Source organism: Thermoanaerobacter siderophilus SR4 (genome assembly GCF_000262445.1).
GTDB classification, from domain to species: Bacteria; Bacillota; Thermoanaerobacteria; order Thermoanaerobacterales; family Thermoanaerobacteraceae; genus Thermoanaerobacter; species Thermoanaerobacter ethanolicus.
In genome coordinates this window covers 1507093-1564763 of sequence record NZ_CM001486.1, presented here as the reverse complement: position 1 = coordinate 1564763, position 57671 = coordinate 1507093, and the positions used below count along the sequence as shown (strand labels likewise).

The following is a 57671-nucleotide window of genomic DNA, read 5'->3' as shown; positions in this document are numbered from 1 at the left end:
TTAAGCAATTCATCTATCATAGGCATTAAAATTACTGAATGCCTTAGATAATTTATAGAATATTCTCCTATTATCCCCTTTTCATCTACTAATGCAACAGTAGCAGTTTTAGAAGAAGAATCTATTGCCAAAATTTTCATTGCCCCATCTCCTTTAAAAGCTCCTCATATCGTCTCCCAAAATCTTTAAATAAAATAACTCTTTCATCTTCTTTTTCTCCTTTTTGAATTATCACTTCTAACCTTTCTTTCGGAAGTAAAGGTCCTAACCTTTCAGGCCATTCAATTGCACAAACTCCTTCGTCATAAAAATATTCCTCATAACCTATGTCATAAAGGGCTGTGTAATCATCTAACCTATATAAATCAAAATGATAGAGAGAAATCCTGCCTCTATGTTCATTGACTAAAGTAAAAGTCGGGCTGGTAATTGGTTCATTTATTTCTAACCCCTTTGCAATTCCCTTGGTAAAAACAGTTTTGCCACTTCCCAGCTCGCCATATAAAAGAATTATATCTCCACTCCTTAACAGCCTTCCTAATTTTTCTCCTAAGGCAATGGTCTCATCTTTATTTTTGCAAATATAAGTCTTCTTCACCAATTCTCACCCCACTCGTTATAACTTTATTATATACTATCTTTTAACAAATTAAAAATCGAGTAGGAGCTGAATAATTATTTTATTCAGCGTCCTCTCACACCACCGTACGTACCGTTCGGTATACGGCGGTTCATTAGGAATTGTGTACAATTAGATATCTTTGGGATAAACTCTTATAACCTATGCTTTCAAAGTATTTATTTGTAAGAGTCTTATTTAGGATTGGGCTATTGGATATTCTCCAGTAGCCTTTCCTTGTATTGGCGTATTCCCAGGCTTTTTGTTCTTCTACTCCTAGTTTTACTAAGTTATCATGCTTCGTTTTTATCTTCTTCCATTGTTTCCATATACATGCCCTTAGTCTTCGCCTTATCCATTCGTCAAGGGTTTTCATTATGCTTTTCGCGTCTGCTAATCCAAAATAGTTGGCCCATCCTGTTGTTATTTGATTTAGTCTTTTTATTCTGTTTTCCATGCTTATTCCCTTGTTCCGATTGGTTATTTCTCTTACTTTTTCCTTAAACCTTTTGATGGATTTTTCATGGATTCTTATTCTTACTTCGTTTTCTTTTGTATAGAATGAAAATCCAAGAAATTTTCTTCTCCATGGTCTATCTACAGCACTTTTTGCTTCGTTGACTTTTAGTTTTAATTTGCTTTCTATGAATTTCTTTATGCTCTTCATTACTCTGTTTCCTGCAGACCTGCTTTTTACATATATGTTGCAGTCATCTGCATATCGGCAGAATTTGTGCCCTCTCCTTTCAAGTTCTTTGTCTAGTTCGTCCAACATTATGTTTGCTAATAGGGGACTTAATGGCCCTCCTTGGGGTGTCCCTTCTTCTGTTGTATATTTTGATTCCGTTTATCATTACTCCTGATTCTAGGTATCTTCGTATTAACTTTAGTACTCTTTTGTCCCCTATCCGCTTTTCTAGTTTGGACATTATTATGTCGTGGTTTACTCTGTCAAAGAACTTTTCTAAGTCCATATCTACAACCCATGTGTATCCTTCATTTTATGTATGCTTCTGCGGCTTTTATTGCGTCTTTTGCACTGCGTCCTGGTCTGAATCCATAACTGCTATCTGAAAATGTATGGTTGTAGACTTTATTCAGTATTTGGGCTATTGCTTGTTGTATTAGTCTATCTAGTGCTGTAGGTATTCCTAGTAGTCTTACTCCTCCATCTGGTTTGGGAATTTCTACTCTTCGCACTGGTTGTGGTTTGTATTTCCCCTCCAGCAGTTGTTGTTTTATGGTTGGCCAGTTTTCTTGAGATACGGTAGAAGTTCATCTACTTCCATCCCATCGACTCCATGGCTTCCTTTATTTGCAACAACGCGCTTGTATGCTGCTTCCATGTTCCCTCGTTCTACTATCATTTCAAGCATCTTGCCGGTATATCTTTGTACCTCGTTTCTTCCATCTTCCGACGCCGATGATATACTATGCACTTCCGTTGTCTTTTGAAATTCCATTTCTCTATTCAACGGATAGCCTCTTTGTTGAGTTGTCTGCAGTCTCTGCATATCTTTCGAGTCCATAAGATTTCCAAAACCTCCTAACGTTCGGTCCTTCCTTATCTATTCATGTCTAGATAAGTACTATGACCTCTGCTGACTTCTCAAGGTTCAACCATACATCACTGTATGGGTTGTCACTTCAGATTTTACTTCCATGACTTATCCTTGAGACCTCCCCGGGTAAGAACGATAACTTTCATCTCATATATCTGCCAGATTTACTGTATGGGATTCGGGTAGTGTTGGACTTCGTTTTGTTACGCAAACTCATCCATCCCAATTCAGCCTCTTATCTGGTTCTTGTTCATCAGACCGAGATTTTGCCTTAAGCTTCCTTCAGATTCCACCTCACGATGGACACCCTTGCTCTTGGCTAGTGGTTCCCACTACCAAGCCCACAGCGGACTTTCACCGCCTAGTTATCGCCCATGCCGGGCGCACGTAAAAAGCCAGCTAATTTGCTGGCTTTTAATAAGGATTTTGTTGCATTTGAGGCGGATCAAAAGATGGGAAAGGCTTTTGATTGAAAATTTCACACACATCTGCTGCAAATTCTTCACAAGCTGCTGGAGTAGGGCAAAAACCGTAAGAAGGAACTAATAATTGCACATCTACTGCGGATTTTATCACAATCCATACCCCTATTATTACCTCTACGGTAGCTTTAGGAATCCCCTCTGAACTTTCCCCCTCTGAAATTTCCTTTTTTCCTGTAGTAACCTTTCCATATAACCCTTCTGCCAACGCTTCGTATTTCATTATTGCTACATTTGGGTCTGGCACGTAAAGTACAATATCTTTGTTGAAAGTAGTAGTTTTACCTGGTAATGTTTGTGTGGTTCCATCCGGATAGTTAATCACAATGTCAAAAGTCACTTGAAAAGTTGCTTCTACTCTTGCAAATCCTGGCCTATCTGCAATTGGAGTTATAACAAAGCCAGGAGGTGTAATAAGCGATACAGTAATATTTGTTATTTCGCCAAAAGTAGGAGTTAATTGTGGGTTAGAAGGATGAAAAGTAATGGGTGGTATATTATCTAAACATATTCTCTGAGAACAAGCATCATATATCTTAGTCACTTCAATGCAAGCTATTTCTGTAGGTTCAGGAAGTTGCCCTGGCTGTACAGGGCCTGGCACTATCTCTTGCTGCCCTATCATCTTTTTAGAAAAAGCCATATTATTTCCCCCTTTACAGTTACAGCTTTTATTAACTTAAATTATCTTATCTATCTACAATATACGTTTTAATGTATTAGACTGTTACAAAAAATCAAAAAAATAAGTACCTCGATTGAGGCACTTATTTTAGCTTGCCACATAAATTGTTCCTGATTTTTCAATCATCTATAAACGCAAACTCCTTCTTTTATTTAATCTTTTCAATCATTTCTTCTACTTCTTTTGCCCCTTCTTCGTAAAATTTTTCCTCATCAGGAGCTAGTTCTTTCAAAAGCCTCAAAAACTCTCCCGCATGCACTTTTTCCTCATCTGCTATGTCCATTAAAACTGCTTTTGCTAATTCATTATCAGTAGCTTCTGCCAACTGAGTATAAAGTTGAATTGCCTCATACTCTGCCGCCACCATAAAGCGTATAGCCCGTACCAACTCTTCATGGGTGACCTTCCTTTTTTCAGTGAGTCCAGAAAAAGGAGTTCCAAACTCAGGCATAACTAACATCCCCTCTCCTTATGTATTGATTTTATTATATCATAAATTCATGTAATATCAAAAAATTTCAAAAAGTCGAATCAACTCAACGTATTTGTTATTTATTTCAGCATCAAATAAAACAAGCCAATGTGAAAATATAACTTTATTTTCAACATCAGCTTGCTTTATTTAAAATTTTAATTTAAATAAGTAAAGATAGTGGATTCTCTAATGTTTTCTTTAAGTCAAGCAAAAATTTAGCAGCGGTAGCCCCATCTATTAATCGATGGTCAAAAGAAAGGCTAAGTTTCATAATATGCCTTATAACAATATTGTCGTCTAGAACAACTGGTTCTTTATATATTTTGTTGACACCCAATATAGCACTTTCGGGCGGATTTATAATAGGCGTGAAACTATCTATTTCATACATTCCAAGGTTAGTGATAGTAAATGTACTTCCGATTATTTCGTCTGGAGTAAGCTTATTATTTCTCGCTCTTTCGCTTAATTCTTTTATATTTTTTGACAATTCTAATAGACTCTTTTTGTCCGCCTCTTTCACTACAGGAACTATTAAACCATTATCTAAAGCCACTGCAATTCCGAGATTTATACTGCTATTTTTAATTATATATTCTCCTTCTATAGACCAGTTAACTACAGGATTTTTCTTTATAGCTATTACACATGCTTTTGCAATTAAATCGGTATAAGTAAATTTATTATCGCTAATATGATTTAAATTTTCTCTTAAGTTAACCAGTTCTGTGACATCCACTTTAATATCTTCTGTAACATGAGGAATTTCTGACCAGCTTTTTTTCATCCTTTGACTTATGGTTTTGCGAATATTGTCCATTGGCATTCTTTCAACTTTTTCCAATGCTTGACCTTCTATTATTGCTACTTCTTTTTTGGTCCCTCTTCTTCTGTTTTTACTTTTTGCTCAGAAATAAACTTTTTTACGTCTTCTTCAGTAATCCTTCCACCTGGTCCTGTTCCAGTTATTAAAGAAAGGTCTATGTTATTCTCCTTCGCCAACCTTTTTGCTACTGGAGTAGCTTTTATAAACTTTTCCTCACTTTTTTCTACTTCTTCTAACTTTTCCCCTTCAGCTGTAATTATTCCAATAGGAGTAGCTACTGGTACAATTTCTCCTTCATTTACTAAGATCTTCGCCAAAATTCCATCCGCTGGAGATTCTACAACATTGGTAATCTTATCTGTAGAAACCTCGACAATCTCTTCTCCTTTTTTTACAATATCACCAACTTTTTTAAGCCATCTATCTACTCTGCCTTCTTTCATTGTAAGTCCCAATTTAGGCATCACTACATTTACCGGCATAAAATCACCTCTTTACAAAAAATCCTATTTGCTGTGCAATTTCAAGCGTTTTTGTTACATTAACTCGATAAGGTCCATTCCGCGATATTCTAAAAATTAATATATCACCTTCTTTTATTATCACTTCTCTTTCTCCATCCAACGCAATAGTACCTTTTTCCATCACCTCATAAGAATAATCTGTATCCATGTTCAATCTTTTACAATCAATTATCCCTACTTTTTCAACGACGCCCGGAGCTATAGGCGCCATGACCGACTCCGGGCTTTCCCCTATTTTTACATATATACCTCCATCCTCATCTTCTGACAATGTTGTTTTATAACCAGCTACAGAAGAAAAGCCGATGTTATTAGGGTGAGCCCTTGTAACAAAAATATCAGTTATTGTCGATATATCCCAAATTGCCCTAGTACCTGTAAAGTTCTCTTTAGAGATTACAGCATCTATCAAAGCAATGTCTATTAACTTACCGTTTTTGTATATTTCTAATCTTTTATCTCTTTTACACAATATCTCTTTGTCAAATTTACCAGAAGATACTACAGAAGCTACAATGCCAGCTATAGTTCCTTCCAACATCATAGGATATACATTATTGGTACCTGTCGAAATTGGCAAAAGTGGTGTCTCGTTAATCACTTTTGCAATAACTCTGTTGGTTCCATCCCCCCCTAATGAAACAATGCATCCCACACCAAATTGTTCCATTATTTTCGTAGCTACCATTGTATCTGCAAAACTACCAGTTATAGTCATATCAAGTATCTCCACATCTATTCCCAATTGTTTTAAATAAATTAAGTTATTTTTGGCTTTATATCCAATTTCATAAGTGTCAGGCATTATATATATTTTCTCAGTACCAAATTTTTGAGCAGCCAATATAATTCTTTCTACTATGTTTACCTTTTCATAATTATCAATTACCGTCGCATGTGCAACCAATCGCCTTATATCTTTCCCCGATGACGGATTTGCAATTATCCCTATGGTTTTCATGTCTGCCTCCTTATATTTATCAAACAAAATGCTTTACGTCCTATGCTATTGCCCTTACCGCCTTTATTATATCTTCTTCATTAGGGATTACAACATTCTCAAGAACCGTCGTAAATGGAATTGGTGTATTTAAAGCTCCAATGCGTACTATCTGTGCATCTAGATAATCAAACATTTCTTCAGCTATCAATGCTGCTAACTCACCGCCCCAGCTACCCCTCTTAACTTCTTCTGTAACTATTACTATCTTGTGAGTCTTTTTTAGGGAATTAAAAATTTTTTCTTTGTCAAGAGGGAACAAAGTCCTCGGGTCTATTACTTCCACTTCTATACCCTCTTTTGACAATATTTCTGCTGCTTTTAACGCTTTATGGACCATGAGACCTGTTGCAACTACGGTAACGTCGCTGCCTTCTCTTTTGATATCTGCTACTCCAAGAGGTATGGGTTCATTAGTATCAGGAACATCCCCTTTCATACTGTACAAAACTTTATGTTCCACAAAAACCACCGGGTTGTCATCACGTATTGCAGATATCATTAGACCTAAAGCATCTTTAGGAGTAGAAGGATAAACCACCTTTAATCCCGGCACATGAGTAAACCACGCTTCAAGGCTTTGTGAATGCTGAGCTGCTGCTTGTATTCCTGCACCTGCTGGCATTCTTAAAACCATAGGTATTGTGATTTTCCCGCCAAACATATACCTCATTTTTGCAGCCTGATTGACAAGCTGGTCCATTGCCACTGTTACAAAATCCATAAACATAAGCTCAGCAACAGGTCGCATGCCAGTAGCTGCAGCTCCTATCGAAACACCTGTAATTGCTGTTTCTGAAATAGGAGTATCTCTTACTCTGTCCTCTCCAAATTCATCTATCAAGCCGCGAGTTACGCCAAAAGTCCCTCCAAATCTCCCAATATCTTCTCCTAATAAAAACACTGCCGGGTCTCTTCTCATCTCATTTAAAATAGCTTCTCTTAAAGCCTCTGCATACGTCATATTCCTCATCTTACCCTTACCTCCTCTACTATATCTGTATAAACATCCTCTACCGCTGCCTCTTCTTTTGGATATGGGCTTTCTTCAGCAAACCTTACCGCTTCTTCTACCTCTTCAACTATCCTTGCCTCTATATCTTTTAATTCTTTCTCAGTTGCCACATCATTGTCGAGTATATGTTTACTTAATCGAAGTATTGGATCTTTTGCCAACCATTCTTCCACTTCTTCTTTAGACCTATAAATAGTAGGATCCCCTTCAAAATGCCCTCTATATCTATACGTTTTACATTCAACTAAAGTCGGACCGGCGCCACTTCTAGCCCTGTTTATAGCTTCTTTTGCTACTTCATACACTGCCAATACATCGTTTCCATCCACCGTAACCCCAGGAATACCATAACCAATAGCTCTGTCAGCTACATCTTTGATAGCTTGGTGCTTATCCTGCCTCATAGATATACCATAAAGGTTGTTTTCACAGACAAACACTACTGGTAACTTCCATATAGAGGCTATATTCAACGCCTCGTGAAAAGTACTCTGGTTGGAGGCGCCATCACCAAAGAAACATACTGCCACCTGATCAGTTCCTCTCATTTTAGCGGAAAGAGCTGCACCCGCTGCAATAGGAAAACCTCCACCTACAATACCATTAGCTCCTAAAATTCCTTTAGTGGCATCCGCTATATGCATAGATCCGCCTTTCCCTTTACAGTATCCCGTTTCTTTGCCATATAATTCGGCCATCATATATTTTAGATCGCCACCTTTTGCTATTAAATGACCATGACCTCTGTGAGTACTGGTAATATAGTCTTTATCCTCTAAATTTTCGCATACACCGACAGCTGTAGCCTCTTCACCAATGTATAAATGTACAAAACCTAAAACCTTCCCCTGAGCAAATAGTTCCGCGACTTTTTCTTCAAACTTCCTGATTTTAACCATTCTGGTGTACATATCAAGAAGAACATCTCTTGAAATTTCCATAACTATTCATCTCCTCCTCATTTTATATTTACCGTTATGCAAGCCACTGCAACTTCAATGGTGTCATCTTTGTCTCCAAATTCCGGCTCTTTTATTCCTGCTACCCTCATCCCCCCTTTTATTGCTTTTACATATTTTTCCCCAATGGGAAGTACAGTCTTTATTCCTTCTTCTTCAATTTCTTCTGGCCTTGATACTGCCACTGTAGCCTCTACAACTATCTCATTTAAGTCAACACCCAATATTTCCGTAAGTCCACATAGACAACTATGAGATATCGCATCTTTTACTGCCTTTTGAGCAGCTTTATTGACATCTTGACCGTGTAAATCTACTCCATATCCAAACTCGACTATAAACCTTTTAATAAGTACCGCCTCCATTTCTTAAAATTTTTTATCAAAAACAATGCTATTAAAATTAATATTCAAATTTCATGCCAAAATAAAAACCCCTTAAATTAAGGGTTAATAAATTATCAATCTCATATTTATACAAAATCATTTGTCTCATTTTGAGATTCCTTTTATTTAGTCTCAATTTGAGACAGCAATTCCTTTACACTTATATTGTATTTTTTTATCTTTCTATAAATAGTAGCTCTACTCAAATTTAACATTTCAGCTGCCTTCAATATATTACCCTTGGCTATTTTTAGTGCTTCTCTTATGTTTTTTCTTCAATAACTTCAATTGGAAAGACTGTAGTATTATTTTCCTGTTGTGCATTACTATTTTCACTTATATTTTCAGGGAAATACTCTTCGATAATTACTTTGCCTTCCGTAAGGTAATACGCCCTGTCGATAACATTTTGTAACTCTCGAACATTTCCTGGCCAGTTGTAATTCATCAATCGTTCTATAAACGATTCGCTTAAAACCTTATAATCTGAAACGCTTAAAGCATTATATCTATTAAGTCGTTCTACAAACACTTTAGCAAGAAGTTCAACGTCTCCTTTTCTCTCTCTTAAAGGAGGGATGTTTATTTTTATGACATTTATCCTATAATATAAATCATTTCTAAAATTCTTTTTATTCACTTCTTCACTTAAATTCCTATTAGTTGCCGCAATAACCCTTACATTCAATTTCTTTTCCTCAGTACCGCCTACCCTTACAATTTTATGGTTATCCAGCACTCTTAAAAGTTTAGATTGCACCTCATAGGGCAACTCTCCAATTTCATCTAAAAATATCGTTCCATTGTCAGCAAGTTCAAATTTACCAGGTTTACCTTCTTTATTTGCCCCAGTAAACGCTCCTCTTTCGTACCCAAAAAGCTCACTTTCTACTAATTCTCGTGGTATAGAAGCACAGTTTACTGCAATAAATGGCCCTTTTGAACGTTTACTATAGTTATGTATTGCTTGCGCAAAAAGTTCTTTACCTGTTCCACTTTCACCCTCTATAAGGATATTGCAATCACTCCTCGCAGCTTTTTTAGCAGTTTCTATGATTTTTTTCATATTTTCATCATTTGTGATTATATCTTCAAATGTATAACTCGCTTTAAATCCTGCTAATTTATTAACAACATTACGAACATATTTCTCTTCTCTAAAAGTTATAACAGTACCTATAATTTTTCTGTTAGCTACTATAGGAACAGCATTTATACGACATGGTATTTTTTGGTTTCGACCATAAAAAACACATTCAACATCGTAATAGGGTTCTGTCTGACTTAGTATATCTTCAATTATATCCACATCTTCAAGTATGGACTGTATATGCATGCCTATAATTTCCTTCTTTGAAATATTTAATATCTTTAATGCTATTTCATTAACCCTCTGAACAACAAAATTATGGTCCATTATAAGCATGCCTTCGTGAATAGAATCAAAAGTAGCGTCTATAAGTTTATGAGATTTGATAAGCGCAAGTTGCTTTTCAATAGAACAAGCTCCAGCAAGTACAATACCTAAATTATGTGGATGTGCGTCTTCTTTTAATCCAGTCATATCAAGGCATCCTATAATATTGCCGTTTTCATCATGAATAGGTGCTGCAGAACATGTGGCTATGTGATGGGTAATGCAATAATGTTCGGCTCCCACCAGTTGTATAGGTTTATTAAGTCTTAAAGCCAAAGCAATCGCATTAGTCCCCACTGCCTCTTCTGTCCATAAAGCCCCTTCAACAAAGTTTAATTTTCTCGTCTCTCCCATTATACTATCATCGCCAATTCTGTCAATAAGATAACCGTCCCTGTCCACCAGAACAAACAAAAAACCCGAGCCAGTTACTTGTTTATATACATTTTCCATAATAGGATGTGCAACAGATATTAAATCCTCATTTTGCCTCAACCTTATTTTCATGTTATCTTCATCTAATATTTCTCCAACGCCTCCAAAAGGGTCTACACCGTAGAACTTACAAAGCTCCCATGACTCTCTGACCTCTTCTTTAACACCTTCAGTAATTACCCCCTCATTAACGTATCTCCACCAAGCCCTCTCCATAAAAGATATAAAATCTTTCATGACACTCCCCCTTAAATCATTTTAAAATTCTCCTCAAGCAAAAACAAAGGCTTAAAAACTAAGCCTTTGTCACCTTCAACCCCTCATCAGCATGATAAGAACTTCTGACTAAGGGACCAGAAGCTACGTATTTAAAACCTAATTCATATCCTATCTCTTCATATCTCTCAAATTGCTGTGGAGTAACATATTCTGCTACTTCTATATGTTTTGCTGAAGGTCTCAAATACTGTCCTATAGTCATCATGTCACAATCAACACTTCTTAAGTCTTTCATAACTTGTATAACCTCTTCTTCTGTTTCCCCAAGCCCCACCATAATTCCTGACTTAGTAAGAATATAAGGGTCTAGTTCTTTTGACTTTTTTAAAAGGTTTAAAGACCTTGAATAATCAGCTTTTGGCCTCACTTTTGAATAAAGTCTAGGCACTGTTTCTATATTGTGATTTATTATATCTGGCTTGGCTTCTACTACTTTAGCAATAGACTCCTCTTTGCCCATGAAATCAGATACAAGTACCTCGACTGTAACTCCTGGCAATTTTTTAAGTTCATAGATTGTCTTTGCAAAATGTGATGCCCCACCATCCGGCAAATCATCTCTTGTAACACAAGTAACCACCACATGCTTTAATCCTAATTTTTGAGCAGCCTCAGCTACTCTTCTCGGTTCATCCTCATCAAGAGGCTGAGGATGGCCTTTTTCTACCGCACAAAACCTACAGTTTCGTGTACATATATTTCCCATAATCATAAAAGTAGCTGTCTTTCTCGCAAAGCATTCCCCCATGTTGGGACAATTGGCACTTTGACAAACTGTGTTTAAAGACATACTTTTTAAAAAAGCTTCCATCCTGTTTAAATCTTCGTTTAATAGCCTTACTTTGAGCCATTCAGGCTTTTGCATTATCAATCACCGCCAATCTATCTAAAGTTATCTCATTAAAGTGTATACCAAATACTTCACTAAATTTATCAACCATTTTTTCTTTTACTTTTTCTATGTCTTCATTTATTCCAAGTTTTTGCATAGAAGTAACTCCAAACTCAGTAATGCCGCAGGCATTTATTAAGCCAAAATATGAAAGTTCAGTATTTACATTAAAGGCTATTCCATGCCAAGTAATCCAGCGCCTAACAGCGATACCTATGGCGCATATCTTTTCATCTCCTACCCATACTCCGGTGTATTTAGGCTTCCTTCCCGCTTTTATACCATACTCCTCCAGGAGTTTTATAATCGTCTCTTCTAATTTATAAACAAAAAGATGAACATCTTTTTGCCACTTTGCCAAATTAAATATAGGATAGGCAACTATTTGTCCTGGTCCGTGAAAAGTTATTTTACCTCCCCTTTCTACTTTATAAAGCTCCGCTTTTTTCATAAGTTCCTCTAAAGGCACAAGGATGTTTTCGTCAAAACCACCTGAAACTCCTATAGTATATACTGGTGGATGTTGAAGCAATATAAGAATCCCGTCCGTCTCGCCCTTTTTAACTCTTTCAAAGGCTTTAAGCTGTATCTCTTTTCCTTCCATATAAGGTACAATTCCCAGTTTTAAAACTTCTCCCTTTCTCAACATAATCACTCCTTTAACTTATCCTTTATTTATAGGCATTCCTAATGCGTCTTCTGCTGCCTCTTTTACGCTTTCTGAAAGCGTAGGATGAGCATGAATTGCATCTGCTAATTCTTCTAATGTGAACTCTTCTTTTATGGCAAGTACACCCTCATGAATTATCTCTGTAGCACCAGCCCCTATTATTTCCATCCCCACTACCCTATTGTATTTTGCTTCTGCGATTATTTTAACAAATCCATCGTTTTGCCCCATAGTCATAGCTCGTCCTAAAGCCGTATAAGGAAAAGTGCCTATTTTTACATCTCCAAATTTTTCTCTTGCTTGAACTTCATTCAAACCTACCCACGCTATTTCAGGACTTGTATAAAGGCAATTAGGCACTGCATTTAAATCCGCTTCCTTTTCTTCTCCTGCTATATTGTGAACAGCTACAATACCTTGATAAGAAGCCACGTGAGCCAGTTGTATACCTCCTGTAACATCTCCAATTGCATATATATTTTTTATGCTTGTCCTCATGTGAGAGTCCACTTTTATGCCCTTTTTATCCATATCAAGGTTTAAAGCTTCAATTCCATTTACATTGGCAACTCTTCCTACAGCGACTAAAACAGTATCACATTCCACTACCCGAGTATTCCCTTCTGTGGTATAAACTACCTTTAAACCTTCTTCTATCTTTTCTACTTTACTGTTTAAATGTAGTTCAATTTTTTTATGCCTCAAAATTTTTTCCATCGTATCTGCTATGTCTCTATCTAACATAGGCAAAAGTTGAGGAAGCATTTCAATGATGACAACTTTACTTCCTAAAGCAGAATAAATATTTGCAAATTCCAATCCTATAATTCCCGCCCCTATGATGACAATTTTTTCAGGAATTCTTTCAAGTTCTAACGCTTTATCACTTGTAATAACACCTTCTGAGTTAATCCCTTCAATAGGAGGTAAAAACACCTTTGAACCTGTTGCAATTATAAAATTTTCTGCTGTGTATCTTTTATCAACTTCTATAGTGTTTTCATCAACAAACCTACCTCTCCCTTTTATAACATCTATATGGTGTAAGTTCATTAAATAACCTACTCCACCGACAAGTCTTTTTACTACTCTTTCTTTTTTCTGACGAAGTTTTGCAATATCCAATGTATACTGTGCCATTATTCCAAAGTCTTTAGCATCTTTTATGGCATTTATAAGCTCTGCCGCATGAGAATAGACTTTCGTCGGTATGCAACCTCTGTTTAAACAAGTACCCCCTAACGAATCTTCTTCTACAACAGCGACTTTTTTCCCTAATTCGCTGAGTCTAATAGCAGCAGTATAGCCACCAGGCCCTCCGCCTAAAACTATTACATCGTAATCCATTTTTATCCTCCTTTTTGAGTGTATTGATGCTTGATTTATCTTTTTATTTATTTCTACACTTAACCTCAAAAATCCTTCTTTCATCATGTCAATAACATGTCAATTCTATTCAATAATCATTATGCATATATTTTAGCAAAGGGAGGGAAATTTATGGACAAGATTGTGACTAAAAAAGATGAGGATTTTTTACAGTATCTTTATCTTAAAGATAGAAAAATCCTATTGAACACTATAGAAAATGGAAAAACAACAGAAGAAATCATTGTAAAAGACTGTTTAAGTGATTTTGACGCTTGTTACGATGAAGAAGGAAATCTAAACCTGATATACTTTAATTCACAAGGAGAAATAATTTTTTTAATTCAAAAGAAAGAAGGATGGGTAGGGAAAGCTTTATACACCTATAAAGATAAAAAAACGTATATAAGCAATTTTAGCCTCTTTATAAAAAATAAAACACTTCACATATTTTTCACAATCAGTAATTCTAATAATCCTAGAGAAGTCCATTTAATACACCAAAAATGGGCCAAAAATTGGAAGGGCAATAATATAGCTGTTATAAAAAATATTTCTTTCACCCCTTTTTATGACTTATTCATTGATGAAGAGGAAAATATTCATTTAATTTATGTTACAAAAGAAAAAAATAAGAACCAACTTTATTATCTTTACTACGTAAAAGATAACTGGTCGCCAAAATTTCTAATTTCAGAAGCAGAAGGAATATTCTATCCTACAATAACGGTAGATTCGCAAAAAAATGTACATACCTTATGGGTAGAAGAAGATATAATTCAAGAAATAAAATATAGAAAGAAAACCCCTGGAAGCTGGCCAAAAGGCAGTTGGGGTAGTCCTATAACTTTGGCTTATTCTACAAATATTAAAAATTGCTATATCTCCCTTTTAGAAAATACTTTATGGTGCACTTACCTTCAAAACGATAGCTTTTTTGCCACCATTTCCTCTGATGGAGGAAATAGTTGGTGCAAGCCTTTTAAAATTCCTCCTTCTTTTTCTGAATACAACTTTTTTAAGTTAAAAAGCCCAATAGACAAATTTCAAAGCAATTATTTATTTATAAACGATAACGGAGAAGTAATTCCTTCTTTGCAATACAAATTAACCAGGAAAAACGGAGAAAAAGATTCTTACTTCACTTTTTATATAAAAGAAGTTCAGGAGTATTTAAACATCCTAATAAAAAAACTGGAAACTATCAAGGAGGAAAAAACAAGATTAGAAGAAGAACTAAGCAGAAAAAATGTTGAAATTACAATAAAAAACAAAAATATAGCCGATTTACAAGAATTATTAAAACAAATAAATGATGAAAAAATGAAAATTGCCCTTAAAGCGGACAATTACAATACAATGGTAAATAGTTTGATAAGAGAAAATGAAAATCTTAAAAAACAAATAAAAGACTTACAAAATCAAATAATAATTTTAAATGCTAAACTGGAAAATCTACAAAATGTCAGCACTTTTCAAAAATAAAAAGTATATTTATAAAAAGTGATGAACATTAAATAATTTTGACTATTTTATATCCTGCAGGAATTCTTTCTACTTCGTATATCCCCTTGTAAGGAATGTTGAGCCTTTGCAAAAGGTTTTGTACTACTCGCAAAGATTCCAATCCAAACTTGAGAGAATGGCTACAGCTTTCCGTGATACTTCTGGGAGTTGGTACAAATTCCACCGGAATATTATTTTTCTTTAACATTTTTTCTGCCATTAAACCATGCTGATAAGAGTAAAAGACAATCAATCCATATTTCACTAATACCACCTCAAAATCAGTATATTCCAACAAAGCAAAAGTTGATACAATGTTCCTATCTCACCATAAATTACTTGAAGGAATTTACAGCTGTCTGTAGAATATATGATTTTGAGGAGGTAATAAAAATGAAAATAAAATCAATAATAACAGTATTAATAGCAATAACTATAATTTTTTCTTTAAATCCTGCCAGTGCTTCAATTTTTTATTCTTATGGATATTTCACTAAAAATACTGTAGCAAATAATTCAATAAGATTTTCTAATTCAAAGAACTTAATAACTATAAAACAACCAGTTTCTTATAATGTCACAGCTAAACAAACAACATCAAACCCATCAAATTCTTCTAATACCACTACTAGCAATGGTTCTACTTCGCAAAATAAAGGGGTAACACTTCAAACAACAAATATTTCTCTTTCCCAAGAGGAAAAAACTTTAATAGAATTAATAAATCAGGAAAGAATAAGCCGTAACTTAAATCCTCTTCAGGTAGATGAAAATCTCTGTAAAGTTGCCAGACTAAAAGCAGAAGACATGAAAGAAAATAACTATTTCTCTCATACTTCTCCAACCTACGGCTCACCTTTCGACATGATGAAAAAATTTGGAATAAATCATTACTTGGCAGGTGAAAATATAGCCTTAAATTCAAATGTTATAAAAGCTCACTATTCTTTAATGAACTCAGAAGGACACAGGGCAAACATTTTAAATTCCTATTATAATAAAATTGGAGTTGGGATAGTAAAAAATAAAGAAGGCAATGGCATAATAGTGGTAGAAATGTTTATAAAAGATTAAATCCGGGTAAATCCCGGATTTAATCTTTTTCCATAAATACTTTATAGGCCTTATAAGCCATATACACATCTACTTTAGAAGATAACTCATAAGGCGCATGCATGCTTAAAAGTGCAACGCCACAGTCTAAAACTTCCATGCCATAATTTGCAACGTATTGGGCAACTGTACCGCCGCCTCCCATGTCAACTTTGCCCAGCTCACCTGTCTGCCATACTACTCCATTTTCATTGAAGAGTTTTCTCACTTTGCCGACAAACTCAGCATTTGCATCATTTGACCCTGCTTTTCCTCTTGAACCAGTGTATTTAGTAATGCATACGCCTTTTCCTAAATAAGCAGTGTTTTGCTTTTCACTGACTTCTGGATAAGTAGGATCAAATGCAGCATTTACATCAGCAGATAGCAGTTCAGAATTAGCCAAAACCCTTCTCAATTTGATATCTGTACTTCCTTCGTATTTTTCTAATATTTCTGCAATAGCATTTTCGAAAAATCTTGATTGCAAACCAGTATTGCCCATACTTCCAATCTCTTCTTTATCAGTAAATATCGCAACAGCCGTTCTCTCTGGCACCTCAAGCTCAAGAATAGCTCTTAAAGAAGTATAAGCACAAACCCTGTCATCTTGACCATAAGCCCCAATCATACTTCTGTCAAAACCTATATCGCGAGGCTTATAGGCAGGCACTAATTCTAACTCAGCACTTAAAAAGTCCTCCTCCACTATGCCATATTTTTCATTTAAATATTTCAAAATATTAGGTTTCACGCTGACTTCCTCAGAAAGAGGAATGCTTCCAATTACAGCATTTAATGCTTCTCCTGTAACCACTTCTGCTGCTTTTTTCTCCATCTGGTCTTTCCCTAAGTGAGGCAATAAATCTGTTATGTAAAGGACAGGGTCATTTTCATCTTCTCCCACTACAATGTTTATCTTCTCACCGTTTGCTTTGACAATTACTCCATGGAGAGCCAAAGGAATTGTCACCCACTGGTATTTTTTAACACCGCCATAGTAATGGGTCTTAAATAAAGCCAAGCCGCCATCTTCATACATTGGATTAGGCTTTAGGTCAATTCTCGGAGAATCAATATGGGATGCTACCGCCTTTATCCCCTTCTGCATTGACTCTTTACCAATTACAGCTAAAACTACTGATTTCCCCTTGTTGTTGTAATACACTTTGCTGCCCGGCTTTAAATTTGTAACTTTTTCAATATTGATAAAGCCATTCTTTTCTGCTATTTCTATAATCTTCTCTGCCGTTTCTCTTTCTGTCTTACATTTTGTCATAAAGTCTTTGTAGTCTTCTCCAAACTGATAAACTTTTTCTTTTTCCTCATCAGAAATTTTTGTCCATGCATCTACGTTTTTGTAACCTAAACGCTTTTCAATTTCCTTTAAATCTTTTTCTTCCAATGAAATTACCCCCCCGTGGTTTTTTGTATGGATGACACTCTGTATCAACAATATGATACGCTTTTTTTGTATAAAAGTCAAATTTAGCCTTATAAAAGATTAGTTTTGTAAAATTGTCTCATTTTTAAGCATATAAATAGCAGCTTGAGTTCTGTCCTTCACATCTAATTTTTTGAAAATATTGTAAACGTGGTTCTTGACAGTTTTCTCGCTTAAAAATAGTTTTTGTGCAATTTCTTTATTGCTATACCCTTTAGAAATAAGTTTAAGAATCTCTATCTCTCTTGGTGTGAGGTCTTTTTTCAAGTTTTCATGGTCTATGTTGTCTATTTCTTCCATTAAAGAAGGATGAATATAAACTCCTCCATTGTAAATAGTCCTTATCGCTTTTATTAAATCGTCATATTCCGCATCCTTTAATATGTACCCTTCTACTCCTAATTTAAGCGCTTCTAAAAGATACTCTCTGTCATTGTAAATAGTTAAAAACAACACTTTACTTGGATGTTTTTCTTCTTTTAACATCTTTGCTGCCTTTATACCATTCATCACGGGCATATTCACATCCATAAGTATTAAATCAGGCATAAATTTCTTTGCAAGTTTATAAGCCTCTTCCCCATTCGAAGCCTGAGAGATAACTTTTATATCATTTTCCATTTCAATAAGCTGGACTAATCCTTTTCTTATCAAGGCATGGTCATCAGCCACTAATAATCTGATCATCCTCAACACCCCTTACAGGTATAGAAATATAAATTTGAGTCCCTTTATTTTTAAAACTGCTTATTTCAAATTTGCCATTTAAAATTTCTACTCTTTCCTTCATGCCCATTAGACCATATCCTTGCCCAATATTTTCTTTATCAAATCCAATGCCATCGTCTTTGATAATTATGCTGATAAATCGCATGCCAAATTCAAATTTAACAGAGGCATTTTTCGCCCTAGAATGCTTTTTTATATTTGTAAGAGCTTCTTGAATAACCCTAAAACAGGTTATCTCAATCTCAGGACTGAGTCTTTTATAATCTGATAAAACAGTAAAATCAACAGCAATGCCCGTTTCTTCTGAAAAATTTTTTATATACCTTGAAAGAGCAGGAATAAGTCCTAAATCGTCAAGAGCTGAAGGTCTTAAATCGTATATTATTTTCCTCACTTCTTTCAACGACTGCTGCACTATATCCTTTAAATTTTTGAGCTCCACTTTCGCCTGTTCAACATCTTTAGTTATCAACCTTTCACAAAGCTCAGACTTTAAAAGCACATTTGCCATAGCTTGTGCGGGACCATCGTGAATTTCCCTTGCAATTCTTTTTCTTTCTTCTTCTTGAGCCTCAATAATTTTTACGCTCAAAGCTTGCTTGTCCTTTAACTGTTCAAACCGCATATTCATTTCTTTCAAATCACTGTTTAAATAATTAAGAGCTATATTAATTTGTGATGCAAGTTTTTCAGCTTTTTCTATAATGGCTTTGGTATCTAAAAGTTTCCTTTCTAATTCATTCCTTTTTTCAATTAATTCTTTTTCCTCCCGTCTTTTTAATGCCAACTCTATTTGTGCTTCTTTTGCCTCTTCATAGGCTTCTTTTATAGCTTGCTCAGAGAGGTGGCCAAATTGTTTGCTTACGAATGCCAGCTTTAACCTGCACTTTTTTTCTCTTCTCTCACACAGTTCTACTTCTTTTATCACATTTACAACTTGGACTTTTAGCTCTTCTAATTGCCCTTCTAACTTTCTCGCTTCTTCTTTTGCTTTTTCTAAAATATCAAAAATTTGCTCCTTGCTGTTTTCAATCACTTCAATAGTTTTTTCTACGATATTATCTAATCGCTTTTTATAAGCAACTTCCATGTTAAGACTCATGTATTTCACCTCCTGAGCCTCACTTCTTTTATAATTCGACAAAGAACAAAAAAATCCTGCATTTTAAAGAAAAAATTGCTAAGGTAAAGAAAAAAAGCAAAAAAAATACCCTTCTCGGGTAATCTTTATCTTTAATTGGTGGAGATGAGGAGATTCGAACTCCTGACCCCCTGCTTGCAAGGCAGGTGCTCTCCCAACTGAGCTACACCCCCACATATCACACGTTTTTTATTATACCACATCCTTTTAAAAATTCAATAGCTATTTTTGTATTTCTACTTTTGAATTTGGTGATTGAGGTACAGGAATCGTAAATTTGTCGCCATTTACATCCACATAGCTGGCAGGCACATCTCCTACTATTATACTTTCTGCTATTGGCATGTGAAGTGTAACTGCTACTTTATCTGATGCTAATGGTGCAATTATGCGTATTGTAGTTTGTATGTCTAAATATATTCTATGCCTTGTCTGATTTATCCCTGCAGGTTCAAACTCTGAACTAAAATCCACATCCACTGCTCCCACAGGCAAAAGCCCAATTTTTATTTTAGGTCCTACATTTGCAAATAAATCACTGGAAAACACAGAACCTAAGGGAATTTTGGCATGCAAAGGTCCTATATTGTTTAAATTTTCCTTGACTTCTTTTGTTATCTTGGCAGCTAAAAGATTCATCTCAATAGTATTTGCTTGAAGCATAGATACCTTGCCATTGTTATCAGTTCTCACATAGATTAAATCTTTATACTCTATTCCTTTTAACACTTTTTCATTTATAGCATCATTTATAGTATTTACAGCTGTTTCTTTTGCTAAAGTTTCACTTACTGCTATAATAGCCGGTTTTAATCGATATTCTGTAAAATAGTATAAAATCGCAAATAAAACAACTATGTAAATCAAATATATGTAAAACGAATTAACGCGCCTCAGTCCCCATTTTTTCCTTTTCAAGCAAAACACCTCCCCTATATTTTATGTTAGAGGAGGTGTTTTGGTTACTCATTTTTTATTTTTTATAAAAATCATGTTCTGTCATAACAGATATCCCATTTTCCTTTAAAATCCTTGTGGTAATTCCATTTCCATCTATCAAATTTCCCGAAAAAGTGCCATCGTAAATTTCTCCACAGCCGCAAGAAGGGCTTTTAGCCTTAAAAATTGCCTCATTTATCTTGTACATTTTAGCAATTTTTAAAGTCTCATAGGCTCCTCTATAGAAATTTTCTGTAACCTCTTCTCCTTCAATGTTAAAAACCTTATCACCTTTTATCTCAGAGGGTAGACGCGGAGTTGGAAGTCCACCTAATTGCTCAGGACAAACTAAAATAGCCTTCCCTTCTTCTACTAATCTTTTTATTTCTTCTTTTTCATTGTTTCCCCCATCGTATTTACAGTTAACTCCGGCAAGACAAGCACTTACCAAATACATTTTACCATCCCCTATTTATCAGCTAATTCTACTATAGTAACGCCGTCTCCTCCTTCACCGTATTTACCTAATCTAAAAGATTTAACATGCTTATTGCTTCTTAAAAATTGTGATATCCCTGTCCTTAACACCCCTGTACCACGTCCGTGAATAATTGTCACCTCCTTAAGTCCGGCTAAATAAGCATCGTCTATATATTTTTCCACCTCTAATAAAGCATCGTCAAGGTTTTTACCTCTTACATCTATGGAAGTGCTTATAGATTGAGACTTTTCGTGTACAAATTTGCTGTAGCCTTTTTTTACTTCCTCATCTTCTTTCTCCTCTGCTACCCTCAAATTACTTATATGAACTGTCATCTTTAAAATTCCTGCCTGTATTTCTACATTTCCCGATTTGTCAGGAAGAGAAAGTACAATCCCATTTTGGTCCAAAGGTACTATATAGACTGTCTGTCCCTCTTTTAAATTATCAGGGATTCTGCTGTAGTGAGCCTCTTTAGGTTTTAAAACTTCTTCTTCTAATTCTTCTAAATTTTTCTTTAATTCTTCTCTTACTTCTTGTATTATCCTGTCTTTATTTTGTGTGCTTTCTTCTGCCTCTTTTATTTTTTAATTATTTCCTCGGCGGTAAATTTCGCCTCTTGTATTATTTTTCTCGCCTTTTCTTTCGCCTCTTTTAATATTTTATCCCTTTCACTTTGCAATTTTTTCTTTTCTTTTTCTAATTCCTCTTTTAAAATTTCTACATCTTTCTTTAAAAAAGCTATTTCTTGATTTGCCTTTTCCAATTCCCTTCTTTTACTTTCGACGTCTGCAATTATGTCTTCAAATTTTAAAGCTTCTCCTGAAATATACTTTCTCGCATTTTCTATTATTTGCTGAGGAAGTCCTAATCTTTTAGATATTTCAAAGGCATTGCTTTTGCCAGGAAGGCCTATTATAAGTTTATAGGTAGGCTTTAAAGTTTCAACATCAAATTCCACACTGGCATTTTCTACTCCTGGTGCTTTTAAGGCATACTGCTTTAGCTCACTATAATGGGTAGTAGCTATTGTCTTCGCACCAATCTTATGCAAGGTATCAAGAATACTCATAGCCAAAGCAGCACCTTCTATAGGGTCTGTACCTGCCCCTAATTCATCTAATAAAACAAGGCAATTTTTGTTTACTTTTTGGAGTATACTTACAATATTCGTCATATGAGAAGAAAAAGTGCTTAAGCTTTGTTCAATACTCTGCTCATCTCCTATATCCACAAAAACTTCCTCAAATATTGAAACCTGTGACCTTTCTTCCGCAGGAATATTAAGCCCCGCCATTGCCATTAAAGTTAAAAGTCCCACTGTCTTTAAAGTTACAGTTTTCCCACCTGTATTAGGGCCAGTAATGACTAAAGTATTAAATTGGTCTCCTATATATATATCTATAGGGACAATTACTTCCTGATTTATGAGAGGATGTCTTGCCTTTTTTAAATTAATATATCCCATTGTGTTTAGCTCTGGCCTTACGGCTTTTAGCTTTAAAGAATATTTAGCCTTAGCAAATATAAAATCTAAGTCTGAAACTATTTCAATGTCATCAAATAAAATTTGTGAATACTTTTTGACCTCTTGAGAAAGTTCAAAAAGTATTCTCTGTATCTCCTGCTTCTCTTTTAATTCCACTTGTCTCAATTCGTTGTTTAAGTCAACCACTTGCATAGGTTCAATAAAAAGAGTAGCACCACTGGAGGATTGGTCGTGGACGATACCTTTAAAAGTGCTGCGATATTCTTGTTTTACAGGTACAACGTATCTTCCCTGTCTTACAGTTATAATAGGCTCTTGCAATTCTTTTTGACGTGTAGAAATTATTGAATTCAATGTCGCCCTTATTTTTTCATTTATGCTCAATTTCTGCCTTCTTAAAGCTTTAAGCATTGGAGAAGCATCATCTGCTATTTCATCTTCTGAAATTATTATATTTTCAATCCTTTTTTCCAAATTTTTTATCGGTAAGACTTTTTTATCATATTCTTTTAACCTTACAAATCTATCACTTTCTTGAAGATTTTTAAAATAGCCTTTTATTTGGCTTACCAAGTTAAGAAATTTCTTTATCTTTAAAAGCTCTTGGTTATAAAGCACGGAATCTATTTGTGCTTTTTTTATATAATCCCTTATGTCCTCAAAAGCAAAAGAAATACCTCCATAGGAGGAAATAAAGCTAATTGCCTCATTCAGTAAATCTAATTCCCTCTCTATTTCCTCTATGTCTTTTTTTATGACAATATCTGAAGCTTTTTGTTTGCCTAAATCCGAATCACAATAGCCAACAATAAACTCCACTATCTTGTCAAATTCAAGACTTTTTATTGCTCTACTATTAATTCCTCTCACCATCACAAAACTCCTCTGTAAAAATGTCCTTTTGTATATTTTCCTTCTAAAATTTCAATTTCATTCCCTTTTAAAGCTTCAATATGCATTTTTAAAACTTTCTCTATTTCTTCATCTTTTTCTATTGTATCATGTATCCTCAAAAAAGAAAGTCCAGCTTGTTTAAGCTCCTTTATGCTTAACATTAAAAGCACATCTGCGTTTAAAATCTGCATCCTGCAAAAACCATTGCTTTTAAGAGGCATTAATTTGCCTTTTCTGTCTTTTAGAAAATAATAACCTTTTTCACACCTTTCTCTGTCACAGCCTACTAAATTCCTTATTGGACAATATTCCATTGTCATAAGAGGCAGTCTACCATATATTAAAGCTTCAAATTTTACATCACTTCTTTTGGCAATATCTTTAATCTGCTCCAGCGTAAGTTCATAAGATAAAGTCACAGCGTAAGGTTTAAAGTAATCTACAGCTAAATTGTTAAAAATATTCAAAGGATAATCTATAAATATCTCAAAGTCATAATTTTTTGCAATATGATAAAGCCCTAAATTTGAAACCAAAATTTTGTTTATCCCCATATCTTGTAAAAATTCTAATTGAGGCTTTATTACCTTCATCTCTTCCCTCAATATAGAAGGGAAAGCAGGTATAACCGTTGTCTTTGAATCTTTTGTCAGTTCTAAACCTTTTTTAAAAAGTTTTATATCAAGCTTGTAATTGAAATAGACGTATTCTATACCCAATTGGCTGGCCATCTTCAAATGTTCAAGCTTATCAGTATAAAAAGTTAAACTTACTTCTTCCTTTTTCTCCTTGAAAGAAGGCAGAATAAAAAAGGTATGCTTTTCTTCTCTTTTATAATAGTCTAACTTTCTCTTTTCTAACATTTCTATTGCTTTTCTTCGCGCCTCTTTTATTCCCTTTACAGACATGTAAAGGCCTTTTTCAACTACTACCTCTATTTCTTCTACGTAGAAGGCTGTATCATTTATTTGAGTAAGTTTATCCTTCAAAAAATCTTCATCAATAGAAACTTTTTCTGCTATCTGACTTATTTCATCACTATAAGCTTCTACTGTACGAATTCCTTCTTGTATCTTTATATACAAAGGTTTGCCTTTTTTTAACTCCGCATAAATTTTTATAGGAATCTTTTTGGAAGGTAAGTTTTTCAGCTTGTCATTTAACAATGCATCATAAGTTTTATTTAATATTTCTCCTTCTTTTACATAAAACTTAAGGGGTAGTTCTATTATGTCTCCTTCATAAGCTCTATCTACCTTCTTCCCATTTTTAAATATTATTTCAACTTTTTGTCCTTTTTCTCCTTTTTCATCAGAAATTCCATCACCTTTTGCGATATCTCTTAAAAGCCTCAGTTTTGAAGTTTTTGAAGTTACACTTATCACTTCTGCAGCAGCAACTCCCGTGTTTTTAGGGGAAATATAACTCATTTTAGAGGGTTTAACTCCAAAAAGATAGCCAGTAGAAAATCCTCTATTAAAAATTCGAGACATCTCTTCTATAGCTTTACCTGAATCAAAAGCTTTGCTCTCATAAAAACTGTCAATAGCTTCTCTGTAGGCTTTTACAACCGAAGCGACGTACTCGGCATTTTTCATCCTACCTTCTATTTTAAAAGAAGTGATTCCCGCCTCAATGAGTTTTGGTATATGTTCTATAGTACATAAATCCGCCATACTCAAAAGGTGTAAATCCTTTTCTAAAACTTTTCCCTCTTTATCTACAAGAGAATACTTTAAACGGCAGGGTTGTGCACATCTTCCCCTGTTTCCGCTTCTTCCTCCTAGTATACTACTCATAAAGCACTGTCCGGAATAACTGACGCAGAGAGCTCCATGAACAAAAACTTCTATTTCAATGTTAGAATTTTGAACTATATCCTTTATTTCTTTTAATGTAAGCTCTCTTGATAAAATAACCCGGGAAACTCCCTTTTGAGCTAATTCCTGTACTCCTTCTAAATTATGAACTGTCATTTGTGTACTCGCATGAACTTTTAAATCAGGATAATTTTCTCGTAAAAACTTTAATACTCCCATATCCTGCACTATAACTGCATCAACACCTATAGAATACAAAAAATCTAAATAGTTCACCAGCTTTTCAAATTCTTCATTCGCTACAAGGGTATTTACAGTAACGTATACCTTGACATCTCTTAAATGGCAGAATTCTACAGCAGATTTTAAATCATCATAGTCAAAATTGGTTGCATAAGCTCTTGCACCAAAATTTTTTCCTCCTAGATACACTGCATCGCATCCTGCATTAACTGCACTCGTTAAAGCCTCATAATCTCCTGCTGGAGCTAATAATTCAACTTTTTTCATCCAATCACCTTTACTTTTCTTCATCAAAAGTTTCTATAAACTGCCGAAACTCTTCCTCTGTCTCTAAAAGCTGTTGTTTAGTTTTAGTAAGCTCCTCCTCTAATTGTTTTATATAGCGATTTTTTTCTTCTAATTCTGCTTTTAAAGAAAGCAATTCCTTTTTGATAGCATTATTTTCTTCTTTTGCAATAAAAAGTTCATCTGCAATATTTAAAGACGACAAAAGTAGTAGTTGCATTTGTGATAACTTTTCGTAGTTTTGGAGCAATTCTTTAATTACATTGTCTACATAATTGGCAAGTTTTATTACATGCTCTTCAGGATAATCAGATTTTAAAATATATTCATTCCCATTGATAATCACGGTAACTTTATTTAACTCCACAAAAACATCCCCTTAATCTTTTGTTATTTTATTTACTTCTACATTAAAGTGCAATTTCCTTCTTAATTAAGATAAAAGATAAAAAAGGCTGTAAAATTGCCTTTTTTATCTTAATTTGGCTCCTAATTTTTTGTCAAGAGCCTCTACAATGTTGTTGTGAATTACATTTACCTCTTCATCTGTCAAAGTCCTTTCATAAGACCTATACCAGATAGAGAAAGCAACGCTTTTTTTGCCTTCAGGGATGTTAGGACCTTTATAGACGTCAAACAATTCGACTTTATCTATAAGTTTTCCTCCTGTTTCAAGTATAACTTTTTCCACATCTTTTACAAAAATATCTCTATCTACTAAAACTGCTATATCCCTTTCTACAGCTGGATACTTGGGAAGAGGCATGTACCTCTTTTCTACATTAGCATATTGTATTACTTTATCTAAGTTTATTTCTCCACCGTAGACTCTAACAGGTATGTCGTAATTTTCTAAAACATCAGGGTGTATCTCTCCAAATATACCTAATGTTTCGTCACCTAGGAGAATTTTTGCCGATCTTCCTGGATGATAGGAAGGATCTTCTGCCCTTACATATTCTACTCCTTTTATACCCATTACTTCAAAAAGTGCTTCTATTACTCCTTTTAATGAGTAAAAATCCACATCTTTCCCGTACATTCCTATTGCAATAGTCTTTATTTCCTGTGGTAATTCTTTTAAGGGTAATTCTTTTGGCATAAAGACTTTAGATATTTCAAAAACTTTGAAATCTTGTACTTTTCTACTATAGTTGGTATAAGCTACATTCAATATAAAAGGCAGTAGAGTAGTTCTCATAAGGCTTTGGTCTTCTCCCAAAGGATTTATAATTTTAACTGCTTTCCTCAATGGACTGTCTAAAGGCACATTGATTTTATCTAAGTCTTTGCTTCCCATAAAAGATATCGTAACTATTTCATTCAATCCGCAAGCCAACAGCACTTCTTTTATTTTTTCCTCTAATTCCTGTTCTTTTGTCATTGCCCCCAATGTCGTTTGAGCGTTTTTCATTAAGCTATCTTGTATGTTGTTGTATCCAAATAACCTCGCTATTTCTTCTGCAATGTCTGCCTCCATTGTCACATCTCTGCGAAAATGCGGAACTGTTATCTCAAGGTCATCGCCTTTTTGTAGAACTTTAAACTCTAAAGACTCCAATATTTCAATCATTTGAGATGTCGGAAGCTCTGTGCCTAAAAATCTATTAATCCTGTGAGGATTTACAGTTAAAACTGTTTTTTCAATTGGCTTTGGATACTCGTCCACAAGCCCTTTTAAAACTGTACCACCACAGTATTTTTCCATAAGCTGTGCTGCTCTTTCACAAGCTAAAACTGTAATCTCTGGGTCTAAACCTTTTTCAAATCTTGAAGAAGCTTCACTTCTTAAACCCAATTTCTTAGAAGTATGCCTTATATTGCTTCCTTTAAAATTAGCACTTTCTATTAAAATATTTACAGTAGTGTCAGTTATCTCCGTATTTTCTCCTCCCATTACACCTGCCAAACCTATAGCTTTCTTCTCATCAGCAATAACCAACATTGAGCTGTCTAAAGTTCTCTCTTTTCCATCCAATGTAACTAATTTTTCTCCTTCTCTTGCCCTTCTCACTATTATGTGCTTGTTTTCAACTTTGTCCAAATCAAAAGCGTGTAAGGGTTGACCTAATTCCAACATCACATAGTTTGTAACATCCACCACGTTATTTATAGGTCTTATTCCAGCTTTTAAAAGACGCATCTGCATCCACATAGGAGAAGGACCTATCTTCACATTCTTAACGACCCTTGCCACATATCTAAAGCATAAATCCGTAGCCTCAATAGTCACTTTTGCAGGATTTTGTTCTTCGCTTTCATTAACTTCTACCACCGGCATTTTAAATTTTTTCTTAAAAGTCGCAGCTGTCTCTCTCGCTATTCCTACCATTGACAAACAATCAGGCCTGTTGGGAGTTATTTCAAATTCTAATACATCGTCTTTTAACTGAAGAGCTTCGTTTATATCCATTCCTAATGGGAAAGGTGGTAATATAAAAATTCCGTTTCTTTGAGATTCTGGCAGCAAGCTTTCATCAAGTCCCAACTCTTCAGCAGAACACATCATGCCATTTGATTCTATTCCTCTTAATTTGCCTCTTTTTATCTTAACTCCTCCAGGAAGAGTTGCGCCATGAAGGGCTACTGGTATGTAGTCCCCCACTTTAATATTTTGTGCTCCGGTTACAATTTGTAGTTTTTCAGTGCCTACATCTACAATACCAACCAACAATTTATCAGCATTAGAGTGTTTTTCTAATGAAATAATTTTCCCTACCACCACATTTGAAATTTCTTTCCCATAACTTGTTATAGTCTCTACCTTTGACCCTGACATAGTAAGGCCTTCAGCAATAATTTTCGCATCTTCATCTATGTCAACAAACTCTTTCAACCACGAAAGTGACACTAACATGCGACCACCCCTTTAAAACTGTTGTATAAACCTTAAATCATTTTCAAAAAGAAGTCTCAAATCTTCTATTCCGTATTTCAGCATTGTAATCCTATCTATCCCCAATCCAAAAGCAAATCCACTGTATTTTTCAGGATCAATACCAGACATTCTCAAAACATTAGGATGTACCATGCCTGCACCTAAAATTTCAATCCAACCAGTATAACCGCAAACTCTACAACCTTTTCCACCACAAGCAAAACAGCTCACGTCCATTTCTGCACTGGGTTCTGTAAAGGGAAAATAATGAGGTCTAAATTTGGTTTGAGTGTCTTCCCCAAAAAATTTCTTCGCAAATATATTTAAAACTCCTTTTAAATCTCCCATTGTTATTCCTTCATCTACTACAAGCCCTTCCATCTGATGAAATACTGGAGAGTGAGTTGCATCTATCTCATCAGACCTATAAACCCTTCCAGGAGATATAACCCTTATTGGAGGCTTATTTTTCTCCATAGTCCTTACTTGTACCGGGGATGTTTGAGTCCTCAAAAGTATATCAGAAGTCACATAAAAGGTATCCTGTAAGTCTCTAGCTGGATGGTCCTCTGGAGTATTTAATGCCTCAAAGTTGTAATAAGTAAACTCTATTTCTGGCCCTTCTGCAATAGAAAAGCCTAATCCTAAAAATATCTTTTTAATTTCATCCAATACTTGTGTCATGGGATGTTTGTGACCGTACTCATAAGGTTTACCCGGCATAGTTATGTCTATGTACTCACTTTTTATCCTCTTTTCTTTTTCTAATTGGGCAATTTTATTTTTGTTTCTGTGAGTAAACCCTCAATTTTCTCTCTAACTTCATTGGCAATTTGGCCAATTACAGGTCTTTCTTCAGGCTTTAAACTTCCCATTCCCCTTAAAATTTGCGTCAATTCGCCTTTTTTACCTAAGTATTTAACTCTTAAGTTTTCAATTTGCTGTAAACTATCAGCTGACAGAATTTCTTTTTGTGCATCTTCATAAAGCTTGCGCAACAATTCTTCCATCTTTAAACCAACCCCTCTTTTAGTGTATTAGTGTATTAGTTAAAATAAAAAATCCTCCGTCAATAGGACGAAGAATCCGCGGTACCACCTAAATTAGCATTTTATAAAAAATGCTCACTCATTTGGATAACGGTATGACCGGCAATGCCTACTATTAGTTCAGCACGCTGCTCCGGAGGGAACTTTCCATTATCTACCTAACGATAACACTCTCAGTCTACGGTGTTATCTCCCTGTGATTTTCGATAATGTACTTTACTCCTTCATAGCATTTTGAAATATTTTTTTAAGATTATACCATCCTAATTATTTTTTATCAACCTCTGCCTTTGAGATTCGTATAAAAATATACTAGCAGCGATTGAAACATTTAAAGACTCTGCCTCCCCTGTCATAGGTATTTTCACAAAGTCATCAACCAGATCTACAACACTGACACCTTTTGCTTCATTTCCCAAAACAAAAGCTACTTTATCCGAAATATTGCATTCATGAACTAATTTTTGAGCTTTTAAGTGAGTTGCAAAAACTTTTATTCCTCTTCGCTTAAGTTTTAACAAAATTTGTGAAGTAGTAGCTATGACAGGAATGTGAAAAATAGAACCCATAGAGGCTCTTAAAACCTTTGGATTAAAAATATCCACACAGTTGTTTATAGTAAAAATAGCACTAACCCCAAATGCATCAGCCGTACGTATTATAGTACCTAAATTTCCTGGGTCTTGAATATTGTCTGCTATAACATATACACCCTTTTCTTTTATATACGTATTTTCTTCATATTTTGGTATTTTTATAATCGCCATCACCATTTGTGGAGTTACTGTATCACTTATTTTCTTAAAGATTCTTTCAGTAGTATGTGCAATTTCAAAATCACCTTTGGGAATATCTATTTTAACCCCTTCCCCCATAACTATGTACTCTATTTCAAAGTCACTTTTTAAAGCCTCCAATACACTTGTAGTACCCTCTACAAAAAACAGTCCTTCTTCGTATCGGCCCTTTTTGTCTTTTAGCTTTTTTATTTTTTTATAAGGTCATTGTTTTCACTCGTAATTAACATTTCAACCACTCTTTTACAAAATTAGTTAAAGCAAAAGGCCATACAAACTGGCCTTATGCGTTTAACTGCTGCTTAGCTATATTTACTAATTCTGCAAAGGCTTTTTCGTCGTTTATCGCCATTTCTGAAAGCATCTTCCTGTTAATTTCTATTCCAGCCTTTTTAAGACCATTTATAAACCTGCTGTAGGAAATTCCGTGGGCTCTTGCAGCAGCATTTATTCTTGTTATCCAAAGCTTTCTAAAATCTCTCTTTCTTAATTTTCTGCCAATATAAGCATACATTAAAGATTTCATTACTGCTTGATTGGCAACTCTAAAAAGCTTGCTCTTAGCTCCAAAATAACCTTTTGCAAGCTTCAATATTTTCTTACGTCTTCTCCTCGTCACTTTCCCAAATTTTACTCTAGCCATTTTAAAAACCTCCTAATCTATTATGAATAAGGTAATAAGCGTTTGATATTTTTAGCATCCGCACCTACCAAATAAGTAGCTTTTCTCAATCTTCTTTTTCTTTTTGCATTTTTATGTGTTAAAAGGTGACTTTTATAAGCTCTCGACCTTTTAACTTTTCCTGACTTTAACACTTTAAACCTTTTTGCTGCTCCTCTATGTGTTTTCATTTTAGGCATAAATATATCCTCCTTCTGTAATTTTTGCTAACTTTTTGGTGTTAATACCATCATTAAATTTCGCCCCTCAATATTAGGAGCTTTTTCTATAACGCCATACTCACTGAGCTCATTTGCAAACCTTTTTAAAAGGTCTTCTGCCAGCGAAGTGTGAGCTGCTTCCCTTCCTCTAAATCTTATAGTAACTTTTACTTTATTACCTTCTTTTAAAAACTTAATAGCACTTTTTAACTTTACACCAAAGTCATGGTCTTCAATAGTCGGGGACATCCTTATTTCTTTTACATTTATAATCTTTTGCTTTTTCTTTGCCTCTTTTTCTCTTTTACTAAGTTCATACCTATACTTACCAAAATCCATCAATTTGCACACGGGCGGATTGGCTTGAGGGGCAATCTTAACCAAATCAAGATGTCGCTCTTGAGCAATTTTATAAGCTTCCTTTGCCGACATTATACCTATTTGCTTACCGTCTTGGTCAATCAGCCTTACCTCTTTGTCCCTTATTTCCTCATTGACCTGCAGCTCTTTGTTAATAAATACGCACCTCCTAAAAATTATGAAAAAATAAAAGCGGATATAGAAATACCCGCTTCTTTACAATAAAACAAAGATAAATACTTTTGAAGAAACCTTTGCACCTTCGGTGAAAGGTGAGAAGCGGGCGCTTCTACTTATTCGCTTTTTTAGTTTATCATTATTTTATTTTTTTGTCAATATTTATTTTTATGTTTGCTAAACCCTAAAAATTTCTCACATACTCCAAGTAAGAAATATAATTTCTTTTTAGCTCTTCTATAGAGTCTCCACCAAACTTTTTAAGGCTTTCATCAGCAATCACCCAAGCACAAACTGCTTCTAAAACACAGGCAGCAGCTTCAACAGCAGTCACATCTGAACGCTCATAAGCAGCTTTTACTTCCTCTTTAGTATTTATGTCAATAGAAGTAAGGGGTTTTAAAAGAGTAGGAATTGGTTTCATGGCAGCTCTTATCACTATAGGGCTACCGTTAGATATTCCTCCTTCAATTCCTCCTGCATTATTTGTCTTTCTGTAAAAACCTTTATCTCCCTCATAATAAATTTCATCATGGACTAAGGAACCGGGTCTTTTGGCTGCCTCAAAGCCTAAACCAAATTCTACTCCCTTAATTGCTTGAACACTCATTATATGATAAGAAAGCAGAGCATCTAATTTCCTGTCCCATTGAGTATGGCTGCCTAATCCTATAGGCACCCCTTCAATTACTATTTCTATTATACCTCCTAAAGTATCGCCTTTAGCCTTTGCCTCTTCAATTACTTTAATCCACTCTTCCTCTGTTTTTGCACCACCTATTTCTAATACTTTGCTTTTTACTGAAACATTTAGTTCTTTTAAAAGCAATTTTGCCACACTTCCTATAGCCACTCTTGCCGCGGTCTCACGGGCACTAGAACGCTCTAAAATATTTCTAATATCTCTTTGATTGTATTTAATAGCACCAGCAAGGTCTGCATGACCAGGGCGTGGTCTTGTTATAGGCGGAATTTCTTTATCTTTCCAATTTGTATAATCTCTATTTATAATCTCCAATGTAAGAGGTGCTCCGATAGTCTTGCCATGTCTTACTCCACTCAAGATGTGTACTTCATCTTTTTCAATAGCCATTCTTCCCCCTCTTCCATAACCCCCTTGCCTTCTTTTAAGCTCATTATTTATAAATTCTACGTCAATAAAGAGATTTGATGGAAGGCCTTCAATAATAGCAATTAAAGCTTCCCCATGGGATTCCCCTGCAGTAATATATCTCATACTTTTCCTCCTTGCTTTGCTTCAATTTCTTTAATCTCATCTTCATAATTAGCTACTAAAAAGTACAAAATACTCACTACTATTCTTGCAATACCTGTTAAAATCATAAAAGCTACATAACCCATTTGTGTATAAAGCCACATTCCAAACATAGGAGCAATAAAAGCGGAAATTTGAGTAATTAGTGTAAACACGGCGATGTAACTCATTTTTTCTGAAGTAGGAGGTAAAAGCTCTAACAGCCAATTTAAGAGCAACATGTTATAACCTCCTACAGCTATACCCCCTAAAAAATCAAAAATAGCGCCAACATAAAGGTTTTTAGCTGTAGCCCACATGAGGGGAATAAATCCTAGAAGCAATGCACTTAATGCAACAGCAAATCCGTTTCCCCTTTTGTTGGACAGGTCAGCCCATTTATAAAAAGCTAAAATAGACCCAATAGAGGAAACAATAGTAAATATACTCATCCATGCATTGTTAGCATGCAAAAAATTTACCTTATATATGGTAAAAATGGGCCAAGCCATCATCCATGCAAAATAATATATAAAAGAAGTTACATTAAAATATATAAATTTCTTAGACTCAAACATGTTTCTAAAAGCTTCATAAAAACTTCCGGACTTGGCTTCATCCAAATCCCTTTTTACCACATGAAACCTTGAAAAATAATAAGATTCTATTAATCCGAAAATAAATGCAACAGTAAATATTACTTGATAATTAATAGGGAAAACTATTTTATCAAGCAACCATCCTGTTACCAAAACTGTAATTGTTGCCACAATTGTCGTCCAAAAATTTCTGTCAGCGAAAACTTTACTTCTATATTCTGGAGGAATTAATTCACTCATAAATGATTGCCAACACATGCCAACTGTCATAGAAGGTAAATTCATTATTCCCACTAATATAACTACAATCCACGGTTGAAGTTGTTTACTAAAAAGCGGAGCAAGAGCAAGTAAAAAATAAAAAGTTCTTGCGATATAAAGTACAATATAAGAAAATTTGTGAACCTCTTTTAATTTATTAATCAAATATGTTACAGGAATAACTCCAATTACCACCATAAGGGCAGGTAAAGAATTTAAAAGAGACACTTGAAAGTCATTTGCTCCTAATTTTATAGCATATATGCCAATAAAAGGGTTGACCATATTAAAGCCTATAGCCCATGCAAGACCATTTATCATATTCATTTTTATGTTATGTCTTAAATATTTGTAAACTTCTGCGTCCTTTTTCATACCTCTTCCCTCAAAATTAATATTTTAATTTTAGATTACCACGTTTTTTAAATTCTTTCAATAAATCAAAATGCCCCTTTAAAGGAGCATTTTGATTTTATAAAGCTTTTGTGGCGATTTCTTTAAGAATTTTTTCTATAAACTCATTTAAGGAAATAGCGCCTAAGTCCCCTTCTTTTCTTGACCTTAAAGATACTGTTCCTTGTTCCACTTCTTTATCCCCTACAATCAGCATGTAAGGAATCTTTTGAAGTTGTGCCTCTCGTATTTTGTATCCTATTTTTTCATTCCTGTCGTCTAATTCAGCTCTTATGTCATTTTCCAACAGACGCCCGTATACATTTTGGGCATAAGCATAGTGTTTATCAGATATAGGCAAAACTCTAACTTGTACTGGCGCCAGCCAAGTTGGGAAAGCCCCTGCAAAATGTTCAGTAAGAATTCCAATAAATCTTTCTATACTTCCGTAAATTACCCTGTGCAACATTATAGGTCTGTGTTTTTCTCCATCTGGGCCTATATACTCCAGTTCAAACCTTTCAGGCATCTGGAAATCCAATTGGATAGTTCCACATTGCCATGTACGACCTATGCTGTCTTTTAAATGAAAATCTATTTTGGGTCCGTAAAATGCACCATCCCCCTCATTAACTTTATATGGTAAATTCACGCGATTTAAAGCAGAAATCAAAGCATTTGTAGCCAATTCCCAGTCTTCATCAGACCCCATAGAATTTTCAGGACGTGTAGACAATTCAACAAAATACTCAAAGCCAAAAATTTTATAGAAATAATCCACTAAATTTATAACCCCTAAAATTTCATCTTCAACCTGCTCAGGAGTCATAAACAAGTGAGCATCATCCTGAGTAAAACTTCTTACTCTCATAAGCCCATGCAAAACTCCTGAGAGTTCATGTCTATGCACTAAACCCAATTCACAAAGTCTCAAAGGCAAATCCCTGTAACTGTGCATTGTAGACTTGTAAACAAGCATTGCTCCAGGGCAATTCATAGGCTTTATTGCATAAGTCTCTCCGTCTATTTCAGTGAAATACATATTCTCTTTATAGTGGTCCCAGTGTCCTGACCTACGCCATAATTCTTCATTCAAAATTATAGGAGTTTTTATTTCCTGATAACCATGCTTTATATGTTCTTTTCGCCAAAAATCTTCTAAAATGTTTCTTATAATCATTCCCTTAGGATGGAAAAAAGGAAAACCTGGTCCTTCAGGGTGGATACTAAACAAATCTAACTCTTTCCCTAATTTTCTATGGTCTCTCTTTTTAGCTTCCTCTAACATATGTAAATATTGATCTAACATGCTTTTTTTGGGAAAGCTTATTCCATATATTCTTTGAAGCATTTTATTTTTTTCGTCGCCTTTCCAGTAGGCTCCAGCAACTGACAACAATTTAATAGTTTTTACCATGCCTGTTGACATAAGATGGGGCCCAGCACAAAGGTCAGTAAATTCTCCTTGCTTGTAAAAAGAAATTTCCTCTCCTTCTGGTATTTCTTCAATTAGCTCCACTTTATAAGGTTCATCTTTTTCTTTCATCAATTTTATCGCTTCATCTTTTGGAAGGACAAACCTTTCCAACTTATAATCTTCTTTTATAATTCTATTCATTTCCTGTTCTATAGCTTCAAAGTCTTCTGTGGTAAAAGGCCTTTCTGTATCAAAGTCATAATAAAAACCATTGTCTATAGCCGGACCAATTGCCAATTTCACATCTTTAAAAAGCCTTTTTACAGCCTGTGCTAAAATATGGGAAGAAGTGTGCCAATAAATCTTTTTCCCTTCTTCATCATCAAAAGTCAAAATTTCTAATTTTCCGTCCTCCTCAATTTTTGTATTAAGTTCCACCACTTTGCCATTAAATTTTCCACCGACGGCTTCTTTTGCTAACCTTTCACTTATACTTTTAGCTATTTCATAAACTGTCATACCCTTTTCAAATTCTCTTTGTGTGCCATCCTTTAATGTTATAATCATTCAATTACCTCCTTTGTAAAATTTTTCTCTTAAATAAAAAACCTCTTACCCCGTAAAGAGGCAGAGGTTATCTGCGGTTCCACTCTTTTTTATACTCTGGTATTATATCGGAATAACCGTTCGGATTCATCATCCGCAGCTCCGGGGTGGTCTTCGATATTCAGAACATTTGAATGATCTCAGCCTATGTCATTCAATCTCTGTGATGTTCTTTAAATATCTACTTTCCCCCTCATTGCTTTAATATTTAATTTTTTAATCATTATATCTTCCTCTCGGACATTTGTCAATAATAATTTATAAAAATTGTATCACAATTGCTTGCAATACTCCTATTAGAAACCCTAAAACTCCCCCCATAATCTCTATCATATAAAGTTCACTGTGAGCAATTTTTATCACCACCTCCTCCAATTTTTCTAATTTGAAGCTTTTTATTTTTTCCTCTACAATTTCTGATATTTTAAGTTTTTTTGAAATAATCTCTACCACTTCATTAGAAGGAGAATTTAAAAATACTTCTACTTCTCTATTTATAATATCACCAATGTAGTTTGATATCATCTCTTTTATAGCCTTGGGAAGAAAAGAAGGAAGTTTATTTTCTGTAACTTCTTTAACTTTTAAGTCCAAATTCGATAATAGAAACTTGCGATTTTCTTCTGTTAAAAGCCTGTCCCATAAATCATTAAAAGATAACAATTCCCTTTCCACAATTTCACCTATTGATTTAGCAATTTCATATTTTCTTTTAGGGATAAGTCCTTGTAACGTAATACCGAAAATTTTTACAGGTTTCAAAGGCTTAAATAGCATTTTAACGGCGACAAAATTCGTAAGCCATCCAATAGCTGCTCCTACAAAAGCTAAAAATAGCATCCTTGTTAAAAATTGCATTCCACCACCTCTAAATTTTAAAAAATCACAAATATAATAATATCAGATTTTGACGAATTTTAAAACCCAGCCTTAAGCTGGGCTATTTTTCACATTTAATCTTTGAACACAATTCACAGCCATAGCAAATTTCTACTTTGTCATTAAAAACTTTTTTAACCGTCTCTAGAATTTCATTATCTCTCATATTGTTAATAGAATGAAAAAATATTTTTTTAGGAGCAATGGTTATAAGCGTGCTTATCAAAGCATCTTCATCACTTATAACACCATCTTTTAATTCAGCAACTATTTCATTAATAAAATCATTAGATATTGGTTTGTCATTTTCATCATAAAGTTTAAATTTGCCATTTTTATCGACAATGATATTCAATATTTCAACTTTTGAATCCTGTAATTCGACGAAGTATTTAAGTAAACCTATAAACTCATTGTACTCTTTTTTCATTAAAAATTCATCAACAGCCTTATCTGTTACTTCGCTAAGTTCACCAATAAAATCCCTCAGTCTAAAGTTCACAAACCCTTCTAAGTCTATATAATCACTCTCTTTTAAAAAATCTCTTACCAATACAAAAATTTGCTCTTTTTTTGCTAATTTAAATGTCTCTTTATTCACATCATCTTCTAAAATATTGTAAGCGATTTTTTCTATTTCCTCCTTTTCATCTTCTGAAAAATAATGGTAATATTTATTGATTAATTTTTTATTATCCGTTTGTCAATTTGGTTAACAATTATATCTGAAATAGCTTCCGCTATATAATTTCTTATTCTCGCAACATTGCTAAAGCCTTGTTTATCCTCCACTTTTAAGCTATAATAGGTAACTGAGCCACACACATTAGAATTTATCGCAATCTTTATACCATTTTCAGCTAAATTTTTTAAGCCATGTTTTAAATTTTCTACATCTAGTTTTAAATCCTTTGAAACACCTATGGAAAATAGTTGCAATTTTCTCACTCCCTTCGTTAATAGTATATGTGTCTTTTTATCATTTTTATCTGTTTTAAATCAGTGGAATGATGGAACCAATGTCTTTTATTTGTTTAAAAGTAAGATAAACAATTTCAATTCCTTTTTTATTTAAAAATTCAATAATTTTTTCATAATTTTTATGTGAATTGAATACACCAGTTACTGCTAATTTTTTCTCTCCTATAAGCCCCATTGCACCGCCAATAAACCCGTATTCAAAACCCTTTAAAAAACACCTCCGGGTTCTATCAAAAGCGCTTCAAAACCATTGCTAACTGCTACCTCAAATATTCCTTTGTCTGAAGTTATAAAGCTATTATCATCTATGATTGCCATATTACATTTTGTATAACCTTGCTTTACATTTAAAAACTTGACACCTTTTTTTTCTAAGGACTCTCTCAAAACAGGATCTGTGTACTTGAAATTGTGAAAAGCTGTGTTTCCCAATCTTGCTACATTATATGCGATATCATAAGGATAGTTACGTTTCAAAAAAGTTTGTCCTATTTTTACTTTTAAACCTATTAATTTCAATTTGCGTATAAACTCTGGTGTCACATTGGGAGCTACAATGATTTCTCTGTCTCCTAAGGGATGCAAAAGTATATCGGGATGAAAAGAAATGGCATCGTATAAATCTGCACATTTTTCAGTGTATAAGACTTTTATCCCTAACTTAGACAAACTATCTCCAATTTCCCTCTCTCTTCCATCAATTACAACCCATTTAAAATTGCCATGGGGAACAAAGGGATTAGACATTTTTTCACCTCTTTTATACAAAGATAGGGCATACTGTTGTATGCCCTTAACCTTTTCTTTAACCTTTTCTTCTATCTTTTAAATAACAACTTCCATCCATTGTCTTTAATTTCTTTTTCAATTCAGCAGCTACTGCACTTATTTCCAAATCATTTTTAAAATCTCTAAATTCATTTGTGACAATAGCAATAGAAATTGATACCATTGGAAACATCATCTTTTCGCCAGTCCTACCAATTGTCTCTATGTAACCCCGTTTTCTATCTTCATCGTCATATAAATACTTTATTTCCTCATCAAAGCGAGAAATTATATACTTACACATCTCTTCAGCTTTATCAGGAGTAGTAATTATCACAAAATCATCTCCACCTATGTGTCCCAAAAAAATCTCTTTCATTTCCAATCAGATTTACAGCATCTGATAAAATTTTGGCTGTAAGTTTTATTACATTATCTCCTCTTAGAAAACCATAGTAATCATTATAAGACTTAAAATTGTCCAAATCAATATACAAAATGGCATAAGGCTTGTTTTCTTTAATTCGCCTTTTTATTTCTTCTTTAATGTCAATATTTCCTCTAAGACCAGTAAGAGGGTTGGCCATTCTGTTGTGTTCTATCCGCTGAAACAAATTATTGACTTTAAACAGAAGTTCTTTGTCATTAAAAGGTTTCACTAAATAATCATCTGCACCCAATTCCAACCCTTTAATTTTTTCTTCAAAATTGTCCTGTGAAGTCAAAAGTATTATAGGAAGCATCAAATTTTCTTCTTCTTTCCTCAAAATTCTTAAAAGGTCAAAGCCAGTCATGCCTGGCATAACTATATCTAATATTACCATATCAGGTAGTTTATTCTTGTATATTTGTAAAGCCTCTTCTCCATCTTTAGCCTCTAGCACCCCATACCCAGCATTTTCTAAAATATCTTTCAAAATTTTCCTTGTAAGTTTGTTATCATCGACAATAAGAATGTTTCTCCCCTTCACAATGCTTCCTCCACAAAAAAACATTTAACAACCCCATAATATTATATAAAAATTTTGGCAAAAAAACTACTACTTTAGCAAATTAAATTTAAATTAAAAATGAAAAAATTTTACATAAAATTTTATGCAGTTTCTTCAAAGAAAAGAGAGTAATATTTTGAAATTTTTTCTTCCAATGTGTCCATACTTATAAAACGAGCCTCTCTTATTGCCTCTTTTCCATCCACATAAACTATTACAGTAGGAACAGTAAAAACAGAAAACTTACCAGAAGCCAGCGGAATCTCATCAATAGGAATGTGAAAACTTTTTATTTTTGGATAGTTTACTAGCATTTCTTCAAGTTTAGGAAGTAATGATGTACATATTCCGCAATCTTGTGTAGAAAAATAAAGAAATACCATATCATTTTCCTTTATAATTTGTTCTATATTTTCTATGTCGTTAATTTTATCCATAATTTCCCTCCTATCCAAAAGACTACAAACGATTAGATTTTAAAATTAAAAAATATAAGCCCCTTCTAGGGCTTTTTCATAACCTGATTCACTAAAGTTTCATATTTTTATGGAGGCGACACCCGGATTCGAACCGGGGAATAAAGGTTTTGCAGACCTCTGCCTTACCACTTGGCTATGTCGCCATATTGGAGCGGACAACGAGACTCGAACTCGCGACCCTCACCTTGGCAAGGTGATGCTCTACCAACTGAGCTATGTCCGCATAATGGTGCCTCGAAGTGGAATCGAACCACTGACACAGGGATTTTCAGTCCCTTGCTCTACCAACTGAGCTATCGAGGCATAACTGGCGACCCAAAAGGGACTTGAACCCTCGACCTCCAGCGTGACAGGCTGGCGCTCTAACCAACTGAGCTATTGGGCCGTGGTGGTCGCAATAGGACTCGAACCTATGACCCCCTGCTTGTAAGGCAGGTGCTCTCCCAGCTGAGCTATACGACCATTCTACTGCCGTGCAAGTAATAGTATACATAAAAAACTGCTATTAGTCAACACTATTTTGAGGATTTTTTCGCCTTTATGTCTAATTAAAAATAAAAAATATCGATGATTCTCTTAAATTTGCTTTATTCCTCTGCAATTCTCAGCAATTCTTTAAGCCTACTTTCCTCTATCAAATACTTTTTACCACAAAAATGGCATACAGCTTCAACAGATTGTCCTTCTGAAATAAGTTTTTCTATCTCCTCTTTTCCAAGAGCAATTATAGCAGTTTCAAATCTTTCTTGTGAACAATCACATTCATATTTTAAATCTACTCTTTCTAAAATATTAAGTCCCATCTCCCCTAATATATGGTTCAATATATCTTCTGGTAGATATCCATTCCTTAACAATTCTGTAACTGAAGAAATATTCCTGAGTACTTCCTCTAGCTTTGCTACAACTTCTTCTTCAACATTAGGCAATAACTGTATAATAAAGCCTCCAGAAGCTAAAACATTTCCTTCTTTTCCCACTAACACTCCTACCCCAACAGCAGAAGGTACCTGCTCAGAGGCATAAAAATAATAGGCTATATCTTCCCCGATTTCCCCAGTTTGAAGCTCTACAGTTCCAATGTAAGGTTCCTTTAAACCTATATCTTTTATAACAGTCACATATCCATTTTTACCAACAGCTTTGCCTACATCTAATTTTCCTTTTTCAGACAGTGGTAAATCCACTGTAGGATTTCCTACATACCCTTTGACAATTCCCGGGTAATTTGACACTGCAACAATATTCCCTATAGGCCCATCACCTTTTATAACTAAAGTGACCTTGTCTTTTTCACCCTTCATCATAACTCGCATCATAGCGACAGCTGTCAAAGCTCTTCCTAAAGCTGCACAAGTGGTAGGTGTGAGATTGTGAATTTCTTTAGCCTTCTGGGCAGTTTGTGTTGAAAAAGCTGCAATAGCTAATATTTTATTATTATAAGCTGTAGCTCTTACAATGTAATCACTCATAGTAAATACCTCCTATATCAAAAAACCCTAACATATTTAAATGTTAGGGTTTAATTTCACGTCAGTTTACCTTTCTTACCTTAGAAGCTTGTGGTCCTTTTGCAGCTTCAACTACCTCGAACTCAACTTTTTGTCCTTCCTCCAATGTCTTAAAGCCATCACCTTCAATTGCTGAGTAATGGACAAATACGTCTGTGCCATCCTCCCTTTCAATAAAGCCATAGCCTTTCTCGGCATTAAACCATTTTACTTTACCTCTTACCATTTATATCTTCCTCCAAACTTGATAAATAATTTACTTCTCTATCATAGCACTTATATATCGAATTGTCAAATTTTTTATTGAAATTTTATAATATCCCATATATTTCTAAGCGCATAGCTTGCTTTTTCCCTTATAACTACATCAGCTTTATAGTCATAAGGAGTCTCTGTCGCATTTATAATTATTAAATGTCTTACTATATCTGGCAAAAAGTTCACTGGCGAAACTGCCAAAGAAGAACCTATGACTATTAACAAATCGCTGGACTTTACTTCTTTTACTGCCAAATCAAAAACATAAGGCATAGGATCTCCAAATAGTACTACATCAGGCCGCAGTAACCCACCACACTCATCGCAGCGAGGAGGAATTTGTTTTTTATTTACTTTTTCCTCTAAAACTTCAAAAGAGACTTTTTTTCCACAATGTAAACAACTTCCTTCTCTCGTATTGCCGTGAACTTCGAATACATTTTTAGAACCAGCTTTTTGATGAAGATTGTCTATATTTTGTGTAATTACTCCAAAAATTATACCTTCTTTCTCCATTTCGCTTAATATGTAATGAGCTTCATTAGGCTCAGCATTTCTCATTGAAGACAAAATCTTGAAACCAACTTTATAAAATTCCTCCGGGAAATTGTACAATACTCCCGTTGACAAAACCTCCATTGGATCTAACTTCTCCCACAGACCCCTTCCTGGGCTTCTAAAATCAGGTATACCACTTTCCGTTGATATACCTGCTCCTGTCAATACAATAGTTTTTCTTGACTGCTTAATGAGGCGAGCAGCCTCTTCAAACAAATTTTTATCCCCCATGGCAATTCACCTCAAATAGAGTATATCACAACTTTTCTTTTTTTCCTACCTCCTGTTGCATTTTCATCTTTTTCTTAACTATTGAACCTATCTTCCCAGTTTCTTGGGCAGATAACTTAGACCATCCAACTTTTTTTACCTTTTCAAGAAGTCCTAATTCTTCAGCCGCTTCAAGTTTCAAAATTTCATTGTCCATTCTCTAATCCTCCTCCCAATTTAAAGAACTGTAATATATCTTTTTCCCCGTGCTGGCATCTATCATAAACTCCAAAGAGTTAGGTATATACACTAATTTACCTTTTTTATTCTCTGTTATAAAATAGTACAGTTTAAAACCACTATCTATAAAAATATTTTGAGCAACTTGTGTATTGATAGTATTGTCTATCTTTGGAAAATCAATATAATCCCAATTAAAAATTATTTTTTTAACTATTCCTTCCTCATTTGTTTCAATGGTTATATAATTATTAGAAATTATCGTATTGTTTGTTTGTCTATAAAAAGTATAAATTTTATTATCTCGATAATTCATAGGATATGCTACCAAAAAATCACAAGACAAATAATTATAAAGATGTTCTTTCACATATGTCTTTGCCTCTTCCATATCAAGTATTCTAAAATTTTTCTCATTATAATTCCAATAACCAAAACCTAAGTGAAGAATATTTTGGTCGTGAGAATCAATTGCTACATTTATATTTAAAATTTTGTCTTTTAAACTTGTAAAATTCCAATCATAGGTCACAGCCGGTTTAACCGTCAAATAAAAATTATTCACATAACCGGATTTGAGCAAAGAAATTTTATCTATTTTTAAATTTTTTGCTATATCTTGAGCAATTGTCTCTGGATTTTTTAAATTAAAACAATCGTCTTTTAACTTTGCAAAATCCAGTGTAACCATTTCTTCTTTAATATCATTTCCCTTATAATCAATAAAAATACCACTTTTGGCATCAATCCCATAAAACAAAGGATTCAAAGAGGAAATATACACTAACTGATACTTTTTGCCCTCTTTATAAGCCATAAGCTGAGGAACAATATATCTTTGGTATAGGCTTTTTATTTCGCCAATACTTTTAATATCCTTTGTACCCTCATATTCCACTTGTTCCGAAAGATTTTCACCAAAAAATTTAACAACTTCTCCTGAATGAGAATCTATGTACACAACTATTTCTCTATTATCCACTATCAGGTGATTTATCACTTTTTTAAAAATTAACTTATAAATATATGGTTTTTCTAAACTTTCATCAATATACTCATCATCTGAAAGGCTTTTTACAAATTGATATTCTTCTCCTGTAATTGAAGATATCAAATTGTGGGCTAAAATTATCGACTCACTTTTTGAATATTTTGCTGATAAATTTTTGTCAAAAGGTGTAAAAGTATTTTCATAGTAATCTATATACTCCAATTTATCATTGTCACTATTGTATACAATTTTTAAATTCTTAAAGGGATTACTTCCTTCAAATTTAAAGCTATATAACCCATTTTGCAACTTATGTTCTACCAATTTTAATCCCCTTGTAAAAGGTACCTTCATTATTATTTCTTGTAATATTTTTTCTTCTGAATAAGGATTAGCTTCTGAATAGGCACTTGATAAATTTAAAAATAATATCAAGGCAATCAATCCTGCTAAACAAAATTTTTTAACCATACATAGACCTCCTTGAAAATATTCCCATATATACTATTCTATGTATGGTTAAAAATTCCTGCTTATATAACAAAAAAATCCGGATAACCCGGATTTTTAAACTGCTATTACTTCCCTCACTTCAGGAATTTCTTCTTTGATAGCCCTTTCAATGCCTTCTTTCAGCGTCAACGTAGCAAAAGGGCATCCTCCACAAGCACCTGTCAGCCTTACCTTTACAATTCCATCCTCTGTAACGTCAATAAGTTCCACATTTCCTCCGTCTGCTTGAAGAGATGGTCTTAGAAGCTCTAATACTTTTTCTACTCTTTCTCTCATAGCCTATCCTCCTTCCTGACACAATTATTATACCACAAAAATCAATGGAAATCTATTTTTTGAGTTTTCGACTTATAATTTCTGCAACTTTTTCTAAAAATCTTTTGTCTTCTTCATCAAAAGCAGCTAAATCATCGCTGTCAATATCTATTTCTCCTATTATGTCGCCATTAACCCATATTGGCACTACAATTTCCGATTTCGTCTCAAGACTACAAGCCAAATAATTATCTTCTTTTGTTACATCATCTACAATTATAGTATTTTTTTCTGCAACAGCTCTTCCACAAACCCCCTGTCCTACTTTAATTTTCACATGTTCTGTAGGTCTACCAATATAAGGTCCTATTACTAACTCTCCATCCTTCATGAAATAAAAACCTGTCCAATTATAGTAAGGAACATTGTCTGCTAATATCTTAACAACTTCACCATAAAATTCATCCATATCATCAATTTCTCTTGCCTTTTGGTCAATCCTAACTAATAAGTCATCAAAAACTTTTCTTTTTTCCATCTTTTCAGCTCCTCTGTAAAAAATTTATCAATATAATTTTACCATTAAAATGTTATAAAATAAAGTAGTTCCCTTTTAGATTTATCAATAGTTAAAGATTAATTCAATTTGCCTTAAATAAGAAAACTGCCTCAAAGGCAGTTTAATTGTAAAATTGTTTATTGGGGTCATTTAAAACCCTTCTAATCATCCAGTATGCCAATATCAAAATAAAAGGTGTTACTAACTGAGTTAAAGTAAAAAATCCTATTCCCCATTTTTCATTTAAATATACAGGCCATATTAAAGGATTGTCCCTTACGGTTTCTTCAATTAAACCTCTCATTAATTGATAATAAAATATAAAAGACCAAAATTGATATCCATCAGGCATGTGCTTTTTTTGTATATAAAAATATCTTATGAGAAGTATTACTCCCATAGCAACTCCTACTAATTGCGCAGGCCATCTCCCAAAGGCAAACTCAGTCGGCCTTCCTAATACTTCTTGGTTAAATATATTTCCTATTCTGACTAATATATTGCCAATTGAAAGTCCTAAAACTGCGAAATCCTCTAGAGGATTTATCCTCACACCTTTTTTACGACAATAATAAAGCCCTGCTAAAAAACCACCTAAAACTGCACCATGCCATGAAAGTCCACCTTCATAAATCTTTAACACTTGAATAGGATTTTTAATAAACCACTCAGGATAATTTGCCAATACAAACATCAATCGAGCACCTATAACACCAGAAATTACTACAATCATTAATAGATTTAATAAAAAGTCTTCATCGTAATTTAATTTCATTGCCTCTTTGTACAAATAATATCCACCAATAGCAATAGAAATAGCCATAAAAATTCCATACCAATGAACAGCAATTGGACCAATTTTAAAAGCATAAGGGCTAATTGTCGGAATGTACATCATACAACCTCCATACAATAGTTTTTAAACAGAAAACTCTGATAAGATTTTCATTATAATATCATTCTACAGCATTTCGATAATATGTCAAGAGGTGACTTTTATTTCCTTATAATGCTTTTATATGACTCTGAAATAAAAAAATCTATCCTCAACATAAAAAGTTTTGGCACCAAACCTAAATTACATAAAAATAAAGGCAGCAAGCTTCCTTCTACTCTGATTGGTATAAGAAATTGCTCGCGAGGAATATTTAAGAAATTTCAACCGTTTTTTTAAACTCCTCTTTTATCTTCTTTAGCAATTCCTCTTTTGTCATTATATCTACCGCAGTCATAGCCAGAGCTTTGGCTGCAAGTACGGCTGCCTCCTTTCCCCTCTCTGAACCTGCAGCTTTCAAAAATTCCAAGCTATGAGGTGCTATGTCCTCTTCAGCTATGGCAATGTGGGGATGGATAGAAGGCACAACCTGGCTTACATTTCCCATGTCAGTTGAGCCAACGCTCTCTTCCTTATCGCTTATATCATGATAACCCAGTTCCTTTAAATTAGCTTTAAATGTCTCAGCCATAGTTTTATTGGTTACTAGGTTGTCAAAGCCAAGCTCAAAATTTCTATATGAAAGCTTTGCTCCAGTTGCCACCTCAGCACCCTTGGCACAGGCTATTACTTTTTCCTTTACCTCCAGCATATATTTTTTTCTTTTGCCCTCACGTAAAAGCGGGCGACAGCTCTTTCGGGAATAATATTGGGAGTGTATCCTCCTTCGGTAATTATCCCATGGATTCTCGCATCAGGTCTCAACTGCTGCCTTAAGGCATTGATACCGTTGAAAAGAAGGATGACCGCGTCCAGAGCATTTATGCCTAGGTGAGGTGCAGCGGCGGCATGCGCTGCTTTACCCGTATATGTAAACTCCAGAGGTTCTATGGCAAGGGAAGTAGTATATACAGTAGTTCTATTGCCAGGATGTACCATCATAGCTGCATCCACATCATTAAAAATACCTCTTTCTACTAGTATTACCTTGGCACCGTCAGTTTCTTCTGCAGGGGAACCTACTAACATCACTTCGCCGAAAAGCTCTTCATCTAATGCCCCTAAGGCTGCTGCAGCTCCAAAACTTGCAGCTGCAATTAGGTTATGGCCACAAGCGTGACCTATTTCTGGAAGAGCATCATACTCAGCCAAAAGCGCCACCTTGGGACCAGGTTTTTTACCTTTTTTCTGTGCCAAAAAAGCAGTTGGCAGGCCTTCGACTTCATTTACTAAAAAACCATAACCGTTTATTTTTCCTTTAATAGTTTTGAAGCTTTAAATTCTTGATTTCCAAGCTCAGGATTTTTGTATATCTCATCAGCAACTTCAAAAATCTCCCCCTTAATACTATCGATAAAAGAAATGACCTTCTTTTTCAATTCTTCCACACCTATAACTCCTTCCTAACCTATATGAATTTTACAAAAATGTTTATCAATATCACTAAGCAGTCTATAAGCATTTCTTCATTTAGAATAAGGGGATTTACGGTTCTGTTGATTTAACCATAATCCCAGCCAAGGATAACGAAAGTAATGATTACTATTGTGTATAACATGTTGTAATTTATGTTATCAATTTAAAACTGTAAAGTCAAGAACCTTTTTGTATCTCCCTCAAATAGGTATAGACATATTTACCACTTAGAGAATAATTACAAAAACATTGAAGAAGAAAACACATAAAAAGAATAGAGCTGCCTCCTTGGGCAACAGGGGCAAAATATTACCATTCCTGCATAAACATCAAAAAATAAAAATCCCGGCATCTATACAATGCCGGAAAATCTTCATATTATTGGTGGGGTTAACAGGGATCGAACCTGTGACCTCTACGATGTGAGCGTAGCGCTCTGACCAGCTGAGCTATAACCCCACTTTCTATATTTTTATTATATACATCTCTCTAAAATATGTCAATCACAAATTTTTTAATACAAAGAAGGACTTTAAACGTTTTAATAGAATTTATAATATAAAACCACTTACTTGCATAATAACATATACTATATAGTAAAAATCACCAAATAAGAATATCATTTTATAAAAAGAGGGATATCATGAATGACTTATTATCATTGAGATGCATAAACATTACTTTGAGCGAAATTCTTAGCGACGAATACCTTTCCCTCATGAAGTGGGAAATAGAAAAAATTTTACAAATTAACTTGATAAAACATATTCTAAAATATGAAGACGATACTGAATGGTTTATTCTTCTAAATGGAATAGAAAAAAACTTTCGACTTTGGCTGACAATTTTCCAAGACTCTTATGAACCAGTTAATAGAATTATAATTAATGAACTTTCTGTGTCTTTTGAAAAAGAAATTGACAAAAAAGAACTAGAAAAACAAATTATAAAAACTGTTTCTGAGTTTTTACGCGATATTGGTGTCATTTCAGTATATTCTAATAATACATCTTTGCCTTGGGAAGAATTAGGATTTATGCTAGAAGAAAATAAATTATATTTTAGTTTAAAATAAAACCCCTCAAAAGAGGGATTTTATTTTGCTAATTCATATATAGCGTGAGCATAAATTTTTGCATTTAATATCAAATCTTCAATTTCTATATATTCATCCGCTTGATGTGCTAACTCTGGCTTGCCTGGAAAAACAGGCCCAAATGCTACTGTGTTAGGCATCTCTTTCGCATAAGTTCCTCCACCTATTGCTAAAAGCTCTGCTTTCTGTCCCGTCTGTTCTTCATAAACTTTGCTCAAAGTTTTTATCAAAGGATGGTCTGGTGGGAAATACAAAGGTGGTTGATGGAGCATGTCTTCTATTCTCATCCCATTAGTTTTGATTTTTTCTTCAAAAATATTCATCCAATCCTCATATTTATATTTTACAGGATATCGAATATTTAATCCTAATACTCCTTTGTTTTCATCTAATTGAATAGTACCAACGTTAAAAGTCAATTCTCCTGTTTCATCTTTTAAGTATATCCCAAAAGTTTTTCCATCTGTTTCCATTCCCACATTTGTAGCAAAGAAATGTATAAAATCTTTGACATCGCTATCCTCTAAATCTATTCTGTCAAGGAAGAGAAATAGCTGCATTATAGCATTTTTCCCTAAGTGTGGAAGGCTGCCATGAGCCGAAACCCCTACTGATTTGATTACAAGCATTTCGTCTTTTTCTTCAGCCTTCAAATTGTAACCAGCCTCTTTTATGAAGGCTTCTAACTTATCTTGAATTTCTTTCTTCTTATTTGCCTCTTTTACATCTAATCCAGCTTCACAATAGCCTGGTACTACATTAGGCCTTTCTCCACCTTTGATGTATTTTATAACAATGTTGCTGGACTTTTTATTAAAGTCTTTTACCACATTAAACATTGTTATTCCTTTTTCTGCATATATAATTGGATATTGAGCATCAGGAGTAAAACCCATAGTAGGAGCTTCATCGTGTTTTAAATAATAAGCAATTTCGTGAGAACCTGTCTCTTCATTTGTTCCAAATAAAATTCTCACTCTTTTAGAAAGCTTTAACCCAGCGTCTTTTATAGCCTTTAGCCCGTATAAAGCAGCAATTATAGGGCCCTTATCATCTACAGTACCTCTTCCATATATCTTTCCCTCATGTATTTCAGCACCATAAGGTGGATAGGTCCACCCATCACCTTCTGGAACTACATCTAAATGTCCCAAAACTCCTATCATTTCTTCTCCTTCGCCGTATTCTGCATACCCTACATATCCATCCACGTTTTTAGTCCTAAAGCCTAAACTTTGTGCGATCTCTAAAGCTTTGTCCAATGCCTTCGCAACACCTTCTCCATAAGGCATACCTGGTTTTGGCTCATCTTGTACACTTTTTATCCTGACCAATTCTTGAACTGATTTTATAATGTCGTCTCTCATATTGTCTATGTAAGAATTTAAATTCATGAAAATCCCCCCAATAATTTGGTAATCACACCTCTATTATATATCTTTACTTAAATGTTTTCAATATTTTTCTATCTGCTTCCTATTTTCTTACCTATAACATTCCAAAAAGAAGGGGTTTCAAAGCCAATCCTCCACACACATATGCCATGTAAATTATACCTTTTAGCAACTTCTATCTTCTCAGCTAAAGTGGCAGAGTTTTCAAACCATACCTCTCTCGTTATTCCCGTGTTTTTGTCATAATAGACATAATAAGGCTCTTGGTATTGGTCGCTCCACTTTATTTGAATTCCTTGAATTTGTGCTTTTGTAAGTATTTCTTTTGTAGGGCGAGAGAAACCACCACTTTTACTTGCAGGCCAATCATATCCATAAGTAGCTACTCCTAAACATATTTGTTCAGGTTTAAAACCTTCATTTAGTGCATCTTTGACGTTGTACTCCACCCACTGCTCAGGAGAAACAGGTCCCGGCGGTGAAGAAGCATTATGCCTATCATAGGTCATCAAGGTGACATGGTCCACTAAAGGCGCTAATTCGTGATAGTCGTATATACCTGATATTTCTTTAGGTACCTGATAATGAGGTATAACGGAAATGTCAAGAATTTTACCTTCTTTTTTGATAAGCGGTCTTATTTTGCTTATAAAAGCCGTAAGATAATCTTTGTCCTGAACATAATTTTTAGTTCCATGAGGAATAAACTCAAAATCTATGTTGTAACCGTCAAAATCATGTTTTTTTAATAAAGCCATTAATTGAGAAATAGCCTTTTCTCGGATATTTGGATCCAAAAGAACTTCATCTTTGCTGTTAGCCACATTAACAAGAGGAACTACTTTTATCCCTTGTTTTTTCGCATAATCCAGCGCTTGAGGGTTTGTAGAATCTTTTACTGTCCCGTCTCCTTCTACAGTAAGCCACAAGGGAGAAAGTGTATCAATATATCTTGAATATTTTACCAATGATTGATATGAATTATCTGGTCCAGCAGAATCAGCATAAAATCCTACTACTTGAAGTTTTTTTACTCCTATCTTACTAAAAGGTTTGAAAAATGGTTTTTGAGCTGTACTTTTACATCCGCTCAAAGATATTGATATGGTTAATAGCAAAATTATCAAGATTGATATCAATCTCAATTTTTTCCACATAAAAAGATATAACCTCCTCATTTTTATGATTCGGTTATATCTTTTGATAAAAAATAAATTTTATGTATAAAAATATTTTATTTTCAGTTTGGTGGAGATAAGGGGATTCGAACCCCTGACCTCATGCATGCGAGGCATGCGCTCTCCCTACTGAGCTATATCCCCATGTAACCCATATAAAAAAATGGTGGGGTTAACAGGGATCGAACCTGTGACCTCTACGATGTCAACGTAGCGCTCTGACCAGCTGAGCTATAACCCCACTTCTTGCTTTTTTATTATACAATTTTAATAAAAGGTTGTCAATATTTACGCTTTCTATATATAAGCTTTGAGCACCTTGCAATTGCCCTCTATTGTATAACTTGGAATAGAAGCAGGTATTAATACAGTTTCTCCTGCCTTTAATTCAACAGTACCTTCATAATAGTCAATTTTACAATTTCCTTCTACAGCTGTTAAAGTGTTAAATTTTCCTTCTGTATCTATTTTTACTTCTTCATTTATTTCAATTATACTTACCTGAAAATATGGAGATTTAACAACATGAGATATGCGTCCGCCTTGTATTCCTTTAAATTCAGGTATTATTTTATCTGTTTTTAAATTAAAATCTATAACATCTAATGCTTTTTCTATATGTAACTTCCTTTTCCTCCCGAATTCATCTACTCTATTGTAATCATATACTCTATAGGTGAGGTCTGAATTTTGTTGAATTTCACAAATAAGTATGCCTTCACCTATAGCATGCACCATCCCTGAAGGTATGTAAACCACATCTCCTGGCTTTACTTCTATTTCTTTTAAACATTCTTCTAATCTTTCTTCCTCCAATAGCCTTTTAAATTCTTCTTTTGTAGTTCCTTCCTTTAAACCACATACAAGTTTAGCCCCTGGTTTTGCATCTATTATATACCACATCTCTGTTTTTCCAGAATCGCCATTTTCGTATTTAAAAGCATATTCATCATCTGGATGAACTTGGACAGAAAGTTTGTCTTGTGCATCAATTATTTTGATAAGTAAAGGAAATCTCTCATAATTTACCCCTTTACCGTATATATCCTCAAAAAATTTGTAGGCTATATCACTTAGTTTTTGGCCATTAAATTCTCCACCTTCAATTACACTAACAGCTGTTCTATTGTCAGATATTGTCCACAATTCTCCAATTTTTTTACCCTCGGGAATATCAAATCCAAATTTATCTCTTAATGCAGTACCTCCCCATATTCTCTCCATAAAAATAGGCTTAAATTTTAAAGGTTTCATCAACTATCAGCTCCTTTTTCAATTATTTTAAAAGAGGATAAACAAGGTTATCCTCTTTTAAAAAATTATTCAGCTATTTCTAGTGCAATTTTCACCATGTCCATAAAAGTCTTTTGCCTTTCTTCAGCTGTCGTTGCTTCTCCGGTAACCAAGCTATCGCTCACTGTCAATATTGTAAGAGCATCTACATTGTACTTAGCAGCCAAAGTATATAGTCCTGCAGTTTCCATTTCTACTGCCAAAACACCAAACTTCGCCCATAGTTTCCAACTGTCTGGGTCATCATTATAAAAAGTATCCGTTGTAAGAATATTTCCTACTTTAGGTTGTATTCCTAACTCCATTGCTTTATCATAGGCTTTTTTCAATAATTTAAAACTTGCTGTAGGAGCATAATCCATGCCATTAAATCTAATCTTATTTATTGCAGAGTCTGTTGAAGAGCTCATGGCAATTACTATATCTCTGAGTTTGATATCTGGCTGCAAAGAACCACAAGTACCTATTCTTATAAGATTTTTCACGTTGTAACTGGTTATAAGCTCATTTACATAAATAGATAAAGAAGGTACTCCCATGCCTGTCCCTTGAACTGACACTCTTTTCCCTTTATAATATCCTGTAAAACCATACATTCCTCTAACTTCATTGTAACATTTTACATCTTCAAGAAAATTTTCTGCTATGTATTTAGCCCTTAAAGGATCTCCTGGCAATAACACTGTTTGAGCGATTTCGTTTTCTTTAGCCCCAATATGTATGCTCATCTGAATCTCTCCTTCTATAATAGTTTTGCCCATATATAATATTAGCAAAAAACAGCTTTTAAATCAAACAAAAATTTATGGACCAAACAATTTTTTAATTTTGTATAAATAAAAAATAAAAAATACCACAAAATCATGGTATTTTAAATGCATGTGAGCAAGTCTATAAGCCGAGTTCTGTCGAGGATGGCCATCTATCTAGGGGGTCAGTTGCCTGACACCTCTAGCGGCATAACCCGAGGGAAACGGCGGGCCACCTACTCCCTCCTATTCGCCTTGCTCCAGGTGGGGTTTGCAGAGCAGACCAGTCGCCTGGTCCCTGGTGAGCTCTTACCTCACCTTTCCACCCTTACCTGGCACTAAACAAGTTGAGTGCCAGGCGGTATATCTCTGTTGCACTTTCCTTGGAGTCGCCTCCACCGGGTGTTACCCGGCACCCTGCCCTGTGGAGCTCGGACTTTCCTCGTGCGAAATCACACGCGGCCATCCGACTTACTCACATGCGTTATTTCATATATATTTTTCTAATATCAGTCGAGTATATATTATCATATATATCTGTTTTTGTCAACCTAATTATAGATACATAAAAGGATCTTTTTGACTTTCACTAATTAATACTTCTATTTCGTGTCCCTGTTTCTGAGTTTCATCGATTATATATTCTGCAATAAACCTGACTGCAATATTCTCCGTAGCAAAATGTCCAGCATCAATTAAAGCCAATCCGAGGTGTTGGGCTTCTACTGCATCGTGATAGCCAATATCTGCTGTTATTAAAACATCCGCTCCTTTAGAAACAGCTTTGTGAATAAGACTTGCACCGCTTCCACCACATACAGCCACTTTTCTGATCTTTTTATTTAGGTCTCCTACCACTCTTAAATTATTAATTTTAAGTTTTGCTTTTACTTGTAAAGCTAATTCTTGCAAAGTAGTTTCTGAAATAATTCCAATTCTTCCAAGCCCATATTCTTCTTTAACATTTTCCAAAGAATAAATATCATAAGCAACCTCTTCATAGGGATGAACATTCAGCATTGCAGTTACCACTTTTTCTAAATATCTCTGAGGTACTATAGTTTCTATCTTTACTTCTTCTGTTTTTTCTAGTTTCCCTGTTTCACCAATGAATGGGTTTGTTCCTTCTAAAGGTCTATAAGTTCCAATGCCTCGCGCCTGAAAAGTAGCATCACTATAATTCCCAACAAAACCAGCGCCTGCACTGCACATAGCATTTCTTACCACTTCTTCATATCCTTGTGGCACATAAACTGCAATTTTTTTATATCCTTCGGAATAAGTGACATCCAAAACTTCCCTATCGTATATTCCTAAGACATTACACAAAATATCATTCACCCCATTTGGAGCTATATCAAAAGAGGTATGGGCTGCATAAAGCGAGATATCATTTTTAATAAGTTGTATTAACAATGAGCCCACTGGATTATCAGCTCTGACATTTTTTATTGGCTTAAAAATTAACGGATGATGAGTTACAATCATATCTACTTTTTTGTCAACCGCTTCTTTAATTACTTCAGAAGTAGCATCCAAAGCTACTAAAACTTTTGAGATATCTTTAGAACCATCTCCTATTAATAATCCCACGTTATCCCACTCTTCAGCAAATTTACGCGGTGCAAGTTTATCCATTATGGAAGCTATTACTTGGCATTTCAAGCCCATTTATCAACACCTCGAATTTCTTTACTTTTTCCTCTAATTGCTTACGCTTTTCATTGGTTTCAGGAAGTTTATTTATGATTTTCTTCATTTTGTCGATTTTATACTGCAAAAATTCTTTTAACAGTGGATGTTTTTTTTGTATGAGTTTTTCCCCTACTTGATAATATATGTCATTTTTGACTTTTTGTCTACCATGTTCTGCTACGATTATTTCATAATATTTTTGATTTTCCTTCACTAATTCCTCATCACAAATTTTATATCCATTTTCTATTAAGTATTTCCTCAAATATGTTGAATCTCTCATAGGTTGAAGTATAAATTTCTTAATAGTTTTTGCAGTATCTTTTCCTTCCTCTAATATCTTTGTAATTAAAATTCCTCCCATACCTGCAATGACAACTACGTCTACTTCCCCTGGAGATAAAACATTAAGACCATTCCCTAACCTTGTGTCTATCAAAGATTGCAAATTTCGCTTCTGAACTTCTTTTACAGCTTTATTTAAGGAACCTTTATTTAAATCTGAAGCAACGACATAGGTAGCTATTTTGTTTTCAATAAGGTAAACAGGAATAAAACCATGGTCAGTACCTATGTCTGCAACTTTTGACCCATGAGGAATATATTCAGCAATTTTCCCTAATCGCTCTGTAAGTTTCATGTAATCCTCCTAAAAGTATAAAAAAATAAAAAAGCATTTAAAGCTAAATGCTTTTTTCTCTAAATGGTGGGCCTTCAGGGATTTGAACCCCGGACCAATCGGTTATGAGCCGACCGCTCTGCCAGCTGAGCTAAAGGCCCAAAAAGTGGCTCCTCAGGTAGGATTCGAACCTACAACCTACCGGTTAACAGCCGGTTGCTCTACCCTTGAGCTACTGAGGAATACAATAATAATTATACAGATTTTTGCCCCATTGTCAAGAAGCTTATTTAATCAAGGAAATCTTTTAATTTTTTGCTTCTGCTGGGATGCCTCAATTTTCTTAATGCTTTTGCCTCAATTTGTCTTATGCGTTCTCTTGTAACATTAAATTCTTTTCCTACTTCCTCTAAAGTTCTTGCTCGGCCGTCATCAAGGCCAAACCTAAGTCTTAGTACTTTCTCTTCCCTTGGCGTTAGAGTATCAAGAACATCCATCAATTGTTCTTTTAGCATTGTAAAAGCAGCAGCTTCTGCTGGAGCTGGTGCATCTTCATCGGGTATAAAATCTCCTAAGTGGCTGTCTTCCTCTTCCCCAATAGGAGTTTCTAAAGATACAGGTTCTTGCGCTATTTTCATTATCTCTCTTACTTTTTCTTCTGGCATACCCATCTCTTTTGCCAACTCTTCAGGGGTAGGTTCGCGACCTAATTCCTGCAGCAATTGCCTTTGAACTCTTATCAATTTGTTGATAGTTTCTACCATGTGTACAGGGATTCTTATGGTTCTTGCTTGGTCTGCAATAGCTCTTGTTATAGCCTGTCTTATCCACCATGTGGCATAAGTACTGAATTTGTAGCCTTTTCTATAGTCAAATTTTTCAACTGCTTTGAGTAACCCTAAATTTCCCTCTTGTATCAAATCTAAGAAAAGCATTCCTCTTCCTACGTATCTTTTTGCTATGCTTACAACCAATCTTAAATTGGCTTCTATAAGTCTTTTTTTAGCTTCTTCGTCTCCTTGTTCGATTCTTTTTGCCAATTCAATCTCTTCTTCAGGAGTGAGAAGAGGAATCTTGCCTATCTCCTTCAAATACATTCTCACAGGGTCATCTATACTGATTCCTTCAGGAAGAGAAAGGTCTAAGTCTAAATCTTCTTCAGTTATTTCTTCCTGACGAGGTTCTTCCCCAACAATTTCAATTCCCATGTCTTCAAAAGCATCATATACCTTCTCAATTTGGTCAGGATTTAAATCAATATCTTCTAAAGAATCCATTATCTCATTGTAGGTGAGCATCCCAGTTTTTTTCCTTTATTGATAAGTTCTGTAATGGCTTCTTTAGACAATTCTTCGTTGTTCATAGGTTTCCCCTCCCTATGGGTTTCTTTCTTTTTAGCCATTTTTTATCTTTAGCATCTCCTTTTCACAATTTTGTAATTCTATTAAAAGTTGCCTTTCTTTATCTATATCCCCCAACATATGAGCTTCATTGATGGCTCTTTTAATCTTTTCTCTTTTAACTGCCAAACTGTTAATGAGAATCTTGTTTATAATATCATCAATAGCTTGTTCAGTAATATTTTCACTCTCGTAAAAAGCTTTAATAATATCGTTAAAATCAGATATGAGATTTTCGTCTTGTAATAAATAAACAATATCATTTATTTGAGTTTTTTTCCCATCCTCCAACCTTGACATTATTTCTTCAAAAATTGGCTTTAATTTAACATTCTCCAGCATATCGGCAGTAATTGTTTCTTTCACCCTTTT

The 57671-nt window shown here is 34.4% G+C and carries 52 protein-coding genes, 11 tRNA genes, 1 other RNA gene, 9 pseudogenes and 3 other annotated features (2 of these 76 only partly in view); of the genes and pseudogenes, 3 read left to right on the top strand and 70 right to left on the bottom strand.

Annotation, left to right across the window (positions count from 1 at the left end):
• From tsaB to lpdA, 16 genes and pseudogenes are all read right to left on the bottom strand, one after another.
• Positions 1-140 carry the beginning of a tRNA (adenosine(37)-N6)-threonylcarbamoyltransferase complex dimerization subunit type 1 TsaB gene (gene tsaB / locus THESIDRAFT1_RS07640; RefSeq protein ID WP_006570005.1) on the bottom strand. 553 nt of this gene lie to the left of the window's left edge, so only the first 140 of its 693 coding nucleotides appear in the window; its start codon is at positions 138-140; its stop codon lies beyond the left edge, outside the window.
• Positions 137-598 (bottom strand): tRNA (adenosine(37)-N6)-threonylcarbamoyltransferase complex ATPase subunit type 1 TsaE, encoded by a 462-nt coding sequence (tsaE, locus tag THESIDRAFT1_RS07635; protein WP_003869316.1) that lies wholly within the window; start codon positions 596-598, stop codon positions 137-139. Before tsaE ends, tsaB begins: the two co-directional genes overlap by 4 nt.
• A gap of 136 nt (positions 599-734) precedes the next feature.
• A pseudogene (gene ltrA, locus THESIDRAFT1_RS14600) lies at positions 735-2148 on the bottom strand (group II intron reverse transcriptase/maturase).
• Between the two features lie 447 nt (positions 2149-2595).
• Positions 2596-3306 carry a hypothetical protein gene (locus THESIDRAFT1_RS07625; RefSeq protein ID WP_006570004.1) on the bottom strand — a complete coding sequence of 237 codons (711 nt, stop codon included), beginning with the start codon at positions 3304-3306 and terminating at the stop codon, positions 2596-2598.
• A 190-nt stretch (positions 3307-3496) separates the two neighbouring features.
• Positions 3497-3808, bottom strand: coding sequence for a ferritin family protein (locus THESIDRAFT1_RS07620; protein WP_003870164.1), 312 nt, complete (start codon positions 3806-3808; stop codon positions 3497-3499).
• 175 nt (positions 3809-3983) lie between these two features.
• Complete coding sequence (locus THESIDRAFT1_RS15160; RefSeq protein ID WP_244262604.1) at positions 3984-4667, bottom strand: dihydrolipoamide acetyltransferase family protein; 684 nt, start codon at positions 4665-4667, stop codon at positions 3984-3986.
• Between the two features lie 20 nt (positions 4668-4687).
• Positions 4688-5131 carry an E3 binding domain-containing protein gene (locus tag THESIDRAFT1_RS15155; protein WP_244262603.1) on the bottom strand — a complete coding sequence of 148 codons (444 nt, stop codon included), beginning with the start codon at positions 5129-5131 and terminating at the stop codon, positions 4688-4690.
• 4 nt (positions 5132-5135) lie between these two features.
• Positions 5136-6134, bottom strand: coding sequence for an ATP-NAD kinase family protein (locus THESIDRAFT1_RS07610; protein ID WP_006570003.1), 999 nt, complete (start codon positions 6132-6134; stop codon positions 5136-5138).
• Positions 6135-6174: 40 nt separating this feature from the next.
• Positions 6175-7146 (bottom strand): alpha-ketoacid dehydrogenase subunit beta, encoded by a 972-nt coding sequence (locus tag THESIDRAFT1_RS07605; protein WP_006570002.1) that lies wholly within the window; start codon positions 7144-7146, stop codon positions 6175-6177.
• Complete coding sequence (pdhA, locus tag THESIDRAFT1_RS07600) at positions 7143-8129, bottom strand: pyruvate dehydrogenase (acetyl-transferring) E1 component subunit alpha (protein ID WP_003867262.1); 987 nt, start codon at positions 8127-8129, stop codon at positions 7143-7145. The genes THESIDRAFT1_RS07605 and pdhA overlap by 4 nt, the downstream gene beginning before the upstream one ends.
• A 17-nt stretch (positions 8130-8146) precedes the next feature.
• Positions 8147-8512 (bottom strand): Lin0512 family protein, encoded by a 366-nt coding sequence (locus THESIDRAFT1_RS07595; RefSeq protein WP_006570001.1) that lies wholly within the window; start codon positions 8510-8512, stop codon positions 8147-8149.
• 143 nt (positions 8513-8655) lie between these two features.
• Positions 8656-8763, bottom strand: a complete 108-nt coding sequence (locus THESIDRAFT1_RS15150) for a helix-turn-helix domain-containing protein (RefSeq protein ID WP_323053740.1) — start codon at positions 8761-8763, stop codon at positions 8656-8658.
• Between the two features lie 32 nt (positions 8764-8795).
• Positions 8796-10622, bottom strand: coding sequence for a sigma-54-dependent Fis family transcriptional regulator (locus THESIDRAFT1_RS07590; protein ID WP_006569999.1), 1827 nt, complete (start codon positions 10620-10622; stop codon positions 8796-8798).
• A 58-nt stretch (positions 10623-10680) separates the two neighbouring features.
• Complete coding sequence (gene lipA / locus THESIDRAFT1_RS07585) at positions 10681-11529, bottom strand: lipoyl synthase (protein ID WP_003870171.1); 849 nt, start codon at positions 11527-11529, stop codon at positions 10681-10683.
• Complete coding sequence (gene lipB / locus THESIDRAFT1_RS07580; protein WP_039929257.1) at positions 11516-12202, bottom strand: lipoyl(octanoyl) transferase LipB; 687 nt, start codon at positions 12200-12202, stop codon at positions 11516-11518. The genes lipA and lipB overlap by 14 nt, the downstream gene beginning before the upstream one ends.
• An 18-nt stretch (positions 12203-12220) precedes the next feature.
• Positions 12221-13573, bottom strand: coding sequence for a dihydrolipoyl dehydrogenase (gene lpdA / locus THESIDRAFT1_RS07575; RefSeq protein WP_039929255.1), 1353 nt, complete (start codon positions 13571-13573; stop codon positions 12221-12223).
• Positions 13574-13726: 153 nt separating this feature from the next.
• Here lpdA and THESIDRAFT1_RS07570 point away from each other — a divergent pair.
• Positions 13727-15111, top strand: a pseudogene (locus THESIDRAFT1_RS07570) (zinc ribbon domain-containing protein).
• Here the strand turns inward: THESIDRAFT1_RS07570 and THESIDRAFT1_RS07565 are convergent.
• Entirely contained in the window at positions 15108-15365 is a 258-nt protein-coding gene (locus THESIDRAFT1_RS07565) for a putative Se/S carrier protein (RefSeq protein ID WP_003871499.1), read from the bottom strand. The pseudogene THESIDRAFT1_RS07570 and the gene THESIDRAFT1_RS07565 sit on opposite strands and share 4 nt — an antisense overlap.
• 128 nt (positions 15366-15493) lie before the next feature.
• Here THESIDRAFT1_RS07565 and THESIDRAFT1_RS07560 point away from each other — a divergent pair, with 128 nt between their 5' ends.
• Complete coding sequence (locus tag THESIDRAFT1_RS07560; RefSeq protein WP_006569995.1) at positions 15494-16174, top strand: CAP domain-containing protein; 681 nt, start codon at positions 15494-15496, stop codon at positions 16172-16174.
• 19 nt (positions 16175-16193) lie between these two features.
• Here THESIDRAFT1_RS07560 and THESIDRAFT1_RS07555 read toward each other — a convergent pair whose 3' ends face one another.
• The 40 genes and pseudogenes from THESIDRAFT1_RS07555 to THESIDRAFT1_RS07370 all read right to left on the bottom strand — a co-directional run bounded on the left by THESIDRAFT1_RS07555 (position 16194) and on the right by THESIDRAFT1_RS07370 (position 48334).
• The gene (locus THESIDRAFT1_RS07555; RefSeq protein WP_003871497.1) at positions 16194-17597 is read right to left on the bottom strand and encodes an aminopeptidase; all 1404 of its coding nucleotides are present in this window, start codon (positions 17595-17597) and stop codon (positions 16194-16196) included.
• 99 nt (positions 17598-17696) lie between these two features.
• Positions 17697-18323 carry a response regulator gene (locus THESIDRAFT1_RS07550; RefSeq protein WP_004401880.1) on the bottom strand — a complete coding sequence of 209 codons (627 nt, stop codon included), beginning with the start codon at positions 18321-18323 and terminating at the stop codon, positions 17697-17699.
• The gene (locus THESIDRAFT1_RS07545) at positions 18301-19467 is read right to left on the bottom strand and encodes a sensor histidine kinase (protein WP_003870997.1); all 1167 of its coding nucleotides are present in this window, start codon (positions 19465-19467) and stop codon (positions 18301-18303) included. Before THESIDRAFT1_RS07545 ends, THESIDRAFT1_RS07550 begins: the two co-directional genes overlap by 23 nt.
• A gap of 136 nt (positions 19468-19603) precedes the next feature.
• Positions 19604-19679: transfer RNA gene (locus tag THESIDRAFT1_RS07540), tRNA-Ala, on the bottom strand.
• Positions 19680-19728: 49 nt separating this feature from the next.
• Positions 19729-20424 (bottom strand): sporulation protein YunB, encoded by a 696-nt coding sequence (gene yunB / locus THESIDRAFT1_RS07535; protein ID WP_003870998.1) that lies wholly within the window; start codon positions 20422-20424, stop codon positions 19729-19731.
• Positions 20425-20479: 55 nt separating this feature from the next.
• The gene (locus tag THESIDRAFT1_RS07530; RefSeq protein WP_006569994.1) at positions 20480-20902 is read right to left on the bottom strand and encodes a 2-thiouracil desulfurase family protein; all 423 of its coding nucleotides are present in this window, start codon (positions 20900-20902) and stop codon (positions 20480-20482) included.
• Between the two features lie 11 nt (positions 20903-20913).
• Positions 20914-23288: pseudogene (locus tag THESIDRAFT1_RS07525) on the bottom strand (endonuclease MutS2).
• Complete coding sequence (locus THESIDRAFT1_RS07520; RefSeq protein ID WP_006569993.1) at positions 23288-25639, bottom strand: U32 family peptidase; 2352 nt, start codon at positions 25637-25639, stop codon at positions 23288-23290. Before THESIDRAFT1_RS07520 ends, THESIDRAFT1_RS07525 begins: the two are co-directional and overlap by 1 nt.
• A gap of 10 nt (positions 25640-25649) precedes the next feature.
• Positions 25650-26024 carry a cell division protein ZapA gene (locus tag THESIDRAFT1_RS07515; protein ID WP_003867245.1) on the bottom strand — a complete coding sequence of 125 codons (375 nt, stop codon included), beginning with the start codon at positions 26022-26024 and terminating at the stop codon, positions 25650-25652.
• A gap of 105 nt (positions 26025-26129) precedes the next feature.
• Entirely contained in the window at positions 26130-28514 is a 2385-nt protein-coding gene (gene pheT / locus THESIDRAFT1_RS07510; RefSeq protein WP_039929253.1) for a phenylalanine--tRNA ligase subunit beta, read from the bottom strand.
• A 12-nt stretch (positions 28515-28526) separates the two neighbouring features.
• Positions 28527-29545 (bottom strand): annotated as a pseudogene (pheS, locus tag THESIDRAFT1_RS07505) (phenylalanine--tRNA ligase subunit alpha).
• Between the two features lie 60 nt (positions 29546-29605).
• Positions 29606-29821: a binding site (T-box leader), on the bottom strand.
• A 26-nt stretch (positions 29822-29847) separates the two neighbouring features.
• Positions 29848-30611, bottom strand: a pseudogene (locus tag THESIDRAFT1_RS07500) (TrmH family RNA methyltransferase).
• 53 nt (positions 30612-30664) lie between these two features.
• On the bottom strand, positions 30665-31024 hold the full coding sequence (rplT, locus tag THESIDRAFT1_RS07495) for a 50S ribosomal protein L20 (protein ID WP_003871005.1): 360 nt from the start codon (positions 31022-31024) through the stop codon (positions 30665-30667).
• Positions 31025-31044: 20 nt separating this feature from the next.
• Entirely contained in the window at positions 31045-31242 is a 198-nt protein-coding gene (gene rpmI, locus THESIDRAFT1_RS07490) for a 50S ribosomal protein L35 (protein ID WP_004401892.1), read from the bottom strand.
• Between the two features lie 27 nt (positions 31243-31269).
• Complete coding sequence (gene infC / locus THESIDRAFT1_RS07485; protein ID WP_004401900.1) at positions 31270-31821, bottom strand: translation initiation factor IF-3; 552 nt, start codon at positions 31819-31821, stop codon at positions 31270-31272.
• Positions 31802-31924, bottom strand: a sequence feature (ribosomal protein L20 leader region). It overlaps the preceding gene by 20 nt.
• 60 nt (positions 31925-31984) lie before the next feature.
• Positions 31985-33037, bottom strand: a complete 1053-nt coding sequence (locus THESIDRAFT1_RS07480) for a chorismate synthase (protein ID WP_006569989.1) — start codon at positions 33035-33037, stop codon at positions 31985-31987.
• The gene (locus THESIDRAFT1_RS07475; protein ID WP_006569988.1) at positions 33034-34290 is read right to left on the bottom strand and encodes an MFS transporter; all 1257 of its coding nucleotides are present in this window, start codon (positions 34288-34290) and stop codon (positions 33034-33036) included. Before THESIDRAFT1_RS07475 ends, THESIDRAFT1_RS07480 begins: the two co-directional genes overlap by 4 nt.
• A gap of 97 nt (positions 34291-34387) precedes the next feature.
• A complete protein-coding gene (gene thrS / locus THESIDRAFT1_RS07470) occupies positions 34388-36292 on the bottom strand; it encodes a threonine--tRNA ligase (RefSeq protein WP_003871461.1) in 1905 nt (634 codons plus the stop codon).
• Between the two features lie 53 nt (positions 36293-36345).
• Positions 36346-36537: a binding site (T-box leader), on the bottom strand.
• 52 nt (positions 36538-36589) lie between these two features.
• Positions 36590-37189, bottom strand: a complete 600-nt coding sequence (locus tag THESIDRAFT1_RS07465) for a DUF445 domain-containing protein (protein WP_003871462.1) — start codon at positions 37187-37189, stop codon at positions 36590-36592.
• 82 nt (positions 37190-37271) lie between these two features.
• A pseudogene (gene ytxC, locus THESIDRAFT1_RS07460) lies at positions 37272-38149 on the bottom strand (putative sporulation protein YtxC).
• Between the two features lie 55 nt (positions 38150-38204).
• Positions 38205-38938: pseudogene (locus THESIDRAFT1_RS07455) on the bottom strand (DUF6873 family GME fold protein).
• Between the two features lie 58 nt (positions 38939-38996).
• Positions 38997-39954: pseudogene (locus THESIDRAFT1_RS07450) on the bottom strand (GGDEF domain-containing response regulator).
• 98 nt (positions 39955-40052) lie between these two features.
• Positions 40053-40388, bottom strand: a complete 336-nt coding sequence (locus THESIDRAFT1_RS07445) for a thioredoxin family protein (RefSeq protein ID WP_003870175.1) — start codon at positions 40386-40388, stop codon at positions 40053-40055.
• A gap of 110 nt (positions 40389-40498) precedes the next feature.
• Positions 40499-40573: transfer RNA gene (locus THESIDRAFT1_RS07440), tRNA-Cys, on the bottom strand.
• A 4-nt stretch (positions 40574-40577) separates the two neighbouring features.
• A tRNA-Gly gene (locus THESIDRAFT1_RS07435) sits at positions 40578-40653 on the bottom strand.
• Positions 40654-40657: 4 nt separating this feature from the next.
• Positions 40658-40733 (bottom strand) — tRNA-Phe (locus THESIDRAFT1_RS07430).
• A 5-nt stretch (positions 40734-40738) separates the two neighbouring features.
• Positions 40739-40815 (bottom strand) — tRNA-Asp (locus tag THESIDRAFT1_RS07425).
• A 1-nt stretch (position 40816) separates the two neighbouring features.
• A tRNA-Val gene (locus tag THESIDRAFT1_RS07420) sits at positions 40817-40892 on the bottom strand.
• Positions 40893-41017: 125 nt separating this feature from the next.
• On the bottom strand, positions 41018-41902 hold the full coding sequence (gene hslO / locus THESIDRAFT1_RS07415; protein WP_006569986.1) for an Hsp33 family molecular chaperone HslO: 885 nt from the start codon (positions 41900-41902) through the stop codon (positions 41018-41020).
• Positions 41903-41963: 61 nt separating this feature from the next.
• Positions 41964-42167: a cold-shock protein gene (locus tag THESIDRAFT1_RS07410; RefSeq protein ID WP_003867228.1), complete on the bottom strand. Its 204-nt coding sequence runs from the start codon at positions 42165-42167 to the stop codon at positions 41964-41966.
• Positions 42168-42241: 74 nt separating this feature from the next.
• Positions 42242-42988 (bottom strand): NAD-dependent protein deacylase, encoded by a 747-nt coding sequence (locus THESIDRAFT1_RS07405; protein ID WP_004401923.1) that lies wholly within the window; start codon positions 42986-42988, stop codon positions 42242-42244.
• A gap of 25 nt (positions 42989-43013) precedes the next feature.
• Positions 43014-43184, bottom strand: a complete 171-nt coding sequence (locus THESIDRAFT1_RS07400; RefSeq protein ID WP_003870178.1) for an alpha/beta-type small acid-soluble spore protein — start codon at positions 43182-43184, stop codon at positions 43014-43016.
• A gap of 3 nt (positions 43185-43187) precedes the next feature.
• Positions 43188-44669: a hypothetical protein gene (locus THESIDRAFT1_RS07395; RefSeq protein WP_006569985.1), complete on the bottom strand. Its 1482-nt coding sequence runs from the start codon at positions 44667-44669 to the stop codon at positions 43188-43190.
• Between the two features lie 96 nt (positions 44670-44765).
• On the bottom strand, positions 44766-44987 hold the full coding sequence (locus THESIDRAFT1_RS07390) for a NifU family protein (RefSeq protein ID WP_006569984.1): 222 nt from the start codon (positions 44985-44987) through the stop codon (positions 44766-44768).
• A gap of 52 nt (positions 44988-45039) precedes the next feature.
• Positions 45040-45504 carry a GAF domain-containing protein gene (locus THESIDRAFT1_RS07385; RefSeq protein WP_003870181.1) on the bottom strand — a complete coding sequence of 155 codons (465 nt, stop codon included), beginning with the start codon at positions 45502-45504 and terminating at the stop codon, positions 45040-45042.
• A 142-nt stretch (positions 45505-45646) separates the two neighbouring features.
• A complete protein-coding gene (locus THESIDRAFT1_RS07380; protein WP_003870182.1) occupies positions 45647-46420 on the bottom strand; it encodes a prolipoprotein diacylglyceryl transferase in 774 nt (257 codons plus the stop codon).
• Between the two features lie 253 nt (positions 46421-46673).
• Positions 46674-47111 (bottom strand): zinc-binding metallopeptidase family protein, encoded by a 438-nt coding sequence (locus THESIDRAFT1_RS15145; protein ID WP_244262597.1) that lies wholly within the window; start codon positions 47109-47111, stop codon positions 46674-46676.
• A complete protein-coding gene (locus THESIDRAFT1_RS15140) occupies positions 47099-47671 on the bottom strand; it encodes a M20/M25/M40 family metallo-hydrolase (protein WP_244262801.1) in 573 nt (190 codons plus the stop codon). The genes THESIDRAFT1_RS15145 and THESIDRAFT1_RS15140 overlap by 13 nt, the downstream gene beginning before the upstream one ends.
• A 35-nt stretch (positions 47672-47706) precedes the next feature.
• Positions 47707-47847, bottom strand: a complete 141-nt coding sequence (locus THESIDRAFT1_RS15135; protein WP_244262596.1) for a hypothetical protein — start codon at positions 47845-47847, stop codon at positions 47707-47709.
• Between the two features lie 410 nt (positions 47848-48257).
• A tRNA-Val gene (locus THESIDRAFT1_RS07370) sits at positions 48258-48334 on the bottom strand.
• 184 nt (positions 48335-48518) lie between these two features.
• Here THESIDRAFT1_RS07370 and THESIDRAFT1_RS07365 point away from each other — a divergent pair.
• Positions 48519-48950, top strand: coding sequence for a hypothetical protein (locus tag THESIDRAFT1_RS07365; protein WP_006569982.1), 432 nt, complete (start codon positions 48519-48521; stop codon positions 48948-48950).
• Between the two features lie 20 nt (positions 48951-48970).
• Here THESIDRAFT1_RS07365 and pepV read toward each other — a convergent pair whose 3' ends face one another.
• From pepV to dnaG, 13 genes and pseudogenes are all read right to left on the bottom strand, one after another.
• On the bottom strand, positions 48971-50365 hold the full coding sequence (gene pepV, locus THESIDRAFT1_RS07360; protein WP_006569981.1) for a dipeptidase PepV: 1395 nt from the start codon (positions 50363-50365) through the stop codon (positions 48971-48973).
• Positions 50366-50436: 71 nt separating this feature from the next.
• On the bottom strand, positions 50437-51522 hold the full coding sequence (locus THESIDRAFT1_RS07355; RefSeq protein ID WP_006569980.1) for a glycosyl hydrolase family 18 protein: 1086 nt from the start codon (positions 51520-51522) through the stop codon (positions 50437-50439).
• An 89-nt stretch (positions 51523-51611) separates the two neighbouring features.
• Positions 51612-51687 (bottom strand) — tRNA-Ala (locus THESIDRAFT1_RS07350).
• Positions 51688-51707: 20 nt separating this feature from the next.
• Positions 51708-51784: transfer RNA gene (locus THESIDRAFT1_RS07345), tRNA-Val, on the bottom strand.
• Positions 51785-51840: 56 nt separating this feature from the next.
• Positions 51841-52797 carry a mannose-6-phosphate isomerase, class I gene (manA, locus tag THESIDRAFT1_RS07340; RefSeq protein WP_006569979.1) on the bottom strand — a complete coding sequence of 319 codons (957 nt, stop codon included), beginning with the start codon at positions 52795-52797 and terminating at the stop codon, positions 51841-51843.
• 65 nt (positions 52798-52862) lie between these two features.
• A complete protein-coding gene (gene deoD, locus THESIDRAFT1_RS07335; RefSeq protein WP_003870190.1) occupies positions 52863-53564 on the bottom strand; it encodes a purine-nucleoside phosphorylase in 702 nt (233 codons plus the stop codon).
• Between the two features lie 150 nt (positions 53565-53714).
• Positions 53715-54063: RNase P RNA component class A (gene rnpB / locus THESIDRAFT1_RS12725), an RNA gene on the bottom strand.
• A gap of 77 nt (positions 54064-54140) precedes the next feature.
• A complete protein-coding gene (locus THESIDRAFT1_RS07330) occupies positions 54141-55256 on the bottom strand; it encodes a Nif3-like dinuclear metal center hexameric protein (RefSeq protein WP_003870191.1) in 1116 nt (371 codons plus the stop codon).
• Positions 55216-55920: a tRNA (adenine(22)-N(1))-methyltransferase gene (locus THESIDRAFT1_RS07325; RefSeq protein ID WP_003870192.1), complete on the bottom strand. Its 705-nt coding sequence runs from the start codon at positions 55918-55920 to the stop codon at positions 55216-55218. Before THESIDRAFT1_RS07325 ends, THESIDRAFT1_RS07330 begins: the two co-directional genes overlap by 41 nt.
• A 64-nt stretch (positions 55921-55984) precedes the next feature.
• Positions 55985-56060: transfer RNA gene (locus THESIDRAFT1_RS07320), tRNA-Ile, on the bottom strand.
• A gap of 6 nt (positions 56061-56066) precedes the next feature.
• Positions 56067-56141 (bottom strand) — tRNA-Asn (locus THESIDRAFT1_RS07315).
• Positions 56142-56189: 48 nt separating this feature from the next.
• Positions 56190-57262 (bottom strand): annotated as a pseudogene (rpoD, locus tag THESIDRAFT1_RS07310) (RNA polymerase sigma factor RpoD).
• Between the two features lie 31 nt (positions 57263-57293).
• Positions 57294-57671 carry the final stretch of a DNA primase gene (gene dnaG, locus THESIDRAFT1_RS07305; RefSeq protein ID WP_003870193.1) on the bottom strand. The gene runs 1413 nt beyond the window's last position, so only the last 378 of its 1791 coding nucleotides appear in the window; the start codon falls outside the window, past its right edge; its stop codon occupies positions 57294-57296.

Coding starts and splice junctions, on each gene's coding strand:
- THESIDRAFT1_RS07325 (WP_003870192.1), bottom strand. CDS start 55,920: ATGAAACTTACAGAGCGATTAGGGAAAATTGCTGAATATATTCCTCAT.
- THESIDRAFT1_RS07550 (WP_004401880.1), bottom strand. CDS start 18,323: ATGATCAGATTATTAGTGGCTGATGACCATGCCTTGATAAGAAAAGGA.
- THESIDRAFT1_RS07465 (WP_003871462.1), bottom strand. CDS start 37,189: ATGCAATTTTTAACAAGGATGCTATTTTTAGCTTTTGTAGGAGCAGCT.
- THESIDRAFT1_RS07405 (WP_004401923.1), bottom strand. CDS start 42,988: ATGGGGGATAAAAATTTGTTTGAAGAGGCTGCTCGCCTCATTAAGCAG.
- pepV (WP_006569981.1), bottom strand. CDS start 50,365: ATGAATTTAAATTCTTACATAGACAATATGAGAGACGACATTATAAAA.
- THESIDRAFT1_RS15145 (WP_244262597.1), bottom strand. CDS start 47,111: ATGCTGGAGGTAAAGGAAAAAGTAATAGCCTGTGCCAAGGGTGCTGAG.
- THESIDRAFT1_RS07475 (WP_006569988.1), bottom strand. CDS start 34,290: ATGAAAAAGGACGCAGAAGTTTACAAATATTTAAGACATAACATAAAA.
- lipA (WP_003870171.1), bottom strand. CDS start 11,529: ATGCAAAAGCCTGAATGGCTCAAAGTAAGGCTATTAAACGAAGATTTA.
- THESIDRAFT1_RS07530 (WP_006569994.1), bottom strand. CDS start 20,902: ATGTATTTGGTAAGTGCTTGTCTTGCCGGAGTTAACTGTAAATACGAT.
- THESIDRAFT1_RS07390 (WP_006569984.1), bottom strand. CDS start 44,987: ATGAGAGAAAGAGTAGAAAAAGTATTAGAGCTTCTAAGACCATCTCTT.
- THESIDRAFT1_RS07480 (WP_006569989.1), bottom strand. CDS start 33,037: ATGAGATATATTACTGCAGGGGAATCCCATGGGGAAGCTTTAATTGCT.
- THESIDRAFT1_RS07590 (WP_006569999.1), bottom strand. CDS start 10,622: ATGAAAGATTTTATATCTTTTATGGAGAGGGCTTGGTGGAGATACGTT.
- THESIDRAFT1_RS07355 (WP_006569980.1), bottom strand. CDS start 51,522: ATGTGGAAAAAATTGAGATTGATATCAATCTTGATAATTTTGCTATTA.
- THESIDRAFT1_RS15155 (WP_244262603.1), bottom strand. CDS start 5,131: ATGCCGGTAAATGTAGTGATGCCTAAATTGGGACTTACAATGAAAGAA.
- thrS (WP_003871461.1), bottom strand. CDS start 36,292: ATGATTATAACATTAAAGGATGGCACACAAAGAGAATTTGAAAAGGGT.
- THESIDRAFT1_RS07445 (WP_003870175.1), bottom strand. CDS start 40,388: ATGGATAAAATTAACGACATAGAAAATATAGAACAAATTATAAAGGAA.
- rplT (WP_003871005.1), bottom strand. CDS start 31,024: ATGGCTAGAGTAAAATTTGGGAAAGTGACGAGGAGAAGACGTAAGAAA.
- THESIDRAFT1_RS07330 (WP_003870191.1), bottom strand. CDS start 55,256: ATGGGCTTGAAATGCCAAGTAATAGCTTCCATAATGGATAAACTTGCA.
- THESIDRAFT1_RS07545 (WP_003870997.1), bottom strand. CDS start 19,467: ATGAGTCTTAACATGGAAGTTGCTTATAAAAAGCGATTAGATAATATC.
- THESIDRAFT1_RS07610 (WP_006570003.1), bottom strand. CDS start 6,134: ATGAAAACCATAGGGATAATTGCAAATCCGTCATCGGGGAAAGATATA.
- manA (WP_006569979.1), bottom strand. CDS start 52,797: ATGAAACCTTTAAAATTTAAGCCTATTTTTATGGAGAGAATATGGGGA.
- THESIDRAFT1_RS07400 (WP_003870178.1), bottom strand. CDS start 43,184: ATGGACAATGAAATTTTGAAACTTGAAGCGGCTGAAGAATTAGGACTT.
- rpmI (WP_004401892.1), bottom strand. CDS start 31,242: ATGCCTAAAATGAAAACACATAGAGGAGCAGCAAAAAGGTTTAAAGTG.
- lpdA (WP_039929255.1), bottom strand. CDS start 13,573: ATGGATTACGATGTAATAGTTTTAGGCGGAGGGCCTGGTGGCTATACT.
- hslO (WP_006569986.1), bottom strand. CDS start 41,902: ATGAGTGATTACATTGTAAGAGCTACAGCTTATAATAATAAAATATTA.
- pdhA (WP_003867262.1), bottom strand. CDS start 8,129: ATGGAAATTTCAAGAGATGTTCTTCTTGATATGTACACCAGAATGGTT.
- THESIDRAFT1_RS07380 (WP_003870182.1), bottom strand. CDS start 46,420: ATGTACATTCCGACAATTAGCCCTTATGCTTTTAAAATTGGTCCAATT.
- THESIDRAFT1_RS07365 (WP_006569982.1), top strand. CDS start 48,519: ATGAATGACTTATTATCATTGAGATGCATAAACATTACTTTGAGCGAA.
- THESIDRAFT1_RS07385 (WP_003870181.1), bottom strand. CDS start 45,504: ATGGAAAAAAGAAAAGTTTTTGATGACTTATTAGTTAGGATTGACCAA.
- pheT (WP_039929253.1), bottom strand. CDS start 28,514: ATGTTAGTGTCACTTTCGTGGTTGAAAGAGTTTGTTGACATAGATGAA.
- THESIDRAFT1_RS07520 (WP_006569993.1), bottom strand. CDS start 25,639: ATGAAAAAAGTTGAATTATTAGCTCCAGCAGGAGATTATGAGGCTTTA.
- THESIDRAFT1_RS07395 (WP_006569985.1), bottom strand. CDS start 44,669: ATGGTTAAAAAATTTTGTTTAGCAGGATTGATTGCCTTGATATTATTT.
- THESIDRAFT1_RS07595 (WP_006570001.1), bottom strand. CDS start 8,512: ATGGAGGCGGTACTTATTAAAAGGTTTATAGTCGAGTTTGGATATGGA.
- THESIDRAFT1_RS07410 (WP_003867228.1), bottom strand. CDS start 42,167: ATGGTAAGAGGTAAAGTAAAATGGTTTAATGCCGAGAAAGGCTATGGC.
- THESIDRAFT1_RS07625 (WP_006570004.1), bottom strand. CDS start 3,306: ATGGCTTTTTCTAAAAAGATGATAGGGCAGCAAGAGATAGTGCCAGGC.
- deoD (WP_003870190.1), bottom strand. CDS start 53,564: ATGAGCATACATATTGGGGCTAAAGAAAACGAAATCGCTCAAACAGTG.
- THESIDRAFT1_RS07620 (WP_003870164.1), bottom strand. CDS start 3,808: ATGTTAGTTATGCCTGAGTTTGGAACTCCTTTTTCTGGACTCACTGAA.
- THESIDRAFT1_RS07560 (WP_006569995.1), top strand. CDS start 15,494: ATGAAAATAAAATCAATAATAACAGTATTAATAGCAATAACTATAATT.
- THESIDRAFT1_RS07605 (WP_006570002.1), bottom strand. CDS start 7,146: ATGAGGAATATGACGTATGCAGAGGCTTTAAGAGAAGCTATTTTAAAT.